This is a genomic window from Neisseria sp. P0022.S009, from assembly GCF_051956675.1.
In the GTDB taxonomy this organism is placed as follows: Bacteria; Pseudomonadota; Gammaproteobacteria; order Burkholderiales; family Neisseriaceae; genus Neisseria.
This window is the reverse complement of the sequence record NZ_JBQCXE010000002.1, coordinates 276,472-333,457: the sequence shown is the minus strand read 5'-3', so window position 1 is coordinate 333,457 and position 56,986 is coordinate 276,472. Positions and strand designations below refer to the sequence as shown.

The following is a 56,986-nucleotide window of genomic DNA, read 5'->3' as shown; positions in this document are numbered from 1 at the left end:
GGTTTGCTGAAAATGTGCAGACGGTCTTTGGCGATGGGCTCGAGCTCCGGGAATTCGCCGTAGCCCAATTCGGCTTCAAGGTATTCGCCGCCATGTGTGTGGGCGGTTTCAACCCAAACGCGGTGGGCGTGTGCGGCAGTACTGAACAGGAAGGCAGATGCGATAAGCAAAGCGGTTTTTTTCATGATTCCTCTCCGATTTTCGATGTGTAGAAAAGATAGAATAAATTCGTTCGTTATAATATAACAAAATTATTTAAATTTAAAGAGAGGCCGTCTGAAAACTTTCAGACGGCCTTTTAGCTGATTGTTTTTTGAATCAGATTATCGAAACGGTTTAGTCCCCGTCACGACAGACGTCAATCGCTTCCTGCAAACTGCTGACGCCGTAGATTTTCAGGTTTGGAAACTCTTTGGCATTGCGCGGCATGTTGGCTTTGGGGACGATGGCGCGTTTGAAGCCGAGTTTTTCCGCTTCTTTGAGCCGCTCTTGCCCACGTGCGACAGGGCGGACTTCTCCGCTTAAACCGATTTCGCCGAAAACCACGGTTTTTTCAGGCATGGGGCGGTTGCGGAAGCTGGAGAGCATGGCGAGGATGACGGCGAGGTCGGCGGCAGGTTCGCCGATTTTGACGCCGCCGACGGCGTTGAGGAACACGTCTTGGTCGAAGCAGGCGATGCCGCCGTGGCGGTTGAGGACGGCGAGCAGCATGGCGAGGCGGTTTTGTTCGAGGCCAACGGTGAGGCGTTTGGGGGTAAAGCCGTGCGCATCATCGACCAATGCCTGAATTTCGACCAGAAGCGGGCGGCTGCCTTCCTGCGTGACCAAAACGCACGAGCCGGGCGTGTCGTCGCGGTAGCTGGCAAGGAAGATGGCGGATGGGTTGGACACGCCTTTCAAACCGTTTTCGGTCATGGCGAATACGCCCAATTCGTTTGCCGCGCCGAAGCGGTTTTTGATGGCGCGTATCATGCGGTAGTTGGAATGTTGGTCGCCCTCGAAATACAGCACGGTATCGACCATGTGTTCCAGCACGCGCGGGCCGGCAATCGCGCCGTCTTTGGTAACGTGTCCGACCAGTATCATGGCAATGCCCATCTGTTTTGCCATACGCGTCAGTTGGGCGGCGCATTCGCGCACCTGCGATACGGAGCCGGGGGCGGAAGTGATTTGGTCGGAATACATGGTTTGGATGGAGTCGATGACGACGACTTCGGGCTGATGCTGTTTCAATGCCGCTTGAATCGCTTCCATGCGGATTTCGGCAAGCAGGTTCACGCCTTCGGTCGGCAGTTCCAAACGTTGCGCGCGCAGGGCGACCTGTTGGGCGGATTCTTCACCGGAAACGTACAGCACTTTGCGGCTTTGCGCCATTTTGGCGATGGTTTGCAACAATAGCGTGGATTTGCCGATGCCGGGGTCGCCGCCGAGCAGGATGACCGCGCCATCGACCAAACCACCGCCCAATACGCGGTCAAGCTCGCCCATGCCGGTCGGATTACGCGGCACTTCGGTAGCGGTAACGGCGGAGAGGGATTGGACGGTCGAAGTGTCCGCCGCCCAAGATTGAAAGCGGGCGTTTTTCGGCTCAGGCGCGGCCAGGCTTTCCTGAAGTGTGTTCCACTCGCCGCAATGCGGGCATTTACCCTGCCATTTCGGGGAAGTGCCGCCGCATTCGGAACATTGGTAGATGGTTTTGGGGGCTTTTGCCATGGTGTTTTGTTTCCGCAGTATTTAGTGGGAAGGCCGTCTGAAAAGTGAGGGAAGTTTTCAGACGGCCTTGAGATTATGGGCGTGTTTTTTTGCTGTTTTCAAGATGGTTGAGTATTTTATCCGGATCTTGCTTAAAGTAGCTGGTTTGGTTGCCACTGGCTTTGTCAGTCAATTCCAACATGCCGGGCAGGCCTTTGATCATGAGGATTCTGGCTTTTATGGTACTTTTTTCACCTATTTTTTGTTTGTTTTGTTCTTCTTTGCCGTTGATGGAGGTTTTATAGTCAGTTACGGTTTGGTGGATTTCTTGTTTTTTCTCGTCAAATGTCCAATTAAAGTCCTGTCTGATGGTGAAGATTTTGTTGGTGGCTTTGAAACTCATTATGGCGATGTCTGTGCCAGTGTTGTCGGGGTTAAAGATGGTTGTGTTAATAAGGGCACCTTCTTCGTTTTCGACTGCATTGCCCCAGAAACCGTGTAGGTTTTCACCGGTAATTTTGTTGGCAATGTACATTTCAGAGGCTTGTTCGGGTTTGGCTGCCAATGATATCGGGGAGTTTAGGAGGAATAGGCCGGTCAGGATAGGGAAGATGAGTCTGGAAATGTTCATGTTTGTTCTTGCCTTGGAGTAGGGAGGTGTTTATAGGCCGTCTGAAAATGGGAAAATTTTCAGACGGCCTTTTATCGGGTAAAGAAGGGTTTATTTTTTGCTGTCTTTATCCGCATCTTTTTTCGGTGCAGGTTTTTTCGCTGCTAAGCCCAAAGATTTTTGCCATTCGGCTGGATTTTTCACTAAGTCCAAGGCTTTGCGGAGCTGATCGTCTTTGGCCGGATTGGGAATGCGGCGGCTGGAGATGTCTTCGTCTTTGTCTTTTTTAGACTTATCTTTATCGGCTTTGGTTTCTGTGTTGGCAGGCGTTTCGTTGCTGCTGTTGACGTCTTGGCCGCCCAGCGGATTGCCGATATGACCGACCAAATCGGCTTCGCGGCTTTCAAAGGCGCGGTCTTTGTCTTTGACTTCAATGTCGGGGACGATGCCTTGCGCCTGAATCGAGCGGTCGTTTGGCGTGTAGTACAGCGCGGTGGTCAATTTGACTGCGCTGCCGCCGGAAAGCGGAATCAGGGTTTGCACCGAGCCTTTGCCGAAACTTTGTGTGCCGACGACGACGGCGCGTTTGTGGTCTTGCAATGCGCCGGCAACGATTTCGGAAGCGGAGGCAGAGCCTGCGTTAATCAGGACGGTCATAGGAATGGTTTTCAGCTCGGCAGGCAATCCGGCCAACGGGTCTTTGCCGCTGGTGGTGATGTAGTCTTCGGCAGTTGCTTTGAGAACCATGCCTTCTTTTTTGTTGCGGCCTTTGGTGCTGACAACGGTTACGTCAGGTTGCAGGAAGGCTGCGGATACGCCGACTGCGCCGTTGAGCAGGCCGCCCGGGTCGTCGCGCAAGTCGAGGATGATGCCTTTGAGCGGGCCTTTGTTTTCTTTGACAAGGGCTTGTGCAGCTTCATTGAGCGCGGCAACGGTGCGCTCTTGGAATTGGGAGACGCGGATGTAGCCGTAGTCTTTTTCAAGCAGATGATGGCGCACGCTTTTGACTTTAATGATAGCGCGGGTCAGGTTGACGACAATGGGTTTGTCGGCATTTTTGCGTGAAAGGGTCAGGGTGATTTTGGTACCCGGTTTGCCGCGCATTTTTTTGACGGCTTCGCTGACGGTCAGGCCGCGGGTAGAGGTATTGTCGATTTTGACGATGAAGTCGCCGCTTTTTACGCCGGCGCGTTCTGCAGGCGTATCTTCAATCGGGGCAACGACTTTGACGAAGCCGTCTTCTTGTCCGATTTCCATGCCCAGGCCGCCGAATTCGCCGCTGGTGGATTCTTTCATTTCGGCATAGCCTTTTTTGTCCATATACTCGGAATGCGGATCGAGATCGGACACCATGCCTTTCATTGCGCCTTCAAAGAGCTCGGCATCGGGTTTGTCTTGGTAATAGTTGGCTTTGATTTGGCCGTACACTTCTGCCATGGTGCGGATGGTCTGCACGGGCAGGGCCTCGTTGTCTTTTTTGTCTTTTTCGGCGGCAAAACTTTGTACACTCAGACTGAGGGCGATGCCGCTAAATGCGCCGAGAGTGTAGATTGCAACTTTTTTCAAAGTGGATTTTGTTGACATTCGTTTGACTTTCTTTTTGTGTACGGTAAGCAAAGTGGTTTTTGTTTTCTCTGAACCCGTTGACTTTATGTGATTTAAACGCTCGGAACAATAAGTTTAAGGTAAAAGTTTGTTGTTTAATGTGCTGAACAGGCGTGAAAATCGTGTTTTATTGTAGTTTATGATGAAAATTCAGACGGCCTGGAGGGAAAATTCACTCAGGCCGTCTGAAACATCAGTTAATCCATGAAAGCGGATTCATGACTTGTCCGTTGTAGCGGACTTCAAGGTAAAGGCCGGTTTCGCCCGACGGCAAAGTGCCGCTGGTACCAATCTTGCTGCCGGCATTGACGGCGTAGTTTTGGGCGATGTCAATTTCGCTCAGGCCGGAGTAAATGCTGACATAGCCGTCGCCGTGGTCGAGGACGACTACTTTGCCGTAGCCTTCAAGCTCGCCGGCAAAAGTAACCGTGCCTGAGGCAATGCTGCTGACCGGGGCCGGAACGGTATTGTAGAACACGCCTTTCCAAACTTCGCCATCGCCGCGGTCTTGGCCGAACAGGCCTGCCAGTGTGCCGTTAACCGGTTTTTTCAGACGGCCTTGCATTCGGCTGAAGCTGTTGACGTTGCTGACGGTCAAGCCTTGGGTATTTGGGGCTTGCAGTTTCATGTCTTCGTCAGTCAGCGTGGACATGGCGGCGCGTTCGGCTTCGGCTTTTTGTTGGGCGGCAGCCTGCTCTTTGCGTGCTTTTTCGGCAGCGGCCAAACGGGCTTCGGCGGCTTTTTTACGCGCTTCTGCTTCGGCTTTGCGTTGCTCGGCTTTGCGTTTTTCCAAATCTTTCAAGAGATTGTTGAGGCGTTGCTCGTTTTCTCTGTGGTTGATTTTCTTTTGCGCTTCTTTGGCCATTTGCGCGTTTTGACGGCGGCTTTCGGCTTGTTCGGCGGTATTGGTTACGCCTTGTTGACGCAATGAAGCTTGGATATTGGCTTGCAGTTTTTTCAGGTAAGCCAATTCATTGTTGATTTTTTGCTCTTGCGCTGCCAGCTCTTTTTGTTGTTTTTCCAAGTCTCTCATGACTTGGTCGTTGGCGTTGTTGATATAACGCGTGTAACGCAGGAAGCGGGTTTTTTGACCGGCATCGGCGTTTTTCAGGAAGAGGGCAACAGCGTTGGGCTGGCTGTTTTTATAGTTACCGGACACAAAACGCGAAATTTGGGCGCGCGTGTTGGAAACTTCGGCTTTTAACTGGTTGGCATCGGCATTGAGTTTTTGGAATTTTTCCCAAGCGTCGCGTTGTTTGCGGTTGATGCCGGAGAGGTTGTTGCGTGTTTGTTGCAGCTGTTTGAGCGTGGCATTAACATGGATAATGAAACCCTCGTTGCGTTTGGCAAAGGATTTCTTGCTTTCCATTTCGTTGGCGGCGGCAGCCACGGCTGCTTTGAAATCGTTGTCGGCTGAAGAGACGGCTTTAGGCTCAGCTTTAGTGTCGTCTTTTTTGTTTTGCTCTTTGGCTTTGGTGTCTTTTTTAGCGTCTTTTTTATCTTCAACAGCTTTTTTGGCAGGCTCTTTGGCTTTGGTTTCTTTGGTATCGGCCTTTTTGTCTTCGGTTGCTTTTTTTACTGGTTCTTTGGATTGACGCTCTTTTTTATCCTCAGCCGCTTTTTTAGCAGGCTCTTTGGTTTTGGTTTCTTTAGGTTCTGCTTTTTTTACGGGTTCTTTGGCTTTACTGTCTTTTTTATCTTCAACAGGTTTCTTGTCTTGCTCTTTGGCTTTGCCGGGTTTTGCGGCTGCGGCTTTTTTGTCTTTTGCCGTTTCTTTAGGCTCTTCTGTTTTGCGGTTGGCTTTTTTATTGTCGGCAGCGGCTTCGGTGGCTTTAGCCGGTTTGTTTTTGGCTGAAGCGCGTTCGTTCTTGTCGGTGGTTTCCTTCTCTTTGGAGGCTTTGGCTTTAACCGCTTTTTTGTCTTCCTCTTTTTCTTTTACTGCTTGTTTTTTTGAGGTTTCTTTTTTTACATCTGCCTTAGCGGCTTCTTTCTCTGTTTTCACGGGTGCAGCTTTTTTGACGGCGGCCGCTTTTTCTTTCGGCGCGTCTTTGGCAGCATAGGTTGGCAGGGAGAAGCTGAGCAGCAGGGCGAGGATGAGGGGTTTGTAACGCATGGTTCGATCTTGCTATTAAAGTAGGAACAATAGGACGGATTATACTGTCTGTCAGGCCGTCTGAAAATAATATTGGGTTGCAATATGGACGAACGGTCTTATATAGTAATGATGGAGTAGGCGGATATGATTCCGCCTGTCTGGAAACTGACAGTCTGCATTGACAGGATATTATGAAAAAATATTTATTAGTAGTGTTGGGCGCCATGGTTTTGGCGGCTTGCGGTAACGATACCGATAAAATCGGACGCGCCAGTACGGTGTTTCATATGTTGGGTAAAAACGACCGTATTGAAGTGGAAGGTTTTGATGATCCTGATGTGCAGGGGATTGCCTGCTATATTTCGTACGCGAAAAAAGGCGGTTTGAAAGAAACAGTCAATCTGGAAGAAGATGCCAGCGATGCATCGGTTTCCTGCGTGCAAAGTGCGGAAGTCATCCGTTATAACGAGGCTGCGGTTTTGAAACCGCGACAAGTGTTCAAACGCAGTGCCAGCATAGCATTTAAGAGCCAGCAGATTATCCGCTACTACGACCCGAAACGTAAGTCTTTCGCTTATTTGGTGTACAGCGATAAAATCGTTCAAGGTTCGCCGAAAAATTCTTTGAGCGCGGTATCGTGTTTTGCCCATGCGAAAACCGATACACCGGTACCGGCAGGCGGTGCGGTTTACGGCGCCTGCGTGGTGGACGCGCCGATTTCCGACGGCCAAAAATAATAAAATCAGCTTAATAGATTAAGAAGAATATGAATTTAGCCAACCATTTCCTGATTGCCATGCCTCATATGGACGATCCGTTTTTTACGGATACGGTCATTTATGTGTGCGAACACGATGAAGAAGGTGCGCTGGGTATCATCATCAACAAACCTTCGCCGATTACCATGGACATGATTTTCGCCGCCGCCGACCGCAATATCCCGTTGCGCCTGCAACATGAAAACGTGATGATGGGCGGGCCGGTTCAGATTGAGCGCGGCTATGTCGTGCATACGCCGATCGGCCGCTGGCAAAACAGCATGGTGGTAACCGATAACGTGGCGCTGACTTCTTCGCGCGATGTGATTGAAAACCTGTCTAAAGAAGGTGCGGTGGATAAGGCTTTGATCAGTATCGGTTATTCTAAATGGGGCAAAGGGCAGTTGGAGCGCGAGCTGGCAGAAAATGTTTGGCTGACCGTCCCTGCGGACGAGCATATTCTTTTTGATGTGCCTTACGAGCTTCGTTATGCCGCCGCTTTTGAAAAATTGGGTGTCAATCCGAACGCTTTGTTTTCAGGAGTCGGCCATGCCTGATGCACCAAAAGGCACAGTTTTGGCCTTTGATTTCGGCGAAGCGCGCATCGGCGTGGCGCAGGGCGAGGCAGAGCTGGGTATGAGCCATCCGCTGGCAACGGTAACCGGCAACAGCAATGATGAAAAATTCGAGGCCATTGCCAAGCTGGTCAAAGAATGGCAACCCAAGTATTTTGTGGTCGGCCTGCCGACGCATACCGACGGCACGGAGCATGAGCTGACCCGTTTGAGCCGCAAGTTTGGCCGCCGTTTGCACGGACGTTTTAATTTGCCGGTTTATTGGGTGGACGAAAGGATGTCTTCCCTATACGCGGAAAGCCTGCTTGCTGAAGCCCAAGTATTTGGCCGAAAACAAAAATCCGTGCTTGACCAAGTGGCGGCACAGGCGATTTTGCAAGGCTTTTTTGAAGGCGGCGCGGCCGAGTATTTCAATGGCCGAGAAGAATAACGTTATTGATTATTAGGCCGTCTGAAACTGGATTTCAGACGGCCTTGGTTTTGTTACGGCTTTGGGATAAAAGAGGTTTAGTTTGGTTAAGCCTGATTTTTTCCGGCATAAACTTTGCTACACTCCGCTTTCTTTTTTTAGACATAAACACACACAAGGAAAAAGTCATGGCACTCATGGACAATCTTTTGAATGCGGCTACCCAAATGTTGGGTGGCAACAGCGAAAACGGCGCACAAGGTTCTTTGACCGATATGGCGATGGATTTGGTTAAACAACAAGGCGGCGTGGGCAACCTGATCAACCAACTGCAACAAGGCGGTTTGGGCGATGCCCTGAGCAGCTGGGTGTCCAACCAATCCAGCAACCTGCCTGTATCCGGCAGCGACCTGCAAAATGCGTTGGGCAGCGATACCGTGAACCAAATCGCGCAAAAATTCGGCGTGGATGCCGGCCAAGCAGGCGATTTGTTGGCAAAAGTGTTGCCAGACTTGGTTGATAAAGCGACGCCTAACGGCACGGCTCAAGATGCGGATGGCTTCGGCTTGGACGACATCGCTTCTATGTTGCTGAAAAACTTTATAAAATAATGAGTTGAATCCTTATGATAAGGCCGTCTGAATCCGTTCAGACGGCCTTATAACTTTTGGTTTGCGGTAAATAACCAATTAATCTTTTTCTAACAAAAACGAATGGCTTATCATGCCCACTTCGTTTTATTACAAAAAAGGTCATAAAGATGTCACGTTTAACCATACACACAGTCGAAACCGCTCCTGAAGCTGCTAAACCACGCGTTGAAGCCGTATTGAAAAACAACGGCTTTATTCCTAACCTGATCGGCGTTTTGGCCAATGCGCCTGAAGCTTTGGCGTTTTATCAAGAAGTTGGCAAGCTGAATGCGGCCAACAGCCTGACTGACGGCGAAGTTGAAGTTGTCCAAATCATCGCCGCCCGTACCAACGAATGCGGTTTCTGCGTTGCCGGCCACACCAAACTGGCCACCCTGAAAAAACTGCTGTCCGAACAATCCATCAAAGCCGCACGCGCATTGGCTGCAGGCGAGTTTGACGATGCCAAACTGAGTGCTTTGGCGACATTCACTCAAGCCGTTATGGCGAAAAAAGGCGCGGTATCCGACGACGAGCTGAAAGCTTTCTTTGATGCCGGTTATAACCAACAGCAAGCCGTTGAAGTCGTTATGGGCGTTGCTTTGGCAACCTTGTGCAACTACGTCAACAACCTTGCCAAAACCGAAATCAACCCTGAATTGCAGGCATTTGCCTAATCCCATCAAAGGCCGTCTGAAAATTCAGACGGCCTTTCTTAAAAGAACTCAATATCGCCAAAATATCCAGAGGAAAAAAAATGACACGCGAAGCTTTACTGAACAATGTTGCCGAACTCGTTAAAAGCAAATTAAAACCATTGGTGGACGACATCGACCGCAAAGGCCTGTACCCGAAAGAATTTATGCTGGAATTGGGCAAAATCGGCGGTTTTGCCGCGACCGGTACGGTTGAAGAAGGCGGCAACGGTTTGGGTTTGGCAACGCAAATCGCCGTATTGCGCGAAATCGGTAAAGAATGCGGCGCGACTTCGTTCAGCGCATGGTGTCAGGCGGCTTGCGCGTGGTATCTGCACCAATCCCCCAACCAAGCGGTTAAAGACAAATATTTGGCCGATATTCTGCAGGGCAAAGTTTTGGCCGGTACGGGCATGTCCAATACCGTCAAACACCTTGCCGGTATCGAAAAACACAACTTGCAAGCCGAGCGCGTCGAAGGCGGCTACAAAATCAACGGCGCTTTGCCTTGGGTATCCAATATTGGCGAAGACCACATTTGGGCAAATACCGCCCAAATCGGCGACAGCTATGTGATGTTTATCACCGGCGGCCAATGGGAAGGCGTTACCCTGCAAAACTGTCCTGAGTTCTGCGGTTTGGAAGGTACGCGCACTTACAGTCTGAATTTTAAAGACGTGTTTATTCCCGATGAAGATGTGATTGCTACGCCTGAGCAGTTCCAGTCTTATATCCCGACCATTAAAGCCGGTTTCATTCTGCTGCAAATGGGTATCGGCGCCGGTGTGATTGACGGTGCGCTCGGCATTATCCGCATGGCCAATGTGGTGAACGCAGAAGTAAACTCATACCTCGACCACAGCTACGATGAATTGAAAGCCGCTTTGGACGGCGCATGGGCGGAAACTGAACACCTTGCCGATGATGCGTGGAACAATAAACCCGATACGCTGGCAACCTTGAAACTGCGTGAAGCGGCTGCCGTATTGGCACTGAATGCCACTCAATCTGCCGCATTGCATGCAGGCGCGAAAGGTTATCTGATGCGCAGCCCGGCGCAACGTCGCGTCCGCGAGGCCATGTTCGTCGCCATCGTAACACCGGCCATCAAACACCTGCGCAAAGAAATCGCCGCTTTGGAAGCAGCGCAATAAATTCAAAATATCAACAATAAGACACACGAAAGGCCGTCTGAAAATACGGTTTCAGACGGCCTTTAAAAATGGAAGGAACACCAAATGGCTCAATATATGTGCGGCCCTTGCGGCTGGATTTACGATGAAGATGTCGGCGACCCCGAACACGGCCTGCCGGCAGGTACCAAGTTCGAAGACATCCCCGACGACTGGAAATGCCCTGAATGCGGCGTAGGTAAAGAAGATTTCTACCTTCTGGACTTCACCATATAAATTATCCGATTATTTAATAAAAAGGCCGTCTGAAGTTTCAGACGGCCTTTGTTTGCTTAATCGTCAGCGGTAGAGAGAAACAATGGTTTCCGCCGCTTTGACACAGCTTTCCACGTCGGCAACCAAAGCGATGCGGACGTAGCCCTCGCCCGGATTGCCTTGCTCGGTATCGCGGGCAAGGAAGCGGCCGGGTAACACTTGGATGGCGGCTTTCTGCCACAGGTTGCGCGTGAATGCCAAGTCGTCGCCGTCGGGAACTTTCAGCCAAATGTAGAACGATGCGTCAGGCAGTTTGACATCGAATACCTGTTGCAAAATCGGAATAACGCGGTCGAATTTTTCTTGGTATAGGCGGCGGTTGGCAATGACGTGTTCTTCGTCGTTCCAAGCGGCAATGCTGGCGCGTTGGACAGGAATGCTCATTGCGCTGCCGTGGTAGGTGCGGTAGAGCAGGAAGTTTTTGAGCAACTCGGCATCGCCTGCGACAAAGCCGGAACGCAAACCGGGGACGTTGGAGCGTTTGGACAGGCTGGTAAACATAATAATGTTGTGCGTGCCTCGACCTAATTGCGCCGCAGCCTGCAAGCCGCCGATCGGTTTGTTGTCGTCAAAATAAATTTCGGAATAGCATTCGTCAGAGGCAATAACGAAGCCGTATTTGTCTTGCAAATCAAAAATTTCTTTCCAGTCTTCTAATTGCAGGACGCTGCCGCTCGGATTGTTGGGCGAGCAGACAATCAGGACTTTGGTGCGCTGCCATACGTCTTCAGACAGGCTGCTCCAATCGGGGTTGAAGCTGGGTGCCGGACAGTTGGCAAAATGGATTTCGCCGCCGCCTAATATAGTCGCGCCTTCGTAAATTTGATAGAAAGGATTGGGACTGATAACGACCGGTTTGGGGCCGTCTGAAGCTGGATTCAAAACGGTTTGGATAAAGGAGAACAATGCTTCCCGGCTGCCCAATACGGGCAGGATTTCATTGTCGGGATTAAGGCTCAAACCATCATAACGGCGGGCAACCCATTCGGCGCAGGCTTGGCGCAGTTCGGGCAGGCCTGCGGTCAGCGGATATTTTTCCAGTTCGTGCAGGGAGGCGGTCAGTGCATCGGTGATGACTTTGGGCGTCGGGTGTTTCGGCTCGCCGATTTGCAGATGAATGGGCGTTACGCCTGCGGGTGCGTCAATGCCTTGCATGGCTTCACGCAAGCGGGCGAAAGGATAGGGTTTGAGGTGGTTCAATAATGGATTCATGATGTTTCTGCTGGATAAATTCAGGCGATAATCTTAGCATTTTTTAGATGGATTGGGACAAAAAGGCCGTCTGAAAACAGGGTTTGAATGTTTTTCAGACGGCCTTTTGAGTGTTGATGCGTTTATTTGGCAGGGACGGCAGGCAAGGAACCGTTTAAGAGATATTGAATGGTTTCTTGAACCGTACGGATGGCATTGCCAAACGGTAGCGGGTCTTTACCGCGGAAAAACAGGCCTTTATCGACTTCGCCACGGAATGCGGCGGAAAGTTGGATGTCGATACAGAATTGACCGGCTTTGGCCAAACCGTCGCGCAGGCCGCAGCTGGTCAGGCAGTTCAGGCCTTGGGTGCAACGGCGCGGATCGTTTTTGGCGTTGGCTTGCAATTTGGCTTCGCGTTTGATGTAGCTGTCGAGGAATTTGGTGCGTACGCCACGTGCAGGCAAACCGGCGACAGACATAAATTCAACCACTTTTTCGGTTTCCGCACCGGCCAGGGTTTTTTTGAAGTTGATGTGGGCATCGCCTTCTTCGGTTACGGCAAATGCGGTACCGATTTGGACGGCGGATGCGCCCCAGTTTTTCAAGGCTGTTTTGACTTTTTCAAAGTTTGCCATACCGCCGGCGAGTACCAACGGGATTTTTTCGCTTTCCAAACCTAAGTTTTTGAATACTTCAAATGTCTCTTCAATGACGCGTTTGAACTCGAATTTGGCATCGTTTACGCCGTCAACGGTTGCCGCACCCAAGTGGCCGGCCGCGTGGGCAGGGTGTTCGATAACGATGGCATCGGGCAAAACGCCTTTTTTCATCCAACGTTTCAAAACGATATTGATACCGCGTGATTCGGACAAGATAGGGAAAAGGGCGACATCTTTGTGATAGCCTTCGGCCATTTCCGGCAAGTCCAAAGGCAAACCCGCGCCCATTACAATCGCGTCCGCACCGGATTCGCAGGCCTGGCGGACGTAGGCGGCATGGTCTTTGACGGCTTTCATGACGTTGACGGCAATCATGCCTTTGCCTTCTGAATCGGCTTTGGCTTTTTTGATTTCGCGGTCAAGCGCGATGCAGTTGAGGCGGGTGTATTTTTCTTCGCTGGAATTGATTTTCGATTCGGCCAACAAATCTTCATGCAAGTGGCGCAAATCGACGCTGGCGATGGTACCCACGCCGTTTTCTCGTGCAACCGCGCTGGAGAGTTTTGATGCGGAAACGCCTACACCCATGCCGCCCTGTACGACGGGAATCAGTGATTTGTCACGGATAATCAATGGGTCAAAGTTGTTTTGCATGGATGCTCCTTCATAGATTCTGGGTGGTGCCGTCTGAAATCCTATGAAATGAAAGGGATAACGGACTGATGTGTGTATAAATTCGGTGTGTTTTAGCCGCCGTTTTTCAGACGGCATGAGGCATGTTTTTAAAATTTTAGGAATTATACTCTAAGTTAATGTAAAAATTAGAGTATTAATACAGTTTTTTTAAAGAAAAAATTGAAAAGTCTTGTTAATAAAGGAATAAATTTTATATTGAGTCTGATGAGCAAGAAAAATCGGCCGATAAATACGGTAAATAAAAAGGCCGTCTGAAACGTAAATTTCAGACGGCCTTCAATTAAGTAAATCAGACAGAGGTCGGATTACATTTGTTTTTTAGCGGCGTCGATGGCGCGTTGGTCAGGGTTGATCAAGATTTCAACGCGGCGGTTTTGTGCACGGCCTTCAACAGTGGCGTTGGAAGCGATGGGTTGACGGGAACCGTAACCGAAAGTGCTCAAACGGGTGCTGCTTACGCCACGGGATTGCAGGAAGGTGGCAACAGATTCGGCGCGGTTGCGAGACAATGGCTCGTTGATGGCGTCGTTACCGGTGTTGTCGGTGTGGCCGTTGATGGTCAAAGTCGTATCAGGATATTGAACCAAAGTTTGCGCGGCGGCAGACAAAGCGCTTTGAGCTTGGCCGCTCAGGGCCGCGCTGCCGGTGGCGAAGGTTACGTTTTCAGGCATAACCAGCTTGATTTGGTTGCCTTGGCGTTCGACTTCGATATTGGTGTTAGCCAGGCTTTGACGCAGTTTTTTCTCTTGGTAGTCCATGTAACCGCCGATACCGGCACCTACTGCACCACAAGCCAATGCGGAGTTACGCGCGCCTTTGCCACCGTGGGTCAACGCGCCGACGATGCCGCAAACGGCCGCACCGCCCAAGCCGTACATGGCGGTTTTGCTGGCGGATTGTTGGCCGGTAACGGGATCGGTTACACAGCCGGTAAGCGCCAAAGGAATTGCAGTGGCAATAACGGTCAGGGGTTTCAAGAATTTCATGTCGTATCCTCTTTTTAGATGACGGCTCGGGCCGTCTGAAAAAATGAATAAAAACCGCGTGGGTCATTACGGATTTATGATACCCAATATCCGAAACGCAAAAGAATGGGTTTAACCCGATATTACGAAAATATTTGCCAGTTAACATAATTCTGAAGCATTTCTGCATTTTTCTGGTAGCTTGGCCGTTTTGCCGTGAAATAACAAGCAAAGTTTTTTACAGTTTCTTCCGTTTTTTCTGCTTGCGGCGATACCAGTTGACGAATGCCCATTTCAATCTGACCTTGACGTCATATCCCACCGAACCTGCACCCAGTATGAGCAAAACGGCGGAAACGGGCAGGGCGAAATGATGGCCGACCAGATGATAACCCCATGCGCCAACCACGCCGCCCAGTAAAAACGACAGCATCAATCCGCTTAAAAGCCACATTTTCGGTTTGTTGACGCGGACGTGCGGCAGGCGCGGATGATGCTGTTTGGAGTAATAAAGCGCGCGTGAGATTTCAATGCCCAAGTCGGTCGCCGTGCCGGTCATGTGGGTGGAACGGATGGCGCCGCCGGAAAGAAGCGTGATAACCGTATTGTGCATGCCCATAATAAAACACAATAAAAACAATGCCAAAGACGGCATAATAAAATCAGATCCGCCAAAATCCCATTCCATCGCAGCAATACCGAACCAACCGAATATCAACAGATAAACTGCTTCCAGCCACATGGAAAACCCAAAGCTGCCACGGAAACGCATCTGCTGCGTCCATAAAATCACCCAACCCGAATGCGCGGCACCGGCAACAAAACACAACACGCTGATGAAAGTCACCGCGGCAGACCACCAGTCTTGGAGATACAGCACATCAGCCAAAAGAGACATGGAGCCGGTTACATGGGAAATATAGCGCGCAAATGCAAAGAATCCCCCCGCATTAATCGCACCGGCAAGAAAGGCCATGATGTAGCCCAGCCGTCTGAAACGGGCATCGGAAATATTGTGTTCGTGCAGATACGGGCGATCCGCCTGCCAAAACGGAGGCGTGTGTTGCCTGTGGTGGCGCAATCTGTAGGAGTGGGGCGGTTTGTCAGCGTTCATTGAGTGGGTTTGGAGTTAAACATTCATACAGGGTGTATTTTATATGCAACTGTCTGCCGATAAGAACAAATAATCTAAAGTGTTCCCAAGTTGCCACACTTGCCCATTACACAATGAGGGCGTACATTAATAGAAAGATATAAACATAAGGAAACATCCGATGAATCCTATCCGTCTGACCTTATTGTTTGGCGCCGTTGCATTGCTGGCCGCCTGCGCCACCACGTCCGAGCAAAAAGCCGCACGCGCCCAAGCGCAGAAACGCTATGAGCAGGATCTTCAAGTCAATCTTGCCGCACAATGCGATCAGGAAACAGCCGCGCTGATCCGCCGCAAATTTGACGAAGAAGGCAAACCCGGTGTAGCAACCGCGGAACAAAAAGCCTTCCGCCTCAAATATATCGACAAAGTTTCCGACCCGATGTTCCAAGCCTGCTACAAAATGGCATGGCAAAACTATATTTCCCAAGAGCAGCTGCGCGAAGCCCGCTACTATCGCTATTACGACGATTGGGGTTATCCGTTTGGCCGTTATCCTTGGTGGTGGTAAAGCATTAACAAACCTCAGGGCCGCCTGAAAGCATATATTTATTGGTTTCAGACGGCCTAAGGTTTATTGAAACGGCAATAACGTTTACAATAGCCGCCTATTCAAACACACTACCCACCACCCATGAACATCTGGCTTGGACAGCGACACCCGCCCCAATTTCCGCAAGGAGCCGCCGTAACCATCGGCAACTTCGACGGCGTACACCTCGGGCACAAACATATCCTGCAAAAACTCAAACGAGAGGCAGACCGGCGTGGTCTGCCTGTTGTCGTTGTTATTTTTGAGCCTCAGCCCAAAGAGTTTTTTGCGCGTAAAGCCGGGAAAAAGCTGCCTTACCGCATCAGTCCGCTGCGTACCAAATTGCGCCTTTTGCGTGAAACCGGCTGTGTGGATGCCGTTTGGGTTTTGCGCTTTAACCAAACTTTCTCCGAGATGAGCGCACAAGCGTTTATCGACCGGCTTTTGCGAAAAACGCTCAATACGCGTTATCTGCTGATTGGCGATGATTTCCGTTTCGGTGCGGGTCGGGAAGGCTGTTTTGAACTTTTGGCACAACAGCCCGATATGCAAACCGAGTGCACACCGTCCGTTATCGTTGAAGACATCCGCACCAGCAGTACCGCCGTCCGCCAAGCCCTTTCAGACGGCAAGTTGGAATACGCCAAAAAACTGTTGGGGCACGATTATGTATTAAGCGGCAAGGTCAAACACGGGCAAAAACTCGGCCGCACCATCAACGCGCCTACCGCCAACGTCCAGCTTCCCCCATATCATTATGCGCTAAGCGGCGTATTTGTCGTCGAAGCTGACGGCGCATTCGGTACGCGCCGGGGCGTGGCCAGCTTTGGTTTTAACCCCACTGTCAGCAACAACCGTTCGCAAAAGTTGGAAGTCCACCTGTTCGATTTCAGCGGCGATTTGTACGGACAACGCATCTTCGTCCGCTTCCTGCACAAACTGCGTGACGAGAAAAAATTTGAAAGTATCGAAGCATTGAAAACCCAAATTTTGCAAGATATGGAAGATGCAAAGGTTTGGAAACCATAGAAACGCTTCTATACGCTTATAAAATCAAGACAATTGGGCTACAATAAGTCCTTTGATTCTTTCAGACGGCCTGTTCTTTTTAAAATGAGCAATCAGACCGTCTGAAACCGAAATACCGCAACAATAGAGATTAGAAAATGACCGATTACAGTAAAACCGTAAACCTGCTCGAAAGCCCGTTTCCGATGCGCGGCAATCTTGCCAAGCGCGAGCCTGCATGGCTGAAAAGCTGGTACGAGCAAAAACGCTACCAAAAACTGCGCGAAATCGCCAAAGGCCGTCCGAAATTCATCCTGCACGACGGTCCTCCGTATGCCAACGGCGACATCCACATCGGTCATGCCGTCAACAAAATCCTCAAAGACATCATTATCCGCAGCAAAACCCAAGCCGGTTTTGATGCGCCTTATGTACCGGGCTGGGACTGCCACGGCCTGCCCATCGAAGTGATGGTAGAAAAGCTGCACGGCAAAGACATGCCCAAAGCCCGTTTCCGCGAATTGTGCCGCGAATACGCCGCCGAACAGATTGCCCGTCAGAAAAAAGACTTTATCCGCCTGGGCGTATTGGGCGACTGGGACAATCCTTACCTGACCATGGATTTCAAAACCGAGGCCGATACCGTGCGTATGCTCGGCGAAATCTACAAATCGGGCTATCTCTACCGCGGTGCAAAACCGGTTCAGTTCTGCTTGGACTGCGGCTCTTCGCTGGCCGAAGCCGAAGTGGAATACAAAGACAAAGTATCGCCTGCGATTGACGTTGCCTATCCGTTTAAAGACAATGTCGCGCTTGCCGCCGCATTCGGTTTGCCAGGTATCGAAGGCACAGCGTTTGCCGTCATCTGGACAACTACGCCTTGGACGCTGCCTGCGAGCCAAGCTGTTTCAGCTGGCGCAGACGTGGTGTATCAACTGATTGATACGCCTAAAGGCAAATTGGTATTGGCGAAAGATTTGGCAGAAGACGCGCTCAAACGCTACGGCTTTTCAGACGGCATTTCTATTCTTTCCGAAACCACCGGCGATAAGCTGGAAAACCTGCACATGAATCATCCGTTCCTCGAACGCGATATTCTCATGCTTAACGGCGAACACGTTACCACCGATGCCGGTACCGGCTTGGTGCATACTGCGCCTGCTCATGGTTTGGAAGACTACGCCGTCTGCAATAAATACGGCATCGAGCTTTACAACCCCGTCAACGCCGAAGGCCGATACATCAGCGAAACGCCGCGCGTTGCCGGTATGAGCGTTTGGGAAGCGAATCCCGTCATCCTTCAATGGCTGGAAGAAACCGGCCACCTCTTGGCAAGCAACAAAATCGAACACAGCTATGCCCACTGCTGGCGTCATAAAACGCCGCTGATTTACCGCGCGACGGGTCAATGGTTTGTCGGTATGGATAAAGCAGGTGCCGATGGTAAAACCCTGCGCGACAAAGCCATCAAAGCCGTGGACGACACCGAATTCTTCCCGTCTTGGGGTCGCGCACGCCTCGAAGCCATGATCGAAGGCCGCCCCGACTGGGTCGTTTCGCGCCAACGCTATTGGGGCACGCCGATGACCTTCTTCGTCCACAAAGAAACAGGCGAGCTGCATCCGAACTCTGCTGAGCTTTTGGAGAAAGTAGCACAACGCATCGAAGAAAAAGGCATCGAAGCATGGTTCTCCCTCGATAAAAGCGAATTGTTGAGCGCGGAAGATTGCGAAAATTACGACAAACTTTCCGACACGATGGATGTATGGTTCGACTCCGGCTCGACCCATTATTCCGTCTTGAAACAGCGCGAAGAATTGGATTGGCCCGCTGACCTCTACCTCGAAGGCAGCGACCAACACCGCGGCTGGTTTCAATCCTCCATGCTGACCGGTTGCGCTTCATCCATGGGCCGCGCCCCGTACAAACAGCTTCTGACCCACGGTTTCGTGGTTGACCAAAACGGCCGCAAAATGTCGAAATCCATCGGCAACGTCGTCGCGCCGCAAGAAGTCTATAACGAATTCGGCGCAGACATCCTGCGCCTGTGGGCGGCATCTACCGATTACAGCGGCGAATTGGCGATTTCCAAAGAAATCCTCAAACGCGTCACCGAAAGCTACCGTCGTATCCGCAACACTTTGAGCTTCCTGTTTGCCAATCTCAGCGACTTCAATCCTATTGAAGATGCCGTGCAACAGGCAGACATGGTGGAAATCGACCGCTATGCCTTGGTATTGGCACGTCAGCTGCAAGAGCGTCTGGCTGGCGACTTCTATCCTCGCTACGCCTTCCACTTTGCTGTAAAAGACATTGTTTCTTTCTGCTCGGAAGATTTGGGCGCGTTCTACCTCGACATTCTGAAAGACCGCCTCTACACCACCAAAGCCGACAGCCACGCCCGCCGCAGCGCGCAAACCGCCCTGTACCACATCACGCGTAGCCTGGTTCTCTTGATTGCACCGATTTTGTGCTTCACCGGCGAAGAAGCGTGGGACATCATCGGCGGCGGCGAAGAAGACAGCGTCCTCTTCCACACCTGGCACGAGTTCCCACCCATCAACGAAAAAGCCGAAGCCGAACTGGTGAAAAAATGGACGGCAATCCGCGAAGCCCGCGAAGCGGTAACTGCCGCCATCGAGCCTTTGCGTACAGACAAAACCGTTGGTTCTTCATTGCAAGCAGAAGCCGAAATTACGGCTCCGGAAGAAATTGCCGATTATCTGAACACTTTGGGCGAAGAATTACGTTTTGCTTTGCTGGTGTCTAAAGCCGAAGTGAAAGTCGGTGATGAACTTGCTGTAACCGCTAAAGCCAGTGATGGTGAAAAATGCGAACGCTGCTGGCACTATACCCACGATGTGGGCGCAGTTGCAGGCCATGAAACCATCTGTAAACGTTGTGCCGACAACGTTGACGGTAAAGGCGAAGACAGACATTACGCTTAATTGTTTGGTCTAAGATAAAGGCCGTCTGAAAACTTTGGTAATAGGTTTTCAGACGGCCTTTGTTTATTGAATCTGTTTCGTATAGCGAATAGATTTTGAAAGGGAATTGGGATTTGTGATTTAGGTAAAATGCAGGATAGGGTTTCAAGTTATTGCAGGGTAGGAGTTTAATTGCACAAAATAACTCTTACGTCAGGGAGAATTTGTTGAGGATATAGGAATGACTCATAATCATGTGTCTATAATTAAGATCAATCATTACAATTCTTTGTTTGAAAGTCTTTAATAAAACAATGAGGTATCATATGCGCCCTAAAGATAAGTTTGACATCAAGGCTTGCAAAAGGATCAAGGAGTGCAACGATGAGGAATTAATTGAGATGGGAGAATGGCTCTCTGGGTGGTTGGGAGATGCCAACTTTCCTATTTTTAGCGAAATTGTTGAAATCTTTGTAGAAAGACAAGATACATTACTTCCATTCGTTTCAAATATTTTTTACTCAAATGATAGTATATGCATTTATTGGGTTTTACTTGAACTTTATCCAAAATTATCCTATCAAAACCAAGTAGCCTTAGCTATTGATTTGGAACATTGTCTTCATAATATTTCAGAAAAATTAACATTGGATGAAGATGATGAGAACCTTAAAGAAATCTTGGAAAAAGTTTTAAATTAAGTTAGATACATATTTAATGATTTTGAAATAATGTTTTGTCGGAGAAGGTGCCTTTCAAAGGGTCTTACTTATTCGATGTATTTTGAACTTTCAAATAGCCTCATATTTGCATTTTTTCATTAAACGGAAACTATATTTCTCTTTCGTTTTATCCGATATAAAAAGCCGTCTGAAGAAGTTTTCAGACGGCCTTTAGCTATTCTATTTTTAAGTAGAAATTAGCGGGCAGAGCAAGAAGTTTCTACTTTGTTGCCGTATGGGTCAGTGAAGCCGAAGAATGCTTCGCTGCCTTTTTGATGCCATTCGGCACCTTTGCCGAACAAGCCTTGGTTGGCAACATAGCGTTCGCCTGAACCTGCAACGGCAGAAGACAGGGTGGCAACTTTGTCGTCAAGGCGCAATTCAACTTGATCGGTGCTCAGGTTGCGGATTTGTACAGACAGGCCGTTTTCGCAGCTGAATGATTGAACACGGGCATCATGATCGTGTGCACGGCCGTGGTCATGATTGTGCTCGTGACGGTGACCATGGTCATGTTGATGGGCTTCGGGTGCGGCGCAGGCAGCGAGGCTCATGGCGGCGGCAATTGCAAGCAGGGCTTTTACTTTCATTTTTGACTCCTATGGTCAGTGTTGAAGGGAGAATGTAGCGGCATGTTATAAATATCTTTATGGCTTCACAATAGGGATAACCATTATTTACTTTTTCTTCCTGTTTTTGGGAGTATGGCAGGATTCGTTGTAGTTTTGATATGAATGATTAATGCCGTTTGAAAAAAAAGCCGCACTTGCGCTAGAGGTAAACGAAAGTGCGGAAAATTCAGAGAGTTACATTGAAATATGGGTTGGGCCGCTTAACGCTGGCGTGCTTTAAAGCGTGGGTTGCTCTTGCAAATAACGTACACTTTGCCTTTTCGGCGGACAATTTGGCAGTCGCGGTGTCGTTTTTTTGCAGTTTTCAGGGATGAGAGGACTTGCATCATTTATCCTTTCTGAAGGAAGACATCATGGATTGGTAACGTTGGTTGAACTTGCTGGCGCGGCCTTCGATATTGACATTGCGTTGTTTGCCTGTGTACACGGGGTGGGACGCGGAAGAAGTATCAAGCGAAAAGAGGGGATATTCTATGCCGTCTTTCCAAACCATGGTTTTGCCGTGGGTATTGGCGCATGAACGGATGAGCCATCCTTGGTCTGCGCCGCTGTCGTAAAACAGGACGGTACGATAGTTGTCCGGGTGGATATCGGGTTTCATTTCTTTCTCCAGTAAATGTTATGGTATAACATTATACTCCTAGAAAAAGAGCAGGCAAGTGTTTTTTGTTTTTCTTTATCACGGGATTGCGGCATTTTGATAAAATATGCGGTTTCAGACGGCCTTTTTTATGAGGCCGTCTGAAACATTTTGTTTTCTGATGATAGGAATATGATGTATCTGCATAAGGGTTTCAGATTGGGCGGTGCGGTAAGCAAGGTGATGCCGATTGTTCATGTATTGTCCAAGCTGGGGCTGTTGTTTTCATTGCTGTTGGCTGTGCCGACGCTGATGTCGTATTTTTATCACGACAGCGCATTTTTCGTATTTGCCTATACGGCTTTGACTGTGTTGCTGGTGTCATGCGTAACTTGGGTGCTGACGCTGCGTTTTAACCGTGAATTGCGGCCGCGCGACGGATTTACCTTGGTACTGATGCTGTGGCTGGCTTTTGCTGTCGTGGCGGCGATGCCGATTTATTTCTATATGCCGTCCATGAGTTTTACCGATGCGTTTTTTGAAGCGATGTCTGGGCTGACGACGACAGGTGCGACCGTGATTTCCGGCTTGGATACGCTGGCGCCGTCTGTAAACTTTTGGCGGCACATGCTCAACTGGCTCGGCGGCATGGGTATTATCGTGCTGGCTGTGGCGATTTTGCCGATGTTGGGCGTGGGGGGCACGCAGCTTTTCAAAGCCGAAATTCCGGGTATGGATAAAGAAAGCAAGATGGCTCCCCGTATTTCGCAAGTGGCCAAACGGCTATGGTTTGCTTATGCACTGACAACCGCCGCTGCTTTTGTGTCCTTGCATATTGCCGGCATGGGCTGGTTTGATGCCTTATGCCATGCGATGTCGGCCGTGGCTTTGGGCGGTTTTTCAACGCATGATGACAACGTTGCTTTTTTTGATTCCTTGGCAGTCGAATGGACGTTGATGTTTTTTACTGTCTGGGGCGGTATCAATTTTGCCAGCCATTTTACTGTGCTGGGCAACCGCTCTTGGCGGGTGTATTGGAAGGATGAAGAATGCCGCACCATGCTGCTGGTTTTGTCGGGCAGTATTTTGATTTCGGCATTGTATCTGTGGCAGCAGGACGTGTACCAAAGCCTTGGCGAAGCTTTGCGTTTTGTCAGCTTCAACTTTGTGTCCATCGGATTGGCCAGCGGTTTTTCCAATGCCGACTTTGCGCAATGGCCGCTGATTGTGTCGTTGTGGATGTTTTTCTTGTCGAATGTCTTGGCAAGCTCAGGCTCTATGGGAGGCGGTATTAAAAATGTGCGCGCTTTGGTGTTGTTCAAATTCAGCTTGCGCGAGATGTTGATTTTGCTGCACCCGCGTGCGGTTCGTACGGTAAAGGTCAACAACAACTCCATTCCGGATCGTATGGCGCTGACCGTTATGTCGTTCATTTTTATTTATTTTATGACGGTCATCGTATTCAGCTTTTTACTGATGGCCGCAGGCTTGGACTTTTTATCCGCCTTCACGGCAGTCATTGCCTGTATTACCAATGCCGGCCCGGGCTTGGGTGCAGTCGGTCCGTCGCATAATTATGCCGCGCTGAGCGATGTGCAGAAATGGCTGTGTGCGGCAGTGATGCTGTTGGGACGTTTGGAAATTTTTACCGTTTTAATTTTGTTTACTCCGGCATATTGGAAGAAATAAGTGTAGAAAAAGGCCGTCTGAAATTTCAGACGGCCTTTTTATAATGGCTGAATTTAAGCGTATTGCTTGAGCAGTTCTTTAAATTGTTCGCCGGTTTCAGGGTGTTTCAAACCGTAAGCTACAGTCGCTTCAAGGTAACCCAATTTGCTGCCGCAGTCATAGCGCTTGCCTTCAAATGCGTGAGCCAAGACAAACTCATGATCAAGCAGACGGGCGATACCGTCGGTCAGTTGGATTTCACCGCCGGCACCGCGGGGCAGGTTGGTCAACAAGTCAAAAATGCGCGGAGTCAGGATGTAGCGGCCGACAACAGCAAGGTTGGAAGGCGCTTCTTCCGGTTTGGGTTTTTCAACGATGTTGATAATACGTTGATAGTTTTTCAGCTGCTCGACTTCGACAATACCGTAAGAACCGGTTTGGGAAGGATCGATGGTTTCAACGCCTAAAACGCTGTTGCCGCTTTGGTTGTACACGTCAACCATTTGTTTTAGCGCGCCTTTAGGCGTATCAATCAAATCGTCTGCCAAAATAACGGCAAAAGGCTCGTTACCAACGGCTGCCTGCGCGCACAATACGGCATGACCTAAACCCAATGCTTCAGTTTGACGGATGTACATGCAGGTAATGTTGGAAGGCAGGATATCGCGAACGTGCACCAGTAGTTTGTCTTTTTGACGCAATTCCAATTCGGTTTCCAACTCGTATGCTTTGTCGAAGTGGTCTTCGATACTGCGTTTGTTACGGCCGGTGATGAATACCATTTCGGTACAGCCGGCTTCAACCGCTTCTTCAACTGCATATTGAATCAGAGGTTTGTCCACGATAGGCAGCATTTCTTTGGGGCTGGCTTTGGTTGCAGGTAGGAAACGGGTGCCCATACCGGCAACGGGAAAGACGCATTTTTTAATGGGTTTCATATTATTATCCTATTTGATTAAGGGTTATACCCCAAAAGTGTAAAGGTGTAGTCGTATGTAGTAATGATACCACATGATAAAGTATCAGTCGGTTGAAAAGGCGGATTGCTCATAGATACTGTCTTATCCCAGCAACGCCAGTAATTCTTCTTCGCTCAATACGGCTATGCCCAGCGTTTGGGCTTTTTCCAATTTACTGCCTGCTGCTTCTCCGGCGACAACGTAGTCGGTTTTTTTAGATACGCTGCCGGAAACTTTACCGCCTGCGGCTTCGATCAAGGCTTGGGCTTGGTCACGTTTGAGTGTGGGTAAAGTCCCTGTTAATACAAAGGTTTTACCTGCTACGACCTCGTTAATGCCGTCTGAAATAGTTTCATCTTGAAGATTAGACAGTGTTTGTGCAAAGAAAGTTTTCATATTTTCAAGCAGGGCTGCGTTTTGCGGTTTGCTGCGCCAGGCTTGCCAATCGGCAGGTAATGCTTTGTCAGTTTGCAGACCTTCTATGCTTTGTCCGGCGAGTTCCCACAAGGCCAGTGCTTTGGTTTCGCTGATTTTAAAATCGGGCAGACGGGCAATCCAGCGTTGCGGCTCGGCATGGCGCAGCGGCGGGATGGTAACAGCCTGGCTTTGCGGGGCAACACCTACAGCCAGCAGCTCATCTATCATCGCCTGTTGCGCTTCTTGGGCAAAAAAGTGGGCGATGGATCGGGCAACCACCGTGCCGATATCGGGCAGGCAGGCGAGGATGGGTTCGGGTGCGCGGCGGACGTGTTCGAGCGTACCGAATGCCTGCGCCAGCGTTTTGGCGGTGCGTTCGCCGACATGACGGATGCCGAGGGCAAAAAGGAAGCGCGCAAGTTCGGGCGTTTTGCTGGCTTCTATGCCTGCAAGGATGTTTTCTGCCCATTTGGTCGGCTGTTTTTTATTGTTTTTGGCAAGCAGAGTATTGCCGGTCTCGCCTTCAAAGTCTCCAATCTCACTGTTTGATGGTTCTTCTTCACTAGCTGATGCTTTGTCCGCCATTTCCTTCATTTTTTGCAGGGTCGGAATATCGAGGCGGTAGAGGTCGGCGAAATGGCGGACGAGGTCTTGGGCGACAAGCTGCTCGATTTGTTTTTGTCCAAGTCCGTCAATGTCCATGGCTTTGCGTGAGGCAAAGTGGATCAAACCTTGCGCGCGTTGTGCTTGGCAAAGCATACCGCCGCTGCACCGGGCAACCGCTTCGCCTTCTTCGCGTTCGATTTCGCTGCGGCAGATAGGGCAATGGGTGGGCAGGCGGTAGGGCTTGTGGAGCGGAACGGATTGGGTTTGGTCGGCGGACGGTGTTTCGGCAAACAAATCGTCTTGCAGGCCGTCTGAAACGGAAACATTGGTCTCCTGCATTGGTCGGCGTTCGAAAATCACGCGCACCACCTCGGGAATCACGTCTCCGGCGCGGCGTACGACAACGGTATCACCAACGCGTACGTCTTTTCGAGACACTTCATCTTGATTGTGCAGTGTAGCATTGGTTACGGTAACGCCGCCGACGAATACAGGTTGCAGGCGGGCAACTGGGGTTACTGCGCCAGTGCGCCCGATTTGTACATCAATGGCTTCGACAATGGTCAATGCTTCTTCGGCAGGGAATTTGTGGGCAATGGCCCAACGTGGTGCGCGTGAGATGAAGCCGAGTTCGCGCTGTTGCGTCAAGCTGTTGACTTTGACCACCATGCCGTCGATTTCGTATGGCAGAGTGGGGCGTTTTTGCTGCATTTGCTCGTAAAACGCCAATACTTCGTCGATATTTGGGAAGCAGCCGAAATTACCGTCAGGCAGGCTGAAGCCGAGTTCTTTACAATAGCTCAGCTCTTGCAGGTGTTCTTCTGCGATAAAACCGCCTTGTTGTCGGGCGATGGAATAGGGAAAGAAATGCAGTTTGCGCTGTGCCGTAATGCGCGAATCGAGTTGGCGTAAACTACCGGCGGCGGCATTGCGCGGATTGGCGAAAGGTTTTTGTCCGTTTTCAGCTTGTCGTGCGTTTAAAGCGGCAAAATCGGCTTTGAGCATCAATACTTCGCCGCGTATTTCGATAAGCTCGGGAATATTTTCTCCATGCAGGCGCAGAGGAATGTTGGATACGGTTTTGACGTTTTGGGTAACGTCTTCGCCTGTGGTGCCGTCGCCACGGGTTGCCGCTTGAGTCAATACGCCGTCGCGGTAGAGCAGGCTGATGGCGAGACCGTCAAATTTAGGCTCGATAACGTATTCCGGTTTTTCTCCGTTTAATCCGCCACGCACGCGTTCATCGAAAGCATACATTTCGGCATGATCGAACACGCCGTTTTCATCTTGTGGCGAGAAGGCGTTGGTCAGCGACAGCATCGGTACTTCGTGGCGTACTTCGGCAAAGCCTGCCAAAGGCTCGCCACCGACACGCTGGGTCGGGCTGTCGGGCAGTTTGAGCTCGGGATGGTTTCGCTCCAACGCTTCGAGTTCGCGGAATAATTTGTCGTATTCGGCATCGGGTACGCTGGGTGCGTCGAGGGTGTAGTATTCGTAGGCGTAGCGGTTGAGGAGGTCGGTCAGGTATTTGATACGTTGTGCGGTCAGATTCATTGTGTAATCGGAATAGAGTTTTCAGACGGCCTGATGATAGAGAGGCCGTCTGAAAATCGATGAATATTGAAGATGAAGTGATTTTACCTGAAAAAAGCGGATATGCCGTCATTGCATATCCGCTTTTTGATTGGGGAAATTTAGGAGAACAGGCGCAGGGCTTGTTTGCTGCCGGGTTTGAGGCCGACTTTAAGCATTTCTTCCTGACGGGCCAAAACGTAGTTGCGTACGTCTTTGAGCCATTGGGTGGAAACTTCTTCCATTTGGTCGTTAACCAAATCCAAGCTGAGTTGGCCGGAAAGTTTGACAGCCAAGTCCATAAATTTGTCGAAAGTTTTTTCGCCGGCCGGAACATGCGGAATATCCAGCAACATGCTGAAGCCGCGGTAGGCTTGGTTGTCCAGCAAAGGATTGGTAAACGGTTTGTTGTCCAAGGTATGGATGGAGAACAATTGAGGGTTGTTGTTGTCACCGAAGTGGAACGCGCCGTCTTCGCCCAATTTGAAACCGGTTTCTTCCACGGCGGCACGCAATTCTACGCCGCTGATGTTGGAATGGGAAACCAAGTGAATGGCGATGGTTTGGTCAACACGCGCACAGAATTGGTCGAGGGCTTGTGCGACTTCGGTGAACGCGTCCAAGTCGGTATGCAAAACTTTTCCGTCCATCAGTTGGGCAAAAGCATCAACCTGTTGGTCGAAGTGTTGCAGTTCTTCACGCGCGGCCAAACCGTTGCGGCTGACGGCTTGCAGGCCCATGACGAAGCCTTGGTAGTAAACGCCCGGAATCGGCTCGGCAACGCGGAAATGGTCGTCCATGGTGCAACCGATGATTTGGAAACGGTGGGTAGCGGAAAGGCGCGGCAGGGCGTGCAATTCTTGGGCTTGTTTCAGGGAGATGTAGGCCATGTAGTCGAAGCGCGGGTCAAACCAAGGCAATTCGACTTGAGACAATTCGTCCAGGCTGATCAATGGTACTTGTGCCACAGGCTCGGCTGCAGTTTCAACCGGAGCAGAAGCGGCTTCGGCAGGATTTATGGTAATTTCGTTGTTCAAACCGATAACGGTGTGTTGGACTTTTTCTTCTGCGGAGAAGTCGTCTTCCACGGTCAGTTCGACATCGGTTTTAAGCTGGGCAGGGTGAGCCAGTTTGGCTTTGGCCGCGTAGATTTCATCTTGTTCCTGCAGGTTGCGCAATGCCTCTTCGTTTTTTTTGTTTTTCTTGATAAACAAACCTTGGCCGCCGGTTTCTTTGCTGTCGCGGACGTGTTTGGTTTTGCTGGTCAAAAGTGCGTCCTTATCGGAATGGCCGAATTGTTCGCGCACTTGTTTGCGGTATTGGTTTTCCTGGTACATGTTGTAACCGATGACCGCCAAAAGGGCGGCGAGGGCTAAGACGATGAAAATCATGGAGTAATCACTTTTTAAAAAGGCAGCATTCCGTCTTTTTCAGGGTGCGGAATCTTGCTGCGCGGGCAGTTCGTTGGAGCCGGACTTTATGCGTCCGAATGAATAGCTGAATTATAACGAAAATAAACGGTTGTGACAGCATTATGTCTGCCAATCAGTGTTCAGGCCGTCTGAAAGTTATCCGCGCCGGACGGGAAAACCTGCTTTTTGAAGGCGAGGCCAATCGAAGAAATGTCCGGGATCGGTTTTCCTGTCCGGCGCGATGTCCTGATGACCGGTAACGGCCTGAATCGGATAATGCTCGGAAATAGCGGTCAACAAGGCTTGCAGGCTGGTGTATTGTGCCTCGGTAAAAGGCTCGAAATCGCAGCCTTCCAGTTCGATACCGATGGAAAAGGCATTGCATTTTTCTCTGCCTTGAAACGACGATATACCTGCATGATAGGCCATATCGTCGCAGGAAACGAATTGGACGGTTTCGCCCTCACGGCTGATGAAAAAATGGCTGGAGACGCGCAAGGTATGGATGATGCTGAAGAAAGGATGCTCGTCAGGGTTGATTTGGTTGGTAAACAATTTTTCCACCGCACCCGTGTTGTACTCAAAAGGAGGGAGGGAAATATTGTGGAGGACAACCAATGAGATGTTTTCATCCGGTTCGCGCGGGCTGAAATTGGGCGAATGAGTTTGGCGTGCATTCAGCCAACGGCCGTTTTGCCAAGTGTTTTTTGAAGGAGAATTCATGGTTTCAGACGGCCTTTCGGGATAGGAAAACATACGTTGGGGAATGCGGCAGGCTTAATGCGCTTGTTTTCGGTTATACTGTCGCCCGACACGTTCACAAACCAAGAATCCTACCATGTTGAAAAAATTGTTGAAATGGCTGGCCGTATTTTTGACGGCATTTGCCGCCGTGGTTGCCGCATTGTTGTTTGTTCCGAAAAACAACGGCAAGCCATACCGTATTACCATTGCTAAGAATCAAGGTATCTCTTCCGTCAGCCGTAAACTGGCTCAAGACGGCATTGTTTATAACCGTTATGTGCTGGTAGCCGCCGCGTATGTGATGGGCGTGCACAACCAACTCAATGCCGGCTCTTACCGCCTATCTGCCAAAGTATCGGCTTGGGACATTTTAAAACGCATTAAAAAAGGCCGTCCTGATTCGGTCAGCGTGCAAATTCTAGAGGGTGCGCGGTTTGCACAAATGCGCCGTATTATCGACAACACTGCCGATATTGCCCATGATACGCGCGGTTGGAGCGATGAAAAACTAATGGCCGAAGTGGCACCTGATGCCTTGAGCAGCAATCCTGAAGGACAGTTTTTCCCGGATAGTTACGAAATTGATGCCGGCGGCAGCGATCTTCAAATTTACAAAATCGCCTACCGTAAAATGCGGGAAAACCTGCAAGAAGCATGGGACGACCGTCAAAGCGGCCTGCCTTATAAAAATCCGTACGAAATGCTGATTATGGCGAGTCTGATTGAAAAAGAAACCGCACACGAAGACGACCGCGCCCATGTGGCCGCCGTATTCGTCAACCGCCTGAATATCGGCATGCGCCTGCAAACCGACCCGACTGTCATCTATGGCATGGGTGATGCGTATAAGGGCAGAATCCGCAAAGCCGACCTGCAACGCGATACGCCCTACAATACTTATACGCGCAGCGGTTTGACGCCGACACCGATTGCGCTTCCCGGTAAGGCCGCGCTTGAGGCGGCGGGTCATCCGTCTAATGAAAAATATCTGTATTTCGTCTCAAAAATGGATGGTACGGGCCTGAGCGAGTTCAGCCATAATCTTTCTGAACACAACGCCGCCGTACGCAAATATATTTTGAAGAAATAAACCGAATAGGCCGTCTGAAACATTTATAATCCCAGTTTCAGACGGCCTTTAGATTAACGATATCCATATGAAACCCAGATTTATTACCCTTGACGGCATAGACGGCGCAGGCAAATCCACCAACCTCGCCGTAATGAAAGCATGGTTTGAAAAACATAAGCTGCCCGTATTGTTTACGCGCGAACCGGGAGGCACGCCTGCCGGAGAAGCATTGCGCGAAATCCTGCTCAACCCTGCCACCCAAGTCAGCCTGCGCACCGAAACCCTGTTGATGTTTGCCGCCAGACAGCAACACTTGGAAACCGTCATTCTGCCTGCCCTGAAAAACGGCACGCATGTCGTTTCCGACCGCTTTACCGATGCAACGTTTGCCTATCAAGGCGGCGGGCGCGGCGTTCCCTTGCAAGATATTGCCACGCTTGAGCATTGGGTGCAGGGCGATTTCCGTCCCGATTTGACCTTGCTGTTGGATGTGCCTTTGGAAGTATCGATGGCGCGCATCAACCAAACGCGTGAGAAAGACCGCTTTGAACAAGAAGAAGCCGAGTTTTTCAATCGGGTGCGCGAAGTATATCTGCAACGTGCTAACGAACAGCCGGAACGCTATGCCGTCATCGACAGCAGCCAAAGTCTGGACGCGGTAAAAGATCAGATTGAAACCACGCTAGACAGTCATTTTGGATTGAATGTTTAAGTTTAAATAAAATGCCGTCTGAAAGCAGGTAGTGTGGCGAAGAAATATTATTACAGAAGTTTTTAGACATAAAACCGATTAAAACGAAATATCAAAACAAATGTAATAAATATCGGTATGCGCCACCAAAAGAACATGATAAAATTACGGCCTGTTACAAAGCCGGTCTGTTAACAAACCGACTTTAGAAGTTTAAATGTCTGAAGCAGCCCGTTTCAGACTTGTTCGCTGTAAAATCTCTCTCTCGCAAACAGGATCGACAAATGGAAAATTCATTAAAAGAAGCCGCCCTGCAGTTCCACGAATTCCCCGTGCCGGGCAAAATCTCCGTTACCCCAACCAAATCTTTGGCCACTTCTAAAGATTTGGCGTTGGCGTACTCTCCGGGCGTAGCCGCTCCTTGTATGGAAATCCATGCCGATCCGCAAACTGCCTACAAATACACTGCCAAAGGCAATTTGGTTGCCGTGATTTCCAACGGTACAGCAGTGTTGGGTTTGGGCAACATCGGCGCATTGGCCGGTAAACCTGTAATGGAAGGCAAAGGCGTATTGTTCAAAAAATTCGCCGGTGTTGACGTATTCGATATCGAAATCGATGAAAAAGACCCGCAAAAATTGGTAGACATCATCGCTTCTTTGGAACCGACTTTCGGCGGCATCAACCTCGAAGACATCAAAGCGCCTGAGTGCTTCTACATCGAACGCGAATTGCGCAAACGTTGCAAAATCCCTGTATTCCACGACGACCAACACGGTACCGCCATCATCACCGCCGCCGCCGTATTGAATGCCCTGCGTTATACCGGCCGTAAAATCGAAGAAGCGACTTTGGTGTGCTCCGGCGCAGGTGCGGCCGCGATTGCCTGCTTGAACCAATTGCTGGATTTGGGTCTGAAACGCGAAAACGTGACCGTTTGCGACTCCAAAGGCGTGATTTACAAAACCCGCGAAGACAAAGACCGTATGGACGAGTCCAAACAGTTCTACGCCATTGAAGACAACGGCCAACGCGTATTGGCCGATGCCGTTAAAGGTAAAGACATCTTCTTGGGTCTGTCCGGCGCAAACCTGCTGACGCCTGAAATGCTGAACACCATGAACGAAAAACCAATCGTGTTCGCCATGGCAAACCCGAATCCGGAAATCCTGCCTCCGTTGGCAAAAGAAACCCGTCCGGATGTGGTCATCGGTACAGGCCGTTCAGACTTCCCGAACCAAGTGAACAACGTATTGTGCTTCCCATTCATCTTCCGTGGCGCATTGGATGTCGGCGCGACCACCATCAACGAAGAAATGAAACGCGCCTGCGTGTATGCTTTGGCTGACTTGGCAATGGAAGAGGTAACTGAAGAAGTGGTTGCCGCTTACGGTAAGAAATTTGAATTCGGTGCGGAATACCTGATTCCTACCCCATTCGATTCCCGCCTGTTGCCTCGCGTTGCTACAGCTACTGCTAAAGCGGCAATGGAAAGCGGCGTGGCTACCCGTCCAATCGCCGATTTGGATGCGTATGCTGCTAAACTGGCCGGTTTGAAATTGTAATCCGGTAAGTAGTGTTTGATTGAAAATGCCGTCTGAAAGTTGTATTTCAGACGGCATTTTTGTTTGTCGCATATTTTATAGAGAGCTTAATGAAACGGCTGGAATGATGAACATGGTAAGCTGCCGATTCAAAATGGGTGTGGAAATATAAATTGCTTTCTAAAATAGGTTGCTTATTTTTGAGCCGATTTGATTTTGCAGAATTGGTATGGGTTTTAAATACAACATTTTTACCAGTCTTTAAAAAAATATCAGGCCGTCTGAAATTGGGTTTTCAGACGGCCTGAGTGAATGAAACGGTTTATTTTTGCCAATAGGTTTTGACGTTGACGAATTCGTACAGTCCGAATTCGGATAGCTCCCGTCCGTAGCCTGAAGCTTTGACGCCGCCAAAGGGGAGGCGCAAGTCGCTGCTGGTGTGGCGGTTGATAAAGACAGAGCCTGCTTGGATTTTTTCGGCGTATTTCCATGCATTTGCCGTGTCGGCTGTGTAGATACAGGCGCCGAGGCCGAAAGGTATGTCATTGGCAAGCGCAACGGCGTGATCCGGATTTTCGGCGCGTAAGATCATGGCAACCGGGCCAAAGACTTCTTCATGCCAAACGCGGCAGTTTGGATTGACTCGATCCAAGACGGTAGCCGGGTAAAACCAGCTTTGTCCATCAGGAATATAGCCGCCGATCAAACATTGCGCGCCGTGTGCAACTGCATCTTGGACCTGCTCATGCACGTTTTGGCGCAGGTCTTGGCGGTGAAGCGGAGCAAGGGTGGTGTTTGGGTCTTTAGGGTTGCCGGTTTGCAGTTTGGCACACTCGGCAAGGAAGAGCGGGATAAATTGTTCGGCAATATCTTCGGTAACAATGATGCGTTTGGCAGCGTTGCAGGATTGTCCGGCATCACGGAAGCGTGAATAGCAGGCATCGATGGCGGCACGTTGGAGGTCGGCATCGGGCAGGATGATAAACGGATTGCTGCCGCCCAGTTCAAGGACGGTTTTTTTCAGATGTTTGCCTGCATGGGCAGCCAGCAGTCGGCCGGTATGGGTCGAACCGGTGAATGCCATGGCATTGGTATCTTCGATGGCTTTAAGCGTGTCTTCATGGTTTAGCCATGCGCCGATAAGCGGCAAACCTTTTGGGACGAGGCTGAAGAGGGTTTCGCTGACGCGGGCGACACTGGGCGCAGGTTTGACCGCGCAGGCATTGCCGGCGCACAGGGCAGGGATGGCAAATCGTAAAATCTGCCAAACAGGATAGTTCCACGGCATGACTGCCAAAACAACACCTAAAGGCTCGAAGCGGACTTGGCTGAGGCTGGCTTGGGTGGCGATGGTTTTATGGGAGAGCAGTTCGGGTGCAAGGCGGACGTAGTAGCGGATAAGCTCGATGGATTTGCTGATTTCGGCGCGGCATTCGTGCAGGCAGCGGCCGACTTCTTCGCAAACCATTTCGGCGAGGCGTTCTTGGTTTTGGGCGAGGCTGTCGGCAAATTGCTGTAAGAGGGCGGTGCGCTCGATAATGCTTGATTGTGCGAAGGTTTGCTGAAGGGTTTGGAGGAGGTTTAATTCGTCGGTAAATTCGGTGTAGCTTTGTGCCGGTCGGCGGCAAATGGTTTCACTGGTAAAGACATGGGTGCTGTGAAACATGGTTGGGCTCCTTTGTTTTTATGTTTTTATGAGGCCGTCTGAAAATGTTTCAGACGGCCTTTTATTGTGATGATTGTACTTCAAGCGACCAGTTGGGGAAAAATAGATTTTAAACCGGCAACAATAATCTCTACGGAAATGGCGGCAAGCATCATGCCCATAATGCGGTTGAGGATGGTCAGGCCGGTCGTGCCCAAGCGTTTGCTGATGCGTCCGGCAACGATCAGGATGAGATAGCAAATCAGGCTGACCAGAAAGCCGGAGATGATAATCAGGGCAATATCGCTGTAATTTTTGGCGGCAGAGGAGTAAATGATGACGGTAGAAATACCGCCGGGACCGATGGTAATCGGAATGGCAATGGGGACGACGGCAATGGCTTTTTCATTGCGGCGGACTTGTTGCGCATGGTGATGCTCTTCTGAATTGGGGTCGATTTTGGGCTTGGCCGGATTGTCGTTGCCGTTCATCAAGGAGATGGCAATCAATAAAACCAAAATGCCGCCGCCGACTTGGAAAGAGCCTACGCTGATGCCGAGTACTTTCAATAAGATACCGCCGCTCAGTGCAAAGACGACAATCACGATGAAAACGGCCAGTGCGGCAGTACGCGCAATTCTGCGTTTTTCTTTGGTGCTGTGGTCTTGCGTCAGGTCAAGATAAATCGAGAGTGCGCTGAAGGGGTTGATCAGTACAAGAAGTGCAACGAGAAGTTTGCCGATTTCTACACCTAATTCCATATTATTCCTTGCTTTCAGTCAGATCGTCGTTGTCCATATTGCGATGGCGGAGGTTTTTATGTTCGTTGGCGATACCCATCAACAGGGCCAGCACCACCATGATGGAAAGCGTAGCCGTACCGCCGTAGCTGACCAGGGGAAGGGGGACGCCGACAACGGGCAAAATACCGCTGACCATGCCCATGTTTACAAAGGCGTAGCAGAAGAAGGTCATGGTCAATGCGCCTGCCAAAGTACGGCTGTAAAGGGATTGCGCTTGTGCGGCAATCCATAATCCGCGTGCCAAAATGATAAGGTAAACCAGCAGCAAAAGGATATTGCCGATCAGACCGAACTCTTCGCCGAATACTGCGAAAATAAAGTCAGTCGTTGATTCGGGAATATAGTCCAAATGGGTTTGTGTGCCGTTGAGCCAGCCCTTACCCCATACGCCGCCAGAGCCGATGGCAATCATGGATTGAATGATGTGGTAGCCTGCGCCTAACGGGTCTTTGGTCGGGTCGAGCAGGGTAAGGACGCGGGTTTTCTGGTAGTCGTGCATGCCGTAGTTCCACAAGAGCGGCAGGGCGGCCACAAAGGCAATAATAGCGGCAAAAATGGCTTTCCAGGGCAATCCGGCAAAAAAGATGACAAAAATGCCCGAAGCCATAATCAGCGCGGCCGTACCGAGGTCGGGCTGCTTCAAAATCAGGGCGACAGGAACAAGAATCAGTACGAGGGCGATAATATAATGTATCCATTTCAGACGGCCTTCATAGCGTTGGAAATACCACGCGACAGTCATGGGAATACCGATTTTCATGATTTCGGAAGGTTGGATACGGGTAAAGCCGAGGCTCAGCCAACGGGTCGAACCGTTTACGGTAACGCCGGCAACTTCGACGCCAATCAGCAGCAATACGCCGACAATGTAAACAGGCAGGGCAACTTTGGCGGCCGTTTGCGGCTTAAATACGGCGATAATCCATAACAGGGCAAAGCCCAAAACGGTATGGATGGTTTTGTTTTCCAATTGGCCGAACTCTTGTCCGTCTGCAGAATAGAGCAAAAACAGGCTCATGATGTAGATGGCGAGCATGGCAAAAAACAGCCAAGGGTCAATCGGGGCTGCAATGGTGGATTTGAACGTTTTCCACGCTGATGTGTTATTCATGGTGAACCTCCGGCTGTGGGGCAGGGCTTGTCGGAGTCAGTCCGTAGGCAGATTGGAAAATGCTGGTAATAGGCTGATGTTTATCAGTTTTTTCAGTTTTGGCCGAATCTGTTTCGAGGCCGTCTGAAAACTGTTGCGGCTTGACGTGAAGCATATAAAAATCAGTCATTTCACGTGCCAATGGCGCGGCATACGCACCCCAGCCGCCGTTTTCCAAAATAACGGCAATGGCGATTTCAGGTTTTTCCAATGGCGCAAACGAGATAAACCATGCGTGGTCGCGGTGTTGTTCGCGCAGGGCTGCGGCATTGTAGCGGCTGCCTTGTTTGATTTGTACGACCTGGGCCGTACCGGTTTTACCGCCCATCGTATAAGCGAGTCCGCCACCGATACGGTGTGCCGTACCGCCCGGTTTCAATACCTTCTCCATTGCGCGTTTGACGTATTCGAAGTTGTCGGTTTTAAACGGAATTTGACGTTCGGGATTAGGATTGATGCGGGTAATTTTGCGCGCGCCGAAATCCAATATTTCTTTGACCAAATGCGGCTGATGGACAACACCGTTGTTGGCCAGAGATGCTGTCGCATGTGCCATTTGCAAAGGCGTGTAGGCGTTGTAGCCTTGGCCGATACTGACGGAAACCATTTCGCCGGCGCGCCATTCTTTGGCGGTCGGGTCGGAAGATTTGGCAAAGCGTTTGGCTTTCCATTCGCGGCTGGGCAAAACGCCTGTGTATTCGCTGGGCAGGTCAATGCCGGTTTTTTGGCCGAAACCGAATTGCGCCAAATACGGAGAGGCTTTGTCGATACCCATTTCATAACCCAAGCGGTAGAAGAAGGTATCTGAGGATACTTGAATGGCTTTGCTCAAGTTGGCCGAGCCGTGACCGCTGCGGACAGAGTCGCGGAAAATATGGCGGCTGCCGGGTATGCTCCATGCGCCGGGGGCTGGGACGATGGTGTTTTGAGTGATTTTACCGCTTTCCAACAAAGCCATGCCCATAAAGGGTTTGAATGTAGAGCCAGGTGGATAGAGGCCTTGGGTAACGCGGTTGATCAAAGGCTTTTTCCAATCGTCATTCAGCATTTTCCAAGTATCGCTGTCGATGCCGTCAATAAAGAGGTTGGGGTCGAAAGATGGTTTGGAAACAAATGCCAAAACAGTACCGTCTTGCGGATTAATGGCCACCAATGCGCCACGGCGGTCGCCCAAGATTCGGTCGGCTTCCTGCTGCATACGGATATCCATTCCTAGGCGCAAGGTTTGCCCCATTTTGGACGGGACATTTTTCAATACGCGGACGATATTGCCGTAAGCGTCTTTTTCGACTTCTTGATAGCCTGGAACGCCATGAAGCTGGTGTTCGTAATATTTTTCCAAGCCGGATTTGCCGATATGCGTACTGCCGCGGTAGAGGGCGGTCAGGCCTTCTTCTTCCAGCATTTCTTTGTCTTTATCGCTAATACGGCCGATGTAGCCTAAAAAATGGGAAGTCAGCTTGCCGTAAGGATATTCGCGGAATGTGCGTGAATTGACCTCTACGCCTTTGAATTCGCGCAGATGCACAGACAAGCGTGCGGCCTCTTCATCGGTCAGCTTGAGCTTGAGTGGGATATTTTCAAATTTTCTATAGCTTTCGCGGTATTTTTTGAAGCGTTTTAAATCTGTCGGCGTGATATCGACGTATTTTTTCAATGCTTCAATGACATCTTCTATCTTGCCTTCGATACGGCTGGGAATAACTTCAAGCGAAAAGACGGGATAGTTTTTGGCCAAAGGAACGCCGTTGATGTCGACGATTTCGCCGCGTACGGGCGGAGTTGGAATCAGGGTGATGCGGTTGCTCGATGCCTGACCGGAAAACTCATTGTGTTGAGTCACTTGTAAGTAAAAGAACCGCGCCAGCAAGATGGAAAAGAAGATGACAATCAGGATAAAAGCAACGAGCAGGCGTAATAGGGCATCGGCTTGTGCTGCCTGAGCGGAAGGTTTTTGGGTATGTTGACCACCGGAAAGACGGCGTGGAAGAATCGGTTTCATCTTTTCAGTGCGCGCGGTAAATACGGGTCACAATCAGCATCAGCTGGCTGAGTATCGGCCAAAGCAGTGCGCCGACAAATGGGGCAACAAAGCCTTGCAAAGTGATGACCTGATGATTGAGGAACAGACGTGCAACAGTTAAGACGGCCTGATTGAGAAGCAGGGCAGCCAAGACAGCGGCCAATTGCATAATGTGGCCGTACAGCATGATTTGGCGGCGTCGGTTTAAGATGAAATAAGTTATCACAACGTAAGACAGGGCGTGCAGGCCCAAAGTCGCGGCGGTTGCGGCATCGACAATCAGACCGATGGCAAAAGCCAGTCCCATGCCTGCGCGTTGCGGCTGGTGCAATGTCCAATACAGCAGCATCAGTGCCGTCATTTCAGGCAGCCAGAAGAATCCGTCAAAGGAAAACGGCATAAAGTCCAGTATCATCATCACAATGAGACTGGCCGCCATGATATGCAGCGGTACTGCACGGTAAGAATCGTCAAAATCGTTCATGAAATCAGCGTGGGGAAGAAGGGGCGGAAGAAAGTACCAAGACAAAACGGCTGCTGCGTAAAGCGGCCAAAGGCGTCAGTTGCGTATCGTAATAAGGCGTTCCCGATGCACGGACAACCTTGCTGACGGTTGCAACGGGAATCCCCGCCGGATAAGTACCGTCCAAGCCGGAAGTCAGCAGAACATCACCGGGTTTCAAGTCCGAGCCGGTTGGGAAATAGCGTAAATCCAAACCGCTGCCATTACCATATGCCAAATTACGTTCACCGGTGCGGCTGACGGCTACGGGGACAATGCTTTGTCCGCTTGAGATCAGCTCGATTTCCGCGCTTTGTGTATGGACTTGTGTCAATAGGCCGATCAAACCACTTTGATCGATGACCGCATCGCCAACTTTCAAGCCGTCTTGACTGCCTTTGCCGATAATCAGTCTTTCGGAAAGTGGATCTTTGCCATTGGAAATGACTTCCGCGCCGATAACATTGTGGATGCCTTTTTGTTGCAAACCGTACAGTTTTTTCAATTCGCGCAATTCATCGGTATTGACTTTATCCCGCTGCAAATCGATTTTCAGACGGCCATTTTCTTCTAAAAGCCGGCGGTTTTGTTCCAAAAGCTCGGATTTGGATTGGGAAAGATCGGCAAAATATTGATAAAGTTGAACGGGTTGATTGGCCAGCCATTGAGCTGGATAGAGCATGGGCATTACTGCCGCACGTACAGGCTGCATCAATGAAAAGCGATAATCAGCCACCATCAGGCCGGCCGCCAGGGCGACATAAACGACAAAACGAGGCAACAGCTTAGGGCCTTTTGCCTCGTCAAAGCGCAAAGAAGAGCGTTCCATAGCCATCTACCTTATGGGTTTTCCGTAAACACGGTATCCCATTTGCCGATATAGTCCAAAGCCTTACCGGCACCATAGGCGACGCAGTTCAGAGGCTGGTCGGCAATGCCGACGGGCAGGCCGGTTGCATCGGCCAAGACGGTATCGATACCGTGCAGAAGCGCACCGCCGCCGGTCAGCATAATACCTCGGTCGGCAATATCGCCGGCCAGTTCGGGCGGAGCTTGTTCCAAAGCCAGACGGACGGCGCGGATGATTTGATTTACCGTTTCACTCAATGCTTCACGGATTTCATTCGACGTAACCGCCAAGGATTTAGGCGTACCTTCGGCCAGGTCGCGGCCTTTAATGCGCATGGCTGTTTCGGTTTCAAAGCCCGAGGCTGATCCGATTTGTTTCTTCAATTCTTCTGCCGTCGCCTCGCCGATTAAGACACCGCGATGACGGCGCAGGTAATGGATGATGCTTTTATCGAATTCGTCACCGGCTGCGCGGACGGAAGCAGAATAGGCCATACCGCCCAGTGAAAGAATACCGATTTCAGTAGTGCCGCCGCCAATATCGACAATCATCGAACCTGCCGCATCTTCAATCGGCAAACCCGCGCCCAAAGCGGCGGCCATCGGTTCTTCAATCAAATGCACGCTTGCCGCGCCGGCGGCAAACGCTGAATCCAAAATCGCTTTACGTTCCACTTGGGTAGAGCCGCCCGGAACACAGATAACCACACGGGGCGGAACCAAAGACCGTCCTTCGGTGGCTTTTTTAATCAACATACCCAGCATACGCTCGGTAATCACAAAATCGGCAATCACGCCGTCTTTCATCGGACGGACGATTTCGATATTGCGCGGCGCACGGCCCTGCATTTTTTTGGCTTCCGTACCAACTGCCATGATTTTACTTTTATTGCCCGCGCCGGATTGAATCGCAACCATGGACGGCTCATCCAAAACAATCCCTTTGCCGCGTACAAAAATCAACGTGTTGGCCGTGCCCAAGTCGATGGCAATATCATTAGAAAGAAAACGAGATAAAAGACGAAACATAGGATACCTGAAATTCCGGCCCAGCCCGGATGTGTTTAGCGTTATTTAAAATAAGAAAAACAGGTACACGGTTTAAGACGGATAAATGAACCCTGAAAAGGCCGTCTGAATCAAAACACCATGCCAACCTGTTTGGTTTTCGGTTATAATTCTTCGCTTCATAGAAGACGAAATGCAATGATACCCCAAACCCAAGGTGCATTGCTATCAGACAAGGATTTTTTATGGCTTTAAGCTTAAATGATGTGGAAAAAATCGCAAAACTCTCACGCCTCACTTTAACGGACGAAGAAAAAAACAAAACGCTTGCCGAGTTGAACGACATTTTCGCCATGGTTGAAAACATGCAAAGCGTCAATACCGACGGCATCGAACCTATGGCGCATCCGCACGAAGCCGCTTTGCGCCTGCGCGAAGATAAAGTGACTGAAACCGACCATGCCGCCGAATATCAGGCGGTTGCCCCAGAAGTGCGCAATCGTCTGTATATCGTTCCTCAAGTGATTGAGGAATAAGGTTTCAGACGGCCTTTGCTTATCGGCAAACCCCTATTGCAAGGCCGTCTGAAAGGATATTCTGTTCAGACGGCCCGATTTATTGATTTAAACGGATGTTTTCAATATCTGTTTTGAAAGCAAAAACTGTTTTATAGAAAGTACGGCACAATGACCGCTTACACGCTCAAACAAGCCAGCAGCCTGCTGCAATCCAAACAAATTTCCGCAGTCGAATTGGCGACCGAATATTTGGCCGCTATTGCTGCGAAAAACCCTGCCATCAATGGCTATGTGACCATCGATCAAGATAAGACCCTTGCTGAAGCCAAAGCAGCCGATGCGCGTATCGCAGCCGGTAATGCGACCGCTTTGACCGGTGTACCGGTTGCTTACAAAGATATTTTCTGTCAAACAGGTTGGCGCAGTGCATGCAGTTCCAAGATGTTGGATAACTTTGTTTCTCCTTATACTGCCACTGTGGTGCAAAACCTGCTGGATGCCGGCATGGTTACTCTCGGCCGTACCAATATGGACGAATTTGCCATGGGCTCGACTAATGAGACTTCGTTCTACGGCGTAACCAAAAACCCATGGAATCTTGAGCATGTTCCCGGCGGTTCGTCAGGCGGTTCGGCTGCCGTGATTGCAGCGCGTTTGGCACCGGCTGCTTTGGGTTCGGATACCGGCGGTTCTATCCGTCAGCCTGCATCGCATTGCGGTATTACCGGTATTAAGCCGACTTACGGTACGGTTTCACGCTTCGGTATGGTTGCCTATGCTTCCAGCTTCGACCAAGCCGGCCCTATGGCGCAAACGGCCGAAGACTGCGCGATTTTGTTGAACGCCATGGCCAGCTTTGACGAGCGTGATTCCACCAGTTTGGAACGCGACAAAGAAGATTACACCCGTGATTTGGACAAGCCGCTCAAAGGGTTGAAAATCGGTTTGCCTAAAGAATATTTCGGCGAAGGCGCGGATGCCGATGTTCAGACGGCCTTGCAAAACGTGATTGATTTGCTTAAAGCCCAAGGCGCTGAGACTGTTGAAGTTTCGTTGCCGCAAACTTCATTGTCGATTCCTGCTTATTACGTTCTCGCCTCCGCTGAAGCAAGTACCAACTTGTCCCGTTTCGACGGCGTACGTTATGGCCATCGTGCGGCGCAATTCAGTGATCTTGAAGAAATGTACAGCAACACCCGTGCCGAAGGTTTCGGTAGCGAGGTCAAACGCCGTATCATGATCGGTACTTATGTATTGAGTCATGGTTACTATGATGCTTATTACCTGAAAGCCCAAAAACTGCGCCGTCTGGTTGCCAATGATTTTCAGACGGCCTTTGGTCAATGTGATTTCATTTTAGCACCGACTGCACCGACTGCCGCGCCGAAACTCGGCAGCGACATTCACGACCCTGTGCAAATGTACTTATCCGATATTTACACCATCGCCGTGAACCTTGCCGGTTTGCCTGCACTGACCCTACCTGCCGGTTTCAGCGCAAACGGTCTGCCGATTGGTGTTCAGTTTATCGGTAATTATTTCTCCGAAGCCAAAATTTTGGGTGCCGCACATCAAGTTCAACTGAACAGCGATTGGCATACTAAAGCACCGGAGTAATGTTTTAGAGCCTTGATGGATTCAAGGCCGTCTGAAAATAAATCATAAAAAGCGCCTGAATCATTTAGGCGCTGCAAATTATAGATATTTAAAAATCATGACAACCACCGACTTTATCCAAATCATTGGAACAGCCGCGTTTGCCATTTCCGGCTATTTGGTCGGCTACAACAAGCGATTGGATGTACTCGGTGTCGTCATTACCGCGTTACTGACGGCTGTCGGCGGCGGCATGATACGCGACGGCTTGGTCGGCCGGATTCCGCAGGTGTTTTTGCAAACCGATGCGCTGATTGTTGTATTTGCCACACTGGCCATTGCATGGTTGGTAAGGGTGCAACGCTATCGCAGCACTTACTTGGCCGCTGCCTTTATTATTGCCGATGCCGTCGGTCTGGCTGCGTTCAGTATTACCGGCGCACAAATCGGCATGGCTTTGCAGCTTAATCTGTTCGGCGTTATTTCTTTGGCTTTTGTGACTGCCGTTGGCGGCGGTATTGCGCGTGATATTTTGGTCAATGACGTGCCGATGATTTTACGCACCGACCTTTACGGCAGCGTGGCTATTTTGATTGGCGGACTGATTTATCTGTTCGGGCGTTTGGGCTGGATTAATATTTTTACGTTAAACCTGCTCTTTGCCGGTGGATTGTTGTTTCGCCTGACTGCATACCGTTTCCATTGGCAACTGCCCGGTTTCCAACGCCGCAGGAAATAAACTTATCTTACAGACGGCCTGTTATGTTTTTTATTCAGGCCGTCTGAAAACGAATCATTCATTTAACCGATTAACTTTTTTTCGACAGAAAGACCCTTATGACTTGGGAAACCGTAATCGGACTGGAAATCCACGTCCAACTCAACACCCAATCCAAAATCTTCAGCGGCGCATCCACTGCATTCGGTGCCGAACCTAATGCCCACGCCAGCGTGGTTGAGTGTGCGTTGCCGGGCGTATTGCCGGTAATGAACCGCGAAGTCGTCGAAAAAGCCATCAAACTCGGTTTGGCTTTGGATGCGAAAATCAATCAGAAAAACGTGTTTGACCGTAAAAACTATTTTTATCCTGATTTACCAAAAGGCTATCAAATCAGTCAGTTGGATTTGCCGATTGTTGAGCATGGCAAATTGGAAATCGTAGTGGGCGACGAGGTTAAAACCATCAATGTTACCCGTGCGCACATGGAAGAAGATGCGGGTAAATCCGTACATGAAGGTTTGAACGGTGCAACCGGTATCGACTTAAACCGTGCCGGTACGCCTTTATTGGAAGTTGTCTCCGAGCCTGAAATGCGTTCCGCAGCCGAAGCTGTGGCATATGCTAAAGCGTTGCACGGTTTGGTAACTTGGCTGGATATTTGCGACGGCAATATGGCGGAAGGCTCGTTCCGCGTCGATGCCAACGTTTCTGTACGTCCCAAAGGCCAGGCCGAATTCGGTACGCGTCGCGAAATCAAAAACCTCAATTCTTTCCGCTTCTTGGAGCAAGCCATCAATTATGAAGTGGAAGCGCAAATCGAAATTTTGGAAGACGGCGGTAAAGTACAGCAGGCAACCATGCTGTTTGACCCTGAAAAAGGCGAAACCCGTGTGATGCGTTTGAAAGAAGATGCGCATGATTACCGCTATTTCCCAGATCCGGATTTGCTGCCGGTCATTATTTCAGACGGCCAATTGCAAAAGGCCAAAGAGCAAATGCCTGAGTTGCCGCATGAAATGGCAGCGCGTTTTGTTGCCGATTACGGCGTGTCCGACTATGATGCGCGCCTGTTGACTGCGAGCCGTGCTCAAGCTGCCTATTTTGAAGAAGCCGCCAAAGCCTGCGGCCAAGGTAAATTGACGGCGAACTGGATGAACGGCGAGCTTGCCGCCACCTTGAACAAAGAAGGTTTGGAATTGGCTGAAAGCCCGATTACGGCTTCACGTCTTGCCGAGTTGGTTGCTAAAGTCGCGGACGGAACATTGAGCAGCAAACTGGCGAAAAAAGCTTTTGAAGCGATGTGGGCAGAGCCTGAAGCAGGTATTGCCGAAATCATCGAAAAACACGGTTTGCAACAGATTACCGACACTGGCGCAATTGAAGCGATGGTGGATGAAGTGTTGGCAAGCAATGCGAAAGCTATTGAGCAATTCCGTTCCGGTAATGAAAAAGCCTTAAATGCGATTGTCGGCCAGGTGATGAAAGCAAGTAAAGGCAAGGCCAATCCGGCTCAGGTTCAAGAGTTGATTAAAGCCAAATTGGCTTGATAGATAGGACAGGCCGTCTGAAAACAGGTTTTATTTTCAGACGGCCTTTGTTTTTGATAATAAATTTATTCTAAATACCATGACACATATCATTACCTTACCAGACCAAACTACATTTACGGCGAATGAGGACGAAACTGTTCTTGCTGCCGCAACCCGTCAGAATTTAAATTTGCCTCATTCTTGCAAAAGCGGTGCCTGCGGGCAGTGTAAGGCCGAGTTGATTAGTGGCGAATTTGAAATGGGCAAGCATATTGATAAAGCCATCAGTGAAGAAGAAAAAGCGCAGGGCAAAGTGTTATTGTGCTGTACTACTGCGAAGAGCGACCTCAAAATCAATGTGCCGGGTTTTAATCAAAATGCTTTGCCGGTACGCACATTGCCGGCACGTATTGAAAACATTGAAATCAAACACGATGTTGCTTTGCTCAAACTGGCTTTGCCTAAAGCGCCGCCATTTGCATTTTATGCCGGGCAATATATTGATTTGCTGCTTCCAGGCAATATCAGCCGCAGCTATTCAATCGCCAATTCGCCTGATCAAGAAGGCATTTTGGAACTGCATATCCGCAAACGTGAAAACGGCGTATGCTCAGAAATGATTTTTGGTGCAGAGCCTAAAATCAAAGAGAAAGGCATTGTCCGTGTCAAAGGGCCATTGGGTACATTCACTTTGCAACAAGACAGCAATAAACCGATGATTTTGTTGGCAACGGGTACAGGTTATGCCCCTATTCGCAGTATTTTGCTTGATTTGATTCGTCAGAATAGCGAGCGTCAGGTTCATTTTTACTGGGGAGCACGTCAACAGGCGGATCTGTATGCATTGGAAGAAGCTGAAGCATTAATAGGCCGTCTGAAAAATGCGAAATTCTCGCCGGTTCTTTCTAAGCCTGATTCCGAGTGGAAAGGGGAGAATGGCTATGTGCAAGATGTTGCTGCACAAAATTATCCTGATTTGGGCCAATATGAAGTTTATGCTTGCGGATCACCAGAGATGACCGAAAGTGCACATGGTTTACTGACTCAAAAATGCGCTTTACCGGAAGATGCCTTTTTCTGTGATGCTTTTTCACCGGCATAGGAATATATTTTACGGAATTCATATGTTTGGATAAGGGTATTAAGCATAGAGTTTGACGACAATTCGTTTGAAGAAGAGAGTGTGTTTTTACACACTCTTTTTTTATACAGTAATTTTCAAAAAATATTTTTATCTTAAAGAGAAGGCTATTCTGTTTGTCATCAAACATTAACTTGATTATCTATCATCAAGAAAAAGGCCGTCTGAATCTTTCAGACAGCCTTTGTTTTAAAGCTAATATTAGCTACCAATCAGTTTCAAACGTTGACCGGGAGATACAGTACGGGTATTGCGGTTCCAACGGCGGATATCGTTAATATCAACATTGAAACGGCTGGCGATGGTGTTCAGGGTATCGCCTTTGCGTACAGTGTAGGAAACGTTTTGAACCGGGTTGCTGCGGACTTTTGCCGGAGCGGCTGTAACACGGAGGATTTGGCCTTTTTTAATATTGTTGCCTTTGATATTGTTGGCAATAATCAAATCGGCTACGCTCAGGTTATAGCGTTTGGAGATGTTAAACAATGTATCACCATCTTCCACACGGTGGGTACCCGCTGCAAGTGCTGCAGTTTGTGTGTTTTGCTGACCGCTTACACGGGCAAGACGTGCATTGATACGGCGTTGTTGTTTAGCCATATTGGCTGCGATGCGTGCCGTGCGTGCGCTTTCGGCGGTAACAACAGTTTGAACTTGTTTGTTCTCCGGTGTGGCCTCGGCAACAGTCGCTGAAGATTCCTCTGCTGGTCGGCTTTGTACCAATGCCATCAGGTCGTCATGCTCTTCTTGTGCCGGCGCAGCGGCAACAGATTCAACTGCTGGAGTAGGGGCTACATCGTTTGCGGCAACAGTTGGTACGGTCAAGTCTGCAGGGATGGCTGATTTGGGTGCTTCTGCAACATTTTTAGCAACGGTCTCGGTAGTCGCATGGGTCATGGCTGTAACTGGAGCAGCCATTTCCGCATTTGCAACTTGAGGTTGGGCTTTAGTTTCTGTTACCGCTACTGAAGTAACGTTTTCAGCTTTGCTGCGTGCAATAAAGTCAACCGGTTTGCTGGATTGTGGAACAACAGGTGCAACAATATCAGTAACCTTGGTTTGGGCAACTTTAACCGGTTCTACTGCGTTGGAAGCAATAATCGGAGACATGGCCGGCATATTGGATTGGTAAGTATCCGGAGTATTGTCTTTATCGATAAAATTAATGATGTCCTGGCTTTGGCTTGCTGAATTTTTAGCCACCAAAATGCTGCGGCCTTCAGAAACGGCGCTACCGCTCAGGCCGTTGAGGCGTTTGAGTTCGGCAACGCTCATGCCGGTATCGTTAGCGATGGCATTCAGTTTTTTGTTGCCCAAAGAAGTATAAATATCCCAAGACATCAGGGTATCCGGGTTGGCATTGCGGTAGTTCTTTTCAAATGTGGAAACCGCAGCAACCGGCAACAACAGACGACGGTTGTTTTTAGGGATGAATACAGGCGCATTGAAACCCGGGTTGAGTACCAACAATTCGCTTTCGCTGATGTTTGCAAAGCGGGCGATTGTGCTGTTATCAATAGGTTTGTCGATGCTGATAGATTTGAAATACGGCTGGTTGCTGATTTCGCTGATATTCATGCCGAAGGTCTGCGGATTGGCAACGATATTGCGGACGGCCAAAAGTTTGGGAACGTAATTGCGTGTTTCGTTCGGCATACGCAGGTTTTCGTATGTCGGCTCCAAACCTTGCGCGCGGGCGCGGTTGACGGCGCGTCCGACATTGCCTTCGCCCCAGTTGTAAGCGGCAAGCGCCAAAGACCAGTCGCCGAACATACCGTGCAGGTATTGCAGGTAATTCAATGCGGCATCGGTAGCGGCGTAAATATCGTGGCGGCCGTCATACAAAGGTGTTTTTTCCAAGCCGAAATGGCGGCCGGTAGCCGGCATAAATTGCCACAGGCCGGATGCGCCGACGTGTGATTTAGCTTTGGTTACGAATGCGCTTTCAATGAAAGGCAGCAAAGCGATTTCAGCGGGCATATTGCGTTTTTTAACTTCATTGGCAATATGGTACATATAAGGTTTGCTGCGTGAGATGGTGCGGTCGAAATACGCGCTGTTTGCAGCAAATTTGTTTTCATGGCGGCGAACCAGTTCTGTGTTGACTTCGTTGATGCGGAAGTCTTTACGCAACGATGCCCATAAGCTGCCGGAGCCGAAGGTTTGTGCTTTGGCTTGGTCGAGCAGGGCGGAGTTGAGGCGCATCATGGCCATGCCGACTTGGTTGGGTGTAGCGTTTTGTGCGTAGGCTGTGGCGGAAACCGCCGACAGGCTTGAAACGGTCAGAGCGATGGTTTTTAATTTTGCCATAGTAAATAAAGTTATCAAATATATAATAAAATTTCGTTTTTTTGATAGTATCGTTTCAGCATTTAAACGTCAAGTCGAGCAGGGAATTTGCTTGTGTGATGTGGCCGTGGTGTTAAAATTCTGTCACACAAGTCGGGATGCATAGGGGAGCCTTGAATGGAAGTTTTTTTTATGCAAACGCCAATGGGGCAATATCTTGCTCAAAAAGAGGCGGATTTTTTCAGACGGCATTTGCAGTATTTGAATAGGCAGGTGGCGGTTCAATTGGGCGGTGTATGGACTAGGCTGTCTGAAAATATGATTGTAGTGCCTCGCGATGTGCGGATGGATGCTGAAATGTTGGCATTTGAAACGCATTCCGTGGATGTGTTATTGATGCCTCATCTTTTGGAAGTTTCATCCGCAGATTTGGTGTTGCAAGAGGCGTTTAGGATATTAAAACCTGAAGGCAGGTTGATTTTGACGGGGTTCAACCCTAAATCTTTATGGGGATTGAGCTCTTGGTTTGATGGGGAAAAGTTGCCTTTGAAATCTCAATGCTTGGCTCTGGCTGAGTTGAAACGAAAAATTGCGGATATTGGTTTTGAAATAGAATATGGGCAGTTTATGGATTATCTGCCTGCTGTGAATTCGCCTTCTGCTTTGAAGTTTTGGCGGTTTATGGAAAAGGCGGGGGATAGGTGGTGGCCGCAGTGTGCGGCGGTTTATGGGATGGTATTAACGAAACATTTGATTGGTGTCCATCCTTTGCCTGAATTGGAATCTGCATTTGATGGCAATACGGTTGCTTTAAGTACGGCACGTTTGGCCGAATAGTTTTCAGACGGCCTGTATATTAATGATGAATTTGGAGAATAATGATGCCTGAATTACCTGAGGTGGAAACGACTTTACGCGGGATAGAGCCGCATATTGATGGCAAAAAGATAGAAAAAGTCACTATCCGCCAGTTTAAATTGAGATGGCCTATTCATCCAAACTTGGCGAAAATTTTGGCCGGCCGCAAAGTTTTGGCATGCAACCGGCGTGCGAAGTATTTGATTATTACTTTTGAAACGGGTATTTTACTTATTCATTTGGGTATGTCCGGCAGTTTGCGGATTTTTACTGCCGATGATGAACGTATTGCCACGCCGGATAAACACGATCATTTAGATTTTGTATTTGATGACGGTACCGTATTGCGTTATCACGACCCGCGTAAATTTGGTGCGGTATTGTGGTATGAGGGTATTGCCGAGCATCATCCGCTGTTGGAGAAACTGGGGCCGGAGCCGCTCTCGGACGATTTTGATGCAAATTACCTGTATCAGAAATTGAAAACGCAGAAGCGTGCAGTCAAATTGGCGCTGATGGATAATGCGGTGGTGGTTGGCGTTGGCAATATTTATGCGAATGAAAGTCTGTTTAAGGCAGGTATTTCGCCATTGCGTCCGGCAAATAAGCTGACCAAGAAAGAATGTGCATTATTGGTGGAAACCATTAAAGCGATTCTGCTGAGGGCGATTGAAACGGGCGGCAGTACGCTGCGGGACTTTGTCAATAGCGATGGCAAAAGCGGCTATTTCCAGCAGGAATATACGGTCTATGGCCGCCACAATGAGCCTTGTGTCCAATGTGGCGGGCTGATTTTTAAAGAAACTTTGGGGCAGCGTGGAACATTTTATTGTCCAAATTGCCAGAAATAGTTTCAGACGGCCTTAAATGTCAGAGGCTGTCTGAAAATAATAAATACCATACAGAAGAAATTTTATGTCTAAACAAAAAGCTCCTTTTTTAAAACGACTGGGCAGACTTTGCCGTTTGGCGGCTTGGTTGTTCCGAACCGGCCGGAATTTGCGTGCCATCGATGGCAATAATGCAGAGGAACGCAATCATGCTGTGGTTGTTTTGGGAAAAGGTGCGTTGGATGCTTTGGATATCGAATTGGAAATCGGCGTACCGCCTCAAGGAAATGTGAGCGGTACTTTGGTGGTAGCCAACCATGTGTCTTGGTTGGATATTTTTGCCATGAGTGCCGTTTATCCGAGCAGTTTTATTGCGAAACAGGAAATCAGCAGTTGGCCGGTTTTGGGGAAAATGGGTAAAAATGCCGGCACGGTGTTTATCAACCGCAATTCCCGCCGAGATATCGAGCCGATTAATCAGGCGATTTGCGCGGCATTGAAAGCAGGACAGAATGTCAGCTTTTTCCCTGAGGCGCGCACTTCTTCCGGCTTGGGTATTTTGCCGTTTAAAGCAGCCCTGTTTCAATCGGCAATAGATGCGAAAGCACCGATTCAGGCAGTAACTTTGCGCTATTATGATGGCGAAGGACAACGGACGGACTTGCCGTCTTATGCGGAGGTAAACCTGTTTCAGTCTTTGTGGCGTATTGTTTCTATGAAGAAAATCCGTATCCGTTTGGATTTCTCGCCTCAGTACAAACCGACAGATATGCCGGATAAAGACCGCTATGCTTTGAAAGATATTGCGGAAAAATCCATCGGTGAAATTGTGGCTTCGGATTCCCCCGTTCAACCTTTACCTAAAAAATAATTTCGGTCAGGTACTTGTTTTCTTTCAGATAGCCTTTATTTAATGATTCAGCTGTTTTCGGTTGGATTAATTTGATAGTTTAATATAATTAATATTATTTGAACTATAAATTATACAAATCGATAGGCCTGCATTACAATACAAGCATTGATTCATTTCTCTAACCCGAATTTTTAAAAGGAGCTTAAAAATGGCTTTGCAAGATCGTACCGGTCAAAAAGTACCTTCCGTAGTATTCCGCACTCGTGTCGGCGACACTTGGAAAGATGTTTCTACTGATGATTTGTTCAAAGGCAAAAAAGTAGTCGTGTTCTCTCTGCCTGGCGCATTTACTCCGACTTGCTCTTCTTCCCACCTGCCACGCTACAACGAATTGTTTGGCGCGTTCAAAGAAAACGGTGTTGATGCTATCTACTGCGTATCTGTAAACGACACTTTCGTAATGAACGCTTGGGCTGCTGAAGAAGAAGCTGACAACATTTACATGATCCCTGATGGCAACGGTGAATTCACTGAAGGCATGGGCATGTTGGTTGGCAAAGAAGACTTGGGCTTCGGCAAACGCTCTTGGCGTTACTCCATGCTGGTTAACGACGGCGTGGTTGAAAAAATGTTTATCGAACCTGAAGAACCAGGCGATCCTTTCAAAGTGTCTGACGCTGACACTATGTTGAAATACATTGCTCCTGACTGGAAAGCTCAAGAGTCTGTTGCCATCTTCACCAAACCTGGTTGCCAATTCTGTGCTAAAGCTAAAAAAGCTTTGCAAGACAAAGGCTTGTCTTACGAAGAAATCGTATTGGGCAAAGATGCAACTGTTACTTCCGTTCGCGCTATTACCGGCAAGATGACTGCTCCTCAAGTATTCATCGGCGGCAAATACATCGGCGGCAGCGAAGACTTGGAAGCTTACTTGGCTAAAAACTAATTACCTGTATGCTTGAGACGGTTTGAATAGGCCGTCTGAAAAATAAAATATAGAGTTATTCAGACGGCGTTTACAATTCGGCGTTCTGAATAACTCTATATTCGCAAGTAGAATTTGAGATTATTGTTTTAAATCGATATTTAAGAATTTGCTATTAATATTCATTCTTTGATAGTTTATAAAAATTCTGCCGTCTGAAAACAGATAAGCTGATGGTAATATCGGTTTGAATATAGACAGTAAGGATAAAATATGAAAAAGATTCAAGCAGATGTGGTGGTACTGGGCGGCGGTACAGCCGGTATGGGCGCATTTCGCAATGCTCGCCTTCATACAGACAATGTTTACCTGATTGAAAACAATGTATTCGGAACAACTTGTGCGCGTGTCGGCTGCATGCCTTCCAAACTCTTGATTGCCGCCGCAGAAGCGCGCCATCATGCTTTGCATACCGATCCGTTTGGCGTGCACTTGGACAAAGACAGCATCGTTGTCAATGGCGAAGAAGTCATGCAACGCGTCAAATCCGAACGCGACCGTTTTGTCGGTTTTGTAGTCAGCGATGTAGAAGAGTGGCCTGCCGACAAGCGCATTATGGGTACGGCAAAATTTGTTGACGAACATACTGTCCAAATCGATGACCATACGCAAATCACTGCAAAAAGTTTTGTGATTGCCACCGGTTCACGCCCTGTGATTTTCCCTCAGTGGGAAGCTTTGGGCGATCGCTTGGTTGTAAACGATGATGTTTTCTCTTGGGATACTTTGCCTAAAAGCGTGGCCGTGTTCGGTCCCGGCGTTATCGGCTTAGAGTTGGGTCAGGCTTTGCACCGTTTGGGCGTGAAAGTTGAGATTTTCGGCGTAGGCGGAGCCATCGGCGGCATTTCCGACCCTGTTGTCGCTGAAGAAGCCAAAGCTGTGTTTGGCGAAGAGTTGGCTTTGCATTTGGACGCTAAAACCGAAGTCAAACTGGATGCAGAAGGCAATGTTGAAGTTCATTGGGAACAAGACGGCGAAAAAGGTGTTTTCGTTGCCGAATATATGCTGGCAGCCGTAGGCCGCCGTCCGAACGTTGACAATATCGGTTTGGAAAACATCAATATCGAAAAAGACACGCGCGGCGTGCCTGTTGCCGATCCGCTGACCATGCAAACCAGCATTCCGCATATCTTTATTGCAGGCGATGTGTCCAATCAATTGCCTCTGCTGCATGAAGCTGCAGACCAAGGCAAAATTGCCGGCGACAATGCAGGCCGCTATCCGAATATCGGCGGTGGTTTGCGCCGTAGTGTAATCGGCGTGGTGTTCACCAATCCGCAAATTGCCTCTGTTGGCTTGAAATATGCACAAGTTGCGGCGAAATATCAACCCGAAGAGTTTGTAATCGGCGAAGTTTCCTTTCGAAACCAAGGCCGCAGTCGCGTTATGTTGGTAAACAAAGGCCATATGCGTTTGTATGCCGAAAAAGCAACCGGCCGTTTCATTGGTGCGGAAGTTGTCGGCCCTGCTGCCGAACATTTAGCACACTTGATGGCTTGGGCGCATCAAATGAAAATGACGATTCCGCAAATGTTGGATATGCCGTTCTACCATCCAGTTATCGAGGAAGGTTTGCGTACTGCATTGCGTGATGCCGATGCAAAACTGAAACAGGCTTGATTATTTGATGGAATAAAGGCCGTCTGAAACCCGTAATGAGGTTTCAGACGGCCTTTTTTATACTTTGAAGCTTTTACTTTTAAATCAATTCTAAATCCGGGCCGGCATTTTGTGCGCGACGGCTTCGTAATTGAATATCTAGGCGCAAATCGTGTGCGGAGTCGGCATTTTTAATAGCGTCTTGATAGCTGATATCGCCGTTTTCATACAAATCATACAAGGCTTGGTCAAAAGTAATCATGCCCATACCGGTTGATTTTTTCATCATTTCTTTGATGTTGTGGACTTCGCCTTTTCGAATTAAGTCGGCAATAATGGGCGAATTGAGCAAAACTTCAACCGCTGCCACACGACCCCGTCCGCTTTCACGGGGAATCAGTCGTTGTGAAATAAAGGCTTGCAGGTTGAGCGATAAGTCGGTCAGCAACTGGGTACGGCGCTCTTCGGGGAAGAAGTTGATGATGCGGTCGAGTGCTTGGTTGGTACTGTTGGCATGCAGTGTCGCCATACACAAATGGCCGGTTTCCGCGAAGGAAATGGCGTAGTCCATGGTCTCGCGGTCGCGGATTTCGCCAATCAGGATAACATCCGGCGCTTGGCGCAGGGTATTTTTCAATGCAATCGGCCAATTTTCGGTATCCACGCCGATTTCGCGTTGGGTGATAATGCAGTTTTTATGTTGGTGGATAAATTCAATCGGGTCTTCGATAGTAATAATGTGGTCGAAGCTGTTTTCATTTCGATAGTCGATAAGGGAGGCGAGGGAAGTGGACTTACCCGAACCTGTACCGCCGACAAAAATAACCAGACCGCGTTTTCTGAGGGCGATGTCTTTCAGAATCGGCGGCAGATTGAGCGTTTCAAATTTAGGGATATTGCTGGTAATAGAGCGGAACACCAAAGCAGTTGCGCCGCGTTGAACCATGGCATTGACACGGAAGCGGCTGGTATCGGGTAGGCTGATGGCGAAGTTGCATTCGTTGGTGGTAGAAAATTCTTCGATTTGTTTGGAAGACATAATCGAAAAAGCGATTTCCATACATTTTTCAGCGCTTAACTGCTCATCGGTCAACCGCATGATTTTGCCGTCCACTTTCATGGCCGGCGGGAAATTGGTGGTAATGAAAAGGTCGGAGCCTTTGTATTTGTTCATGTGGCGTAGCCAAGTGAACAATTCTTCTTTTGCGCCCGGAGTATTTTCGTCAAACATAAGAATTCAGATAGTTAATGTTAAGTTATTTTATTGAAAATAATTATAACAGAAGCAATCATTATTTGCTGTTTTGCCGCTAGAGCGGATATCTGTTTTAAATTGAGTGTCGTGCTGGGAATATAGCAGATTTTTCGGCATCCCTGTGATTTTAAATTCTGCTGTTATAATGTTGCCCGATTAGTGAATGGAAAGGTAACAAGATGTCAGTACAAACAATTGCCGTGGTCGGCGCAATGGAACAGGAAATCGAGCTTTTGCGTGAAAGCATGGCCGATGTCAAGCATGTGTCTTTCGGTAAATTCTCGGCATATGAAGGCGAATTGGCCGGAAAACGCATGGTTTTGGTTTTAAGCGGTATCGGTAAGGTCAATGCGGCGGTTTCGACTTCTTGGGTCATTCATCAGTTTGCACCGGATTGCGTCATCAATACCGGCAGTGCAGGTGGTTTAGGTAAGGGTCTGAAGGTCGGCGATGTGGTCATCGGCGAAACTGTGGCGCATCATGATGTTGACGTAACGGCTTTTGGTTATGTTTGGGGGCAAGTGCCGCAACTTCCTGCCGTGTTCGCATCGGATTCAAACTTGATTCGCCAAGCAGAAAAGGCGGCGCAAGTGTTTGATGGAGCGGCCGTAACGCAAGGTTTGATCGTCAGTGGCGACCGTTTTGTACACAGCAGCGAAGGTGTTGCGGAAATCCGCAGTCATTTCCCAGAAGTCAAAGCAGTGGAAATGGAAGCTGCGGCGATTGCGCAAACTTGTCATCAGTTGGAAGTGCCTTTTGTGATTATTCGTGCGGTATCCGATTCGGCAGATGAGAAAGCGGACATCAGCTTTGAAGAGTTTTTGAAAACGGCGGCCATCAGCTCGGCGAAGATGGTGACCGAGATTGTCAAATCGCTATAAAATCATGCAGAAGCGTTGAATTTCCGTTAGAATACGGAACGATTCAACCTTATTCTAAGGCCGTCTGAAAACCGAATCCCTGTTTTTTCAGACGGCCTTTCAGCCTTTAATTGTATTTATCTTAATAACAATATGAAAAACATACGGAATTTCTCCATTATTGCCCACATCGACCACGGTAAATCGACGCTTGCCGACCGTTTTATCCAATACTGCGGCGGTTTGGATTTGCGCGAAATGAGTACGCAGGTGCTCGACTCCATGGACATCGAAAAAGAGCGCGGCATTACCATTAAAGCGCAAACCGCCGCGCTCAACTACAAAGCACGCGACGGGCAGGTGTATCAGCTTAACCTAATTGATACGCCGGGACACGTCGACTTTTCTTACGAAGTATCCCGTTCGCTCTCTGCCTGCGAAGGCGCGCTTTTGGTCGTTGACGCGTCACAAGGCGTGGAAGCGCAAACCGTGGCGAACTGCTATACCGCGATTGATTTGGGCGTGGAAGTCGTGCCTGTTTTGAACAAAATCGACCTGCCTGCCGCCGACCCCGAGCGCGTGGAACAGGAAATCGAAGACATCATCGGCATTGACGCTGTCGGCGCGGTGCAATGTTCCGCCAAAAGCGGCATCGGCGTGGAAGACGTTTTGGAAGAAATCGTTGCCAAAATCCCCGCGCCGACAGGCGATGAAAATGCGCCGCTGCAAGCCGTTATCGTCGATTCGTGGTTTGACAACTACGTCGGCGTGGTCATGTTGATTCGTGTGAAAAACGGCACCATCAAGCTGAAAGACAAAGTACGCTTTATGAGCACCAAGGCGGAAACTCAGGTCGAGCAGTTGGGCGTATTCACACCGAAATCGGTTCAAAAACAAGAACTCAAAGCCGGCGAAGTGGGTTTTCTGATTACCGGCGTAAAAGAATTGGGACAGGCGAAAGTCGGCGACACGGTGACTTTGGTTGCCAACCCTGCCTCTGAGCCGCTGCCCGGCTTCCAAGAAGTACAAAGCCAAGTATTTGCCGGTCTCTATCCTGTGGAAAGCCACGACTACGAAGCCTTGCGCGACGCTTTGGAAAAATTGCAACTGAACGATGCTTCACTGAAATTCGAACCTGAAGTTTCTCAGGCATTGGGCTTCGGCTTCCGTTGCGGCTTCTTAGGCCTGCTACACTTGGAAATCGTACAGGAACGTTTGGAACGCGAGTTCGACATGGACTTGATTACCACTGCGCCGACGGTGGTTTACGAAGTCGTGTTGAAAAGCGGCGAAAAAATCGAAGTCGAAAACCCATCTAAACTGCCCGACATCGGCAGCATCGAAACCATTCTCGAGCCGATTATTACCGCGACCATCCTCGTGCCGCAGGAATACGTCGGCAACGTCATGACTTTGTGTAATCAAAAGCGCGGCGTGCAAGTCAATATGCAATATATGGGTCGTCAAGTCATGCTGACTTACGATTTGCCGATGAACGAAGTCGTGATGGACTTTTTCGACAAACTCAAATCCACTTCGCGCGGCTATGCTTCGTTGGACTACCATTTCAAAGAGTTCCAACCTTCTGATTTGATTAAGCTCGACATTATGGTCAATGGCGAAAAAGTCGACGCCCTGAGCCTGATTGTGCACCGTCAAAGCGCGGTTCACCGAGGCCGCGAACTGGCAGCGAAAATGCG

52 protein-coding genes (2 of these 52 running past the window's edge) are annotated in these 56,986 nt (G+C 49.3%); 27 read left to right on the top strand and 25 right to left on the bottom strand.

Annotated features, from left to right (window positions below; genetic code table 11):
• The 5 genes from ACTHUG_RS04685 to ACTHUG_RS04665 form a co-directional block, all read right to left on the bottom strand.
• Positions 1-185: the beginning of a DUF4198 domain-containing protein gene (locus ACTHUG_RS04685; RefSeq protein WP_440386199.1), read on the bottom strand. The gene continues 622 nt to the left of window position 1, outside the view; only the first 185 of its 807 coding nucleotides appear in the window; the start codon lies at positions 183-185; the stop codon falls past the left edge of the window.
• Between the two features lie 151 nt (positions 186-336).
• The gene (gene radA / locus ACTHUG_RS04680; RefSeq protein ID WP_440364292.1) at positions 337-1,713 is read right to left on the bottom strand and encodes a DNA repair protein RadA; all 1,377 of its coding nucleotides are present in this window, start codon (positions 1,711-1,713) and stop codon (positions 337-339) included.
• 73 nt (positions 1,714-1,786) lie between these two features.
• A complete protein-coding gene (locus ACTHUG_RS04675; RefSeq protein WP_440386200.1) occupies positions 1,787-2,323 on the bottom strand; it encodes a hypothetical protein in 537 nt (178 codons plus the stop codon).
• Positions 2,324-2,413: 90 nt separating this feature from the next.
• Positions 2,414-3,886, bottom strand: a complete 1,473-nt coding sequence (locus ACTHUG_RS04670) for a S41 family peptidase (protein ID WP_440386201.1) — start codon at positions 3,884-3,886, stop codon at positions 2,414-2,416.
• Between the two features lie 214 nt (positions 3,887-4,100).
• Positions 4,101-6,020, bottom strand: coding sequence for a peptidoglycan DD-metalloendopeptidase family protein (locus ACTHUG_RS04665; protein ID WP_440386202.1), 1,920 nt, complete (start codon positions 6,018-6,020; stop codon positions 4,101-4,103).
• A 173-nt stretch (positions 6,021-6,193) separates the two neighbouring features.
• Between ACTHUG_RS04665 and ACTHUG_RS04660 the strand changes: the two genes are divergently transcribed.
• The 7 genes from ACTHUG_RS04660 to ACTHUG_RS04630 all read left to right on the top strand — a co-directional run bounded on the left by ACTHUG_RS04660 (position 6,194) and on the right by ACTHUG_RS04630 (position 10,480).
• Positions 6,194-6,739 (top strand): CreA family protein, encoded by a 546-nt coding sequence (locus tag ACTHUG_RS04660; protein WP_440386203.1) that lies wholly within the window; start codon positions 6,194-6,196, stop codon positions 6,737-6,739.
• Positions 6,740-6,768: 29 nt separating this feature from the next.
• Positions 6,769-7,317 carry a YqgE/AlgH family protein gene (locus tag ACTHUG_RS04655; protein WP_036490388.1) on the top strand — a complete coding sequence of 183 codons (549 nt, stop codon included), beginning with the start codon at positions 6,769-6,771 and terminating at the stop codon, positions 7,315-7,317.
• A complete protein-coding gene (ruvX, locus tag ACTHUG_RS04650) occupies positions 7,310-7,765 on the top strand; it encodes a Holliday junction resolvase RuvX (protein ID WP_003747323.1) in 456 nt (151 codons plus the stop codon). The genes ACTHUG_RS04655 and ruvX overlap by 8 nt, the downstream gene beginning before the upstream one ends.
• A 167-nt stretch (positions 7,766-7,932) precedes the next feature.
• The gene (locus ACTHUG_RS04645) at positions 7,933-8,355 is read left to right on the top strand and encodes a YidB family protein (protein ID WP_003747321.1); all 423 of its coding nucleotides are present in this window, start codon (positions 7,933-7,935) and stop codon (positions 8,353-8,355) included.
• A gap of 149 nt (positions 8,356-8,504) precedes the next feature.
• The gene (locus ACTHUG_RS04640) at positions 8,505-9,053 is read left to right on the top strand and encodes a carboxymuconolactone decarboxylase family protein (RefSeq protein ID WP_440386204.1); all 549 of its coding nucleotides are present in this window, start codon (positions 8,505-8,507) and stop codon (positions 9,051-9,053) included.
• Positions 9,054-9,133: 80 nt separating this feature from the next.
• On the top strand, positions 9,134-10,225 hold the full coding sequence (locus tag ACTHUG_RS04635; RefSeq protein WP_440386205.1) for an acyl-CoA dehydrogenase family protein: 1,092 nt from the start codon (positions 9,134-9,136) through the stop codon (positions 10,223-10,225).
• Between the two features lie 84 nt (positions 10,226-10,309).
• Positions 10,310-10,480: a rubredoxin gene (locus tag ACTHUG_RS04630; RefSeq protein WP_003747315.1), complete on the top strand. Its 171-nt coding sequence runs from the start codon at positions 10,310-10,312 to the stop codon at positions 10,478-10,480.
• Positions 10,481-10,543: 63 nt separating this feature from the next.
• On the opposite strand, the gene dapC is transcribed toward ACTHUG_RS04630, so the two are convergent.
• The 4 genes from dapC to ACTHUG_RS04610 form a co-directional block, all read right to left on the bottom strand.
• Positions 10,544-11,731: a succinyldiaminopimelate transaminase gene (gene dapC, locus ACTHUG_RS04625; protein ID WP_440386206.1), complete on the bottom strand. Its 1,188-nt coding sequence runs from the start codon at positions 11,729-11,731 to the stop codon at positions 10,544-10,546.
• Positions 11,732-11,853: 122 nt separating this feature from the next.
• Positions 11,854-13,026 (bottom strand): NAD(P)H-dependent flavin oxidoreductase, encoded by a 1,173-nt coding sequence (locus ACTHUG_RS04620; protein ID WP_254343996.1) that lies wholly within the window; start codon positions 13,024-13,026, stop codon positions 11,854-11,856.
• Between the two features lie 347 nt (positions 13,027-13,373).
• On the bottom strand, positions 13,374-14,054 hold the full coding sequence (locus ACTHUG_RS04615) for an OmpA family protein (RefSeq protein WP_003747310.1): 681 nt from the start codon (positions 14,052-14,054) through the stop codon (positions 13,374-13,376).
• Between the two features lie 217 nt (positions 14,055-14,271).
• Positions 14,272-15,147: a YoaK family protein gene (locus ACTHUG_RS04610; RefSeq protein WP_003747306.1), complete on the bottom strand. Its 876-nt coding sequence runs from the start codon at positions 15,145-15,147 to the stop codon at positions 14,272-14,274.
• A 160-nt stretch (positions 15,148-15,307) separates the two neighbouring features.
• Between ACTHUG_RS04610 and ACTHUG_RS04605 the strand changes: the two genes are divergently transcribed.
• The 4 genes from ACTHUG_RS04605 to ACTHUG_RS04590 all read left to right on the top strand — a co-directional run bounded on the left by ACTHUG_RS04605 (position 15,308) and on the right by ACTHUG_RS04590 (position 20,354).
• The gene (locus ACTHUG_RS04605; protein ID WP_440386207.1) at positions 15,308-15,697 is read left to right on the top strand and encodes a hypothetical protein; all 390 of its coding nucleotides are present in this window, start codon (positions 15,308-15,310) and stop codon (positions 15,695-15,697) included.
• A 123-nt stretch (positions 15,698-15,820) separates the two neighbouring features.
• Positions 15,821-16,747 carry a bifunctional riboflavin kinase/FAD synthetase gene (gene ribF, locus ACTHUG_RS04600; protein ID WP_003747302.1) on the top strand — a complete coding sequence of 309 codons (927 nt, stop codon included), beginning with the start codon at positions 15,821-15,823 and terminating at the stop codon, positions 16,745-16,747.
• Positions 16,748-16,884: 137 nt separating this feature from the next.
• A complete protein-coding gene (gene ileS, locus ACTHUG_RS04595) occupies positions 16,885-19,674 on the top strand; it encodes an isoleucine--tRNA ligase (RefSeq protein WP_440386208.1) in 2,790 nt (929 codons plus the stop codon).
• A gap of 305 nt (positions 19,675-19,979) precedes the next feature.
• Entirely contained in the window at positions 19,980-20,354 is a 375-nt protein-coding gene (locus ACTHUG_RS04590; protein WP_440386209.1) for a DUF5071 domain-containing protein, read from the top strand.
• A gap of 218 nt (positions 20,355-20,572) precedes the next feature.
• On the opposite strand, the gene ACTHUG_RS04585 is transcribed toward ACTHUG_RS04590, so the two are convergent.
• The 3 genes from ACTHUG_RS04585 to ACTHUG_RS04575 all read right to left on the bottom strand — a co-directional run bounded on the left by ACTHUG_RS04585 (position 20,573) and on the right by ACTHUG_RS04575 (position 21,608).
• Entirely contained in the window at positions 20,573-20,965 is a 393-nt protein-coding gene (locus tag ACTHUG_RS04585) for an MliC family protein (RefSeq protein ID WP_070822369.1), read from the bottom strand.
• A 242-nt stretch (positions 20,966-21,207) separates the two neighbouring features.
• Positions 21,208-21,333: a type B 50S ribosomal protein L36 gene (gene ykgO, locus ACTHUG_RS04580; RefSeq protein ID WP_003685279.1), complete on the bottom strand. Its 126-nt coding sequence runs from the start codon at positions 21,331-21,333 to the stop codon at positions 21,208-21,210.
• Positions 21,333-21,608: a type B 50S ribosomal protein L31 gene (locus ACTHUG_RS04575; protein ID WP_003747294.1), complete on the bottom strand. Its 276-nt coding sequence runs from the start codon at positions 21,606-21,608 to the stop codon at positions 21,333-21,335. The genes ykgO and ACTHUG_RS04575 overlap by 1 nt, the downstream gene beginning before the upstream one ends.
• Positions 21,609-21,779: 171 nt before the next feature.
• Here ACTHUG_RS04575 and ACTHUG_RS04570 point away from each other — a divergent pair, with 171 nt between their 5' ends.
• Positions 21,780-23,276: a TrkH family potassium uptake protein gene (locus ACTHUG_RS04570; RefSeq protein ID WP_440386210.1), complete on the top strand. Its 1,497-nt coding sequence runs from the start codon at positions 21,780-21,782 to the stop codon at positions 23,274-23,276.
• A 53-nt stretch (positions 23,277-23,329) separates the two neighbouring features.
• Here ACTHUG_RS04570 and galU read toward each other — a convergent pair whose 3' ends face one another.
• The 4 genes from galU to ampD form a co-directional block, all read right to left on the bottom strand.
• On the bottom strand, positions 23,330-24,193 hold the full coding sequence (gene galU / locus ACTHUG_RS04565; protein WP_440386211.1) for a UTP--glucose-1-phosphate uridylyltransferase GalU: 864 nt from the start codon (positions 24,191-24,193) through the stop codon (positions 23,330-23,332).
• Between the two features lie 123 nt (positions 24,194-24,316).
• Positions 24,317-26,791 (bottom strand): NAD-dependent DNA ligase LigA, encoded by a 2,475-nt coding sequence (gene ligA / locus ACTHUG_RS04560; protein ID WP_440386212.1) that lies wholly within the window; start codon positions 26,789-26,791, stop codon positions 24,317-24,319.
• A gap of 140 nt (positions 26,792-26,931) precedes the next feature.
• Positions 26,932-28,200, bottom strand: a complete 1,269-nt coding sequence (locus ACTHUG_RS04555; RefSeq protein WP_440386213.1) for a cell division protein ZipA C-terminal FtsZ-binding domain-containing protein — start codon at positions 28,198-28,200, stop codon at positions 26,932-26,934.
• A 177-nt stretch (positions 28,201-28,377) separates the two neighbouring features.
• Positions 28,378-28,944 carry a 1,6-anhydro-N-acetylmuramyl-L-alanine amidase AmpD gene (ampD, locus tag ACTHUG_RS04550; RefSeq protein ID WP_440386214.1) on the bottom strand — a complete coding sequence of 189 codons (567 nt, stop codon included), beginning with the start codon at positions 28,942-28,944 and terminating at the stop codon, positions 28,378-28,380.
• Between the two features lie 115 nt (positions 28,945-29,059).
• Here ampD and mltG point away from each other — a divergent pair, with 115 nt between their 5' ends.
• The 3 genes from mltG (at position 29,060) to ACTHUG_RS04535 (ending at position 32,293) form a co-directional block, all read left to right on the top strand.
• A complete protein-coding gene (mltG, locus tag ACTHUG_RS04545; RefSeq protein WP_440386215.1) occupies positions 29,060-30,055 on the top strand; it encodes an endolytic transglycosylase MltG in 996 nt (331 codons plus the stop codon).
• A gap of 67 nt (positions 30,056-30,122) precedes the next feature.
• Positions 30,123-30,749: a dTMP kinase gene (tmk, locus tag ACTHUG_RS04540; RefSeq protein ID WP_440386216.1), complete on the top strand. Its 627-nt coding sequence runs from the start codon at positions 30,123-30,125 to the stop codon at positions 30,747-30,749.
• 263 nt (positions 30,750-31,012) lie between these two features.
• On the top strand, positions 31,013-32,293 hold the full coding sequence (locus ACTHUG_RS04535; protein ID WP_004520118.1) for a malic enzyme-like NAD(P)-binding protein: 1,281 nt from the start codon (positions 31,013-31,015) through the stop codon (positions 32,291-32,293).
• A 301-nt stretch (positions 32,294-32,594) separates the two neighbouring features.
• Here ACTHUG_RS04535 and ACTHUG_RS04530 read toward each other — a convergent pair whose 3' ends face one another.
• The 7 genes from ACTHUG_RS04530 to ACTHUG_RS04500 form a co-directional block, all read right to left on the bottom strand.
• Entirely contained in the window at positions 32,595-33,938 is a 1,344-nt protein-coding gene (locus ACTHUG_RS04530) for an aldehyde dehydrogenase family protein (protein WP_440386217.1), read from the bottom strand.
• A gap of 80 nt (positions 33,939-34,018) precedes the next feature.
• Positions 34,019-34,678 carry a MarC family protein gene (locus ACTHUG_RS04525; protein ID WP_036490425.1) on the bottom strand — a complete coding sequence of 220 codons (660 nt, stop codon included), beginning with the start codon at positions 34,676-34,678 and terminating at the stop codon, positions 34,019-34,021.
• A 1-nt stretch (position 34,679) separates the two neighbouring features.
• A complete protein-coding gene (rodA, locus tag ACTHUG_RS04520; protein ID WP_440386218.1) occupies positions 34,680-35,831 on the bottom strand; it encodes a rod shape-determining protein RodA in 1,152 nt (383 codons plus the stop codon).
• A complete protein-coding gene (mrdA, locus tag ACTHUG_RS04515) occupies positions 35,824-37,872 on the bottom strand; it encodes a penicillin-binding protein 2 (protein WP_440386219.1) in 2,049 nt (682 codons plus the stop codon). Before mrdA ends, rodA begins: the two co-directional genes overlap by 8 nt.
• A gap of 4 nt (positions 37,873-37,876) precedes the next feature.
• Positions 37,877-38,377: a rod shape-determining protein MreD gene (gene mreD / locus ACTHUG_RS04510; RefSeq protein ID WP_440386220.1), complete on the bottom strand. Its 501-nt coding sequence runs from the start codon at positions 38,375-38,377 to the stop codon at positions 37,877-37,879.
• Between the two features lie 4 nt (positions 38,378-38,381).
• The gene (gene mreC, locus ACTHUG_RS04505; protein ID WP_070837547.1) at positions 38,382-39,224 is read right to left on the bottom strand and encodes a rod shape-determining protein MreC; all 843 of its coding nucleotides are present in this window, start codon (positions 39,222-39,224) and stop codon (positions 38,382-38,384) included.
• A gap of 11 nt (positions 39,225-39,235) precedes the next feature.
• A complete protein-coding gene (locus ACTHUG_RS04500) occupies positions 39,236-40,273 on the bottom strand; it encodes a rod shape-determining protein (RefSeq protein ID WP_003747269.1) in 1,038 nt (345 codons plus the stop codon).
• 224 nt (positions 40,274-40,497) lie between these two features.
• On the opposite strand from ACTHUG_RS04500, the gene gatC reads away from it, so the two are divergent.
• From gatC to ACTHUG_RS04475, 5 genes are all read left to right on the top strand, one after another.
• Positions 40,498-40,788 carry an Asp-tRNA(Asn)/Glu-tRNA(Gln) amidotransferase subunit GatC gene (gene gatC / locus ACTHUG_RS04495; RefSeq protein ID WP_003685110.1) on the top strand — a complete coding sequence of 97 codons (291 nt, stop codon included), beginning with the start codon at positions 40,498-40,500 and terminating at the stop codon, positions 40,786-40,788.
• A gap of 150 nt (positions 40,789-40,938) precedes the next feature.
• Complete coding sequence (gene gatA / locus ACTHUG_RS04490; RefSeq protein WP_440386221.1) at positions 40,939-42,387, top strand: Asp-tRNA(Asn)/Glu-tRNA(Gln) amidotransferase subunit GatA; 1,449 nt, start codon at positions 40,939-40,941, stop codon at positions 42,385-42,387.
• A 97-nt stretch (positions 42,388-42,484) separates the two neighbouring features.
• Entirely contained in the window at positions 42,485-43,105 is a 621-nt protein-coding gene (locus tag ACTHUG_RS04485; protein WP_188212171.1) for a trimeric intracellular cation channel family protein, read from the top strand.
• Between the two features lie 98 nt (positions 43,106-43,203).
• Positions 43,204-44,634, top strand: coding sequence for an Asp-tRNA(Asn)/Glu-tRNA(Gln) amidotransferase subunit GatB (gatB, locus tag ACTHUG_RS04480; protein ID WP_440386222.1), 1,431 nt, complete (start codon positions 43,204-43,206; stop codon positions 44,632-44,634).
• Positions 44,635-44,713: 79 nt separating this feature from the next.
• Positions 44,714-45,718 (top strand): 2Fe-2S iron-sulfur cluster-binding protein, encoded by a 1,005-nt coding sequence (locus ACTHUG_RS04475; RefSeq protein ID WP_440386223.1) that lies wholly within the window; start codon positions 44,714-44,716, stop codon positions 45,716-45,718.
• 240 nt (positions 45,719-45,958) lie between these two features.
• On the opposite strand, the gene ACTHUG_RS04470 is transcribed toward ACTHUG_RS04475, so the two are convergent.
• Positions 45,959-48,067 carry a LysM peptidoglycan-binding domain-containing protein gene (locus ACTHUG_RS04470; RefSeq protein ID WP_440386224.1) on the bottom strand — a complete coding sequence of 703 codons (2,109 nt, stop codon included), beginning with the start codon at positions 48,065-48,067 and terminating at the stop codon, positions 45,959-45,961.
• Between the two features lie 156 nt (positions 48,068-48,223).
• Between ACTHUG_RS04470 and ACTHUG_RS04465 the strand changes: the two genes are divergently transcribed.
• From ACTHUG_RS04465 to ACTHUG_RS04445, 5 genes are all read left to right on the top strand, one after another.
• The gene (locus ACTHUG_RS04465; protein ID WP_440386225.1) at positions 48,224-48,883 is read left to right on the top strand and encodes a class I SAM-dependent methyltransferase; all 660 of its coding nucleotides are present in this window, start codon (positions 48,224-48,226) and stop codon (positions 48,881-48,883) included.
• Positions 48,884-48,927: 44 nt separating this feature from the next.
• Entirely contained in the window at positions 48,928-49,755 is an 828-nt protein-coding gene (gene mutM, locus ACTHUG_RS04460) for a DNA-formamidopyrimidine glycosylase (protein ID WP_440386421.1), read from the top strand.
• Positions 49,756-49,819: 64 nt separating this feature from the next.
• The gene (locus tag ACTHUG_RS04455; protein WP_440386226.1) at positions 49,820-50,605 is read left to right on the top strand and encodes a 1-acylglycerol-3-phosphate O-acyltransferase; all 786 of its coding nucleotides are present in this window, start codon (positions 49,820-49,822) and stop codon (positions 50,603-50,605) included.
• Positions 50,606-50,795: 190 nt separating this feature from the next.
• Complete coding sequence (locus tag ACTHUG_RS04450) at positions 50,796-51,533, top strand: redoxin family protein (protein WP_003747251.1); 738 nt, start codon at positions 50,796-50,798, stop codon at positions 51,531-51,533.
• A 252-nt stretch (positions 51,534-51,785) separates the two neighbouring features.
• Positions 51,786-53,192 carry a dihydrolipoyl dehydrogenase gene (locus ACTHUG_RS04445; RefSeq protein ID WP_440386227.1) on the top strand — a complete coding sequence of 469 codons (1,407 nt, stop codon included), beginning with the start codon at positions 51,786-51,788 and terminating at the stop codon, positions 53,190-53,192.
• A gap of 79 nt (positions 53,193-53,271) precedes the next feature.
• Here ACTHUG_RS04445 and ACTHUG_RS04440 read toward each other — a convergent pair whose 3' ends face one another.
• On the bottom strand, positions 53,272-54,402 hold the full coding sequence (locus tag ACTHUG_RS04440) for a PilT/PilU family type 4a pilus ATPase (RefSeq protein ID WP_440386228.1): 1,131 nt from the start codon (positions 54,400-54,402) through the stop codon (positions 53,272-53,274).
• A gap of 203 nt (positions 54,403-54,605) precedes the next feature.
• On the opposite strand from ACTHUG_RS04440, the gene ACTHUG_RS04435 reads away from it, so the two are divergent.
• Together ACTHUG_RS04435 and lepA are read left to right on the top strand one after the other, a co-directional pair.
• Positions 54,606-55,307: a 5'-methylthioadenosine/adenosylhomocysteine nucleosidase gene (locus ACTHUG_RS04435; RefSeq protein WP_440386229.1), complete on the top strand. Its 702-nt coding sequence runs from the start codon at positions 54,606-54,608 to the stop codon at positions 55,305-55,307.
• A gap of 132 nt (positions 55,308-55,439) precedes the next feature.
• Positions 55,440-56,986, top strand: the 5' portion of a protein-coding gene (gene lepA, locus ACTHUG_RS04430; RefSeq protein ID WP_036490455.1) for a translation elongation factor 4. It continues 247 nt past the right edge of the window; 1,547 of the gene's 1,794 nt are visible here — the first part of the coding sequence; the start codon lies at positions 55,440-55,442; its stop codon lies off the right edge, out of view.

What these genes read in the sequence shown, in the direction of transcription:
- ribF (WP_003747302.1), top strand. Translation starts at nt 15,821, where the DNA reads ATGAACATCTGGCTTGGACAGCGACACCCGCCCCAATTTCCGCAAGGA.
- galU (WP_440386211.1), bottom strand. Translation starts at nt 24,193, where the DNA reads ATGAAACCCATTAAAAAATGCGTCTTTCCCGTTGCCGGTATGGGCACC.
- ykgO (WP_003685279.1), bottom strand. Translation starts at nt 21,333, where the DNA reads ATGCAAGTCCTCTCATCCCTGAAAACTGCAAAAAAACGACACCGCGAC.
- ACTHUG_RS04585 (WP_070822369.1), bottom strand. Translation starts at nt 20,965, where the DNA reads ATGAAAGTAAAAGCCCTGCTTGCAATTGCCGCCGCCATGAGCCTCGCT.
- ACTHUG_RS04570 (WP_440386210.1), top strand. Translation starts at nt 21,780, where the DNA reads ATGATGTATCTGCATAAGGGTTTCAGATTGGGCGGTGCGGTAAGCAAG.
- ampD (WP_440386214.1), bottom strand. Translation starts at nt 28,944, where the DNA reads ATGAATTCTCCTTCAAAAAACACTTGGCAAAACGGCCGTTGGCTGAAT.
- ligA (WP_440386212.1), bottom strand. Translation starts at nt 26,791, where the DNA reads ATGAATCTGACCGCACAACGTATCAAATACCTGACCGACCTCCTCAAC.
- mltG (WP_440386215.1), top strand. Translation starts at nt 29,060, where the DNA reads ATGTTGAAAAAATTGTTGAAATGGCTGGCCGTATTTTTGACGGCATTT.
- mrdA (WP_440386219.1), bottom strand. Translation starts at nt 37,872, where the DNA reads ATGAAACCGATTCTTCCACGCCGTCTTTCCGGTGGTCAACATACCCAA.
- gatB (WP_440386222.1), top strand. Translation starts at nt 43,204, where the DNA reads ATGACTTGGGAAACCGTAATCGGACTGGAAATCCACGTCCAACTCAAC.
- ACTHUG_RS04470 (WP_440386224.1), bottom strand. Translation starts at nt 48,067, where the DNA reads ATGGCAAAATTAAAAACCATCGCTCTGACCGTTTCAAGCCTGTCGGCG.
- ruvX (WP_003747323.1), top strand. Translation starts at nt 7,310, where the DNA reads ATGCCTGATGCACCAAAAGGCACAGTTTTGGCCTTTGATTTCGGCGAA.
- rodA (WP_440386218.1), bottom strand. Translation starts at nt 35,831, where the DNA reads ATGAATAACACATCAGCGTGGAAAACGTTCAAATCCACCATTGCAGCC.
- mreD (WP_440386220.1), bottom strand. Translation starts at nt 38,377, where the DNA reads ATGAACGATTTTGACGATTCTTACCGTGCAGTACCGCTGCATATCATG.
- ACTHUG_RS04450 (WP_003747251.1), top strand. Translation starts at nt 50,796, where the DNA reads ATGGCTTTGCAAGATCGTACCGGTCAAAAAGTACCTTCCGTAGTATTC.
- ACTHUG_RS04575 (WP_003747294.1), bottom strand. Translation starts at nt 21,608, where the DNA reads ATGAAACCCGATATCCACCCGGACAACTATCGTACCGTCCTGTTTTAC.
- mutM (WP_440386421.1), top strand. Translation starts at nt 48,928, where the DNA reads ATGCCTGAATTACCTGAGGTGGAAACGACTTTACGCGGGATAGAGCCG.
- ACTHUG_RS04660 (WP_440386203.1), top strand. Translation starts at nt 6,194, where the DNA reads ATGAAAAAATATTTATTAGTAGTGTTGGGCGCCATGGTTTTGGCGGCT.
- ileS (WP_440386208.1), top strand. Translation starts at nt 16,885, where the DNA reads ATGACCGATTACAGTAAAACCGTAAACCTGCTCGAAAGCCCGTTTCCG.
- ACTHUG_RS04670 (WP_440386201.1), bottom strand. Translation starts at nt 3,886, where the DNA reads ATGTCAACAAAATCCACTTTGAAAAAAGTTGCAATCTACACTCTCGGC.
- ACTHUG_RS04665 (WP_440386202.1), bottom strand. Translation starts at nt 6,020, where the DNA reads ATGCGTTACAAACCCCTCATCCTCGCCCTGCTGCTCAGCTTCTCCCTG.
- ACTHUG_RS04620 (WP_254343996.1), bottom strand. Translation starts at nt 13,026, where the DNA reads ATGCAAAACAACTTTGACCCATTGATTATCCGTGACAAATCACTGATT.
- ACTHUG_RS04445 (WP_440386227.1), top strand. Translation starts at nt 51,786, where the DNA reads ATGAAAAAGATTCAAGCAGATGTGGTGGTACTGGGCGGCGGTACAGCC.
- ACTHUG_RS04645 (WP_003747321.1), top strand. Translation starts at nt 7,933, where the DNA reads ATGGCACTCATGGACAATCTTTTGAATGCGGCTACCCAAATGTTGGGT.
- radA (WP_440364292.1), bottom strand. Translation starts at nt 1,713, where the DNA reads ATGGCAAAAGCCCCCAAAACCATCTACCAATGTTCCGAATGCGGCGGC.
- ACTHUG_RS04655 (WP_036490388.1), top strand. Translation starts at nt 6,769, where the DNA reads ATGAATTTAGCCAACCATTTCCTGATTGCCATGCCTCATATGGACGAT.
- ACTHUG_RS04485 (WP_188212171.1), top strand. Translation starts at nt 42,485, where the DNA reads ATGACAACCACCGACTTTATCCAAATCATTGGAACAGCCGCGTTTGCC.
- mreC (WP_070837547.1), bottom strand. Translation starts at nt 39,224, where the DNA reads ATGGAACGCTCTTCTTTGCGCTTTGACGAGGCAAAAGGCCCTAAGCTG.
- ACTHUG_RS04635 (WP_440386205.1), top strand. Translation starts at nt 9,134, where the DNA reads ATGACACGCGAAGCTTTACTGAACAATGTTGCCGAACTCGTTAAAAGC.
- ACTHUG_RS04675 (WP_440386200.1), bottom strand. Translation starts at nt 2,323, where the DNA reads ATGAACATTTCCAGACTCATCTTCCCTATCCTGACCGGCCTATTCCTC.
- ACTHUG_RS04440 (WP_440386228.1), bottom strand. Translation starts at nt 54,402, where the DNA reads ATGTTTGACGAAAATACTCCGGGCGCAAAAGAAGAATTGTTCACTTGG.
- ACTHUG_RS04475 (WP_440386223.1), top strand. Translation starts at nt 44,714, where the DNA reads ATGACACATATCATTACCTTACCAGACCAAACTACATTTACGGCGAAT.
- ACTHUG_RS04535 (WP_004520118.1), top strand. Translation starts at nt 31,013, where the DNA reads ATGGAAAATTCATTAAAAGAAGCCGCCCTGCAGTTCCACGAATTCCCC.
- ACTHUG_RS04630 (WP_003747315.1), top strand. Translation starts at nt 10,310, where the DNA reads ATGGCTCAATATATGTGCGGCCCTTGCGGCTGGATTTACGATGAAGAT.
- dapC (WP_440386206.1), bottom strand. Translation starts at nt 11,731, where the DNA reads ATGAATCCATTATTGAACCACCTCAAACCCTATCCTTTCGCCCGCTTG.
- ACTHUG_RS04500 (WP_003747269.1), bottom strand. Translation starts at nt 40,273, where the DNA reads ATGTTTCGTCTTTTATCTCGTTTTCTTTCTAATGATATTGCCATCGAC.
- ACTHUG_RS04465 (WP_440386225.1), top strand. Translation starts at nt 48,224, where the DNA reads ATGGAAGTTTTTTTTATGCAAACGCCAATGGGGCAATATCTTGCTCAA.
- ACTHUG_RS04605 (WP_440386207.1), top strand. Translation starts at nt 15,308, where the DNA reads ATGAATCCTATCCGTCTGACCTTATTGTTTGGCGCCGTTGCATTGCTG.
- ACTHUG_RS04455 (WP_440386226.1), top strand. Translation starts at nt 49,820, where the DNA reads ATGTCTAAACAAAAAGCTCCTTTTTTAAAACGACTGGGCAGACTTTGC.
- tmk (WP_440386216.1), top strand. Translation starts at nt 30,123, where the DNA reads ATGAAACCCAGATTTATTACCCTTGACGGCATAGACGGCGCAGGCAAA.
- ACTHUG_RS04615 (WP_003747310.1), bottom strand. Translation starts at nt 14,054, where the DNA reads ATGAAATTCTTGAAACCCCTGACCGTTATTGCCACTGCAATTCCTTTG.
- ACTHUG_RS04525 (WP_036490425.1), bottom strand. Translation starts at nt 34,678, where the DNA reads ATGGAATTAGGTGTAGAAATCGGCAAACTTCTCGTTGCACTTCTTGTA.
- ACTHUG_RS04530 (WP_440386217.1), bottom strand. Translation starts at nt 33,938, where the DNA reads ATGTTTCACAGCACCCATGTCTTTACCAGTGAAACCATTTGCCGCCGA.
- gatC (WP_003685110.1), top strand. Translation starts at nt 40,498, where the DNA reads ATGGCTTTAAGCTTAAATGATGTGGAAAAAATCGCAAAACTCTCACGC.
- ACTHUG_RS04555 (WP_440386213.1), bottom strand. Translation starts at nt 28,200, where the DNA reads ATGATTTTCATCGTCTTAGCCCTCGCCGCCCTTTTGGCGGTCATCGGT.
- ACTHUG_RS04610 (WP_003747306.1), bottom strand. Translation starts at nt 15,147, where the DNA reads ATGAACGCTGACAAACCGCCCCACTCCTACAGATTGCGCCACCACAGG.
- ACTHUG_RS04435 (WP_440386229.1), top strand. Translation starts at nt 54,606, where the DNA reads ATGTCAGTACAAACAATTGCCGTGGTCGGCGCAATGGAACAGGAAATC.
- gatA (WP_440386221.1), top strand. Translation starts at nt 40,939, where the DNA reads ATGACCGCTTACACGCTCAAACAAGCCAGCAGCCTGCTGCAATCCAAA.
- ACTHUG_RS04640 (WP_440386204.1), top strand. Translation starts at nt 8,505, where the DNA reads ATGTCACGTTTAACCATACACACAGTCGAAACCGCTCCTGAAGCTGCT.
- ACTHUG_RS04590 (WP_440386209.1), top strand. Translation starts at nt 19,980, where the DNA reads ATGCGCCCTAAAGATAAGTTTGACATCAAGGCTTGCAAAAGGATCAAG.